The following is a 55,808-nucleotide window of genomic DNA, read 5'->3' as shown; positions in this document are numbered from 1 at the left end:
GGGACTGGACCCTCGTCCTGGAGTTCGGCGGCGATCTGGGAACACGGCCGGCCCTCATGGAAGCCCTCTCCGCCGGGACGCGGGCCGTCTCTCATTCGAGCAACGGGGGGAAGCCCATGGACTTCTTCCACTGGTACGAGGACGGGGAACTGCGGACCACCTTCGAGTGGCCGGCGGACCGGACCGGCAGCACCCCCGATGAGCTGAACGCCCTGATGAGGGAGGTCGGGCTCAACCCGACGGGTGACGAAGACCCCGACGTCGACAGGAAGGCCGCGGTGCTCGCGCTGACCGAGCGACTCACCGGCGTACGGGTGACCGAGAAACTGCTGGCGGATGCCGAGTACCGGACGGGCGAGGTACCGGAGGAACCCGCCGAGGAGTGGTAGAGCCGCACCGTCGAGCATCGCGGACGGTCAGTCCGTGCCGGCATCCGTCCGGCCGGCGGGACGCGTCCGGAGCCAGTACGAGCGCGCCGCGACGGTCAGGGCGATGCCGTAGACGGCGAAGGCGGCCATCCCGATCCAGCCGACCAGCAGCGCGTCGCCCGAGGAGTGGAAGTCGCCGCTCCGCAGCGTCACCACGCCGGTCGTGGCCAGGATCAGGTATCCGACCCCCAGAACGCCGTACGGGGCGAGCGTGGCAGCGCCGAGCAGAGCCGGGGTGAGGGGGAGCCAGCGCGGCACCCGCCGGCCGCGCAGGAACGGCGTCCAGCGCGGGAAGACCTGCCCCCACGGGCGGATCAGGCCCCACAGCAGGAAAACGCCGAGCGCGGCCAGCAGCGCGGTGGGGTCCAGGCCCCAGGACTCCAGCGTGAGGAAGATCCCCGAGGCACCGTTGCGCTCCGAGACCGCGAGCATCTCCGCACCGGTGATCCCCGCGAACGTCCCGCCGGACGCCCAGACCAGCTTCATCGCCGCGTACGGGACGAAGGCCAGCGTCCCTGCCCAGGCGGCGAGTCGCAGACCCTGCGGTGCGGCGGACGGCGCTCGTACGGCAGGACCGGCAGGACCGGCAGGCAGGCGGTCGGACCGGGCCGTCGCCGCGAGCAGGACCGCCCCGGCCGCCGCGAGGGCCTTGTTCGCAGCGGAGGCCGGGCTGTCCAACCCCTGACCGAGCATCAGCGTGATCACATCCATCAGCAGGCTGAACGCGGTGATCCCTGCCAGCCCGCACAGCACCCGGAGCACCATCCGCAACGGTGGCAGCAGCCCGTACCGCACCACCGCTCCACCGGCCGACGCCCCCAGCGCACCCAGCGCCCCGACCGCCCAACCCAGCCAGGGGACCCCTGAGCCACCGCCGTGGTAGGGCAAGGGAGTCCCGCTCAGCGCGCAGGCCAGGCCGAAGCCGGCGTAGAGCACCCCCCACACCGTCGCCCAGGCCACCCAGCGCGGCCATGGCCGCCACCAGGCGCTCCGGGGCGCCTTCATCGTCCGTTCGACACCGGTCATGTTCCGAACCTCGCACCGAACAGGGCGGGGTGGCGTCGACCGGCGGAACGATCTCGCTCCCCCGGCCGGGGGAGCGGCCTCCGAGACCGAGGTATGAGCTACGGGGGTGGTTCCCCGATCGCGGGGCGTACGAGCCGATGCGGACCAGGGCCCGTCGTGCGGCCGGGGTGACGGCCCCAATGCCCCACCGGCGCGACGCACCGTCAGCTGTGGTGCACCGCCTCCAGGACGGCGAGATCCTCCTCCGACAGGCGCAGGGACCCGGCGGCCACGTTCGCGTCCAGGTGGTCCGGGTCGCCCGTGCCGGGGATGGCCAGTACGTGCGGTCCCCGCCGGAGCGTCCACGCCAGCCGTACCTGCGCCGGGCTCGCGCCGTGCGCCCGGGCGACGGCGCGCACCTCCTCGCGCTCGGCTCCGCTCGCGCCCGCCTGCCGACCGGTCCCCGCGATGGAGTAGAAGGGGACGAACGCGATGCCCTGCTCACCGCAGGTGCGCACGAACCCGTCGTGCTCGGGCCGCACCCCGATCCCGTACATGTTCTGCACGCAGACCACCGGCGCGATGGCCCGGGCCTCGGCGAGGTGCTCGGGGGTGACGTTGGAGATGCCGAGGTGGCGGATGAGGCCCGCGTCGCGGAGCTCGGCCAGCGCGCCGAAGCGCTCGGCGATGGAATCGGTCCCGACGATGCGCAGGTTCACCACGTCGAGGTGGTCGCGGCCGAGCTGGCGCAGGTTCTCCTCGACCTGGCCGCGCAGCAGCTCCGGGGTGGCGTGTTCGCGCCAGGCGCCGGACGGGTCCCGGCCCGGACCGACCTTGGTGGTGATGACGAGGTCCTCCGGGTAGGGGGCCAGCGCCGTGTTGATCAGCTCGTTGGCGGAGCGCAGCGGCGAGAAGTAGAACGCGGCGGTGTCGATGTGGTTCACCCCGAGCTCGACCGCCCGGCGCAGCACGGCGATCGCCTGGCCGCGGTCCCGGGGTGCGGCGTCGTCGGCGAACGCCTCGCCGGTCTGCGTCAGGCGCATCGCGCCGAATCCGATCCGGTTGATCTTCAGGTCGCCGAGGTTCCAGGTGCCTGCGGCGTCCGCCGTCATCGTCTGTGAGGTCATGCCCGGATGATCGCCACCCGGTAGGCTGCCAGGCCATTCATTAAGGCATGACTGAATCCTTGGAGTGGCCGTGCTGGCGGAACTGGCGTTCTCCGTGAGCGATCTCGCGCAGATGCGGTTCGCCGTCTCGCCGATGTGGGAGGTCGGGCCCAGCTACCGGTTGCTGGCTTCCGGGGCCACCTCCGCCGTACACCGGCCCTGGACCGGGCAGGTGGGGCCGCGCCTGGCGGCCGCCGGCCTGGACCGGGGCTGGCTGGCCGAACTGGTCCCGCCCTCGGGGTACGTACCCGACTTCCTCAACCCGGCGCCCACCGGTCCGGCTCCCTCCCTGGCGGAGGAACTGGCCAGGATCCAGGCCACACCCGCCTCCCGGGTCCGCCAGGAGCTCGACCGCCTGCGACAGGAACAGGGACGCCTCGGCCCGCGCACGCGGACCTTGTACGCCGACCCGCAGGCCCGCCTGGTCCGGGTCGCGGAAGAGATCGGGACCTACTGGGAGCTGGCCCTGGCGCCGTATTGGGCACGGATCCGCGCGGTGCTCGACGCCGATGTCTTCCACCGGGCCCGGCAGGCCGCCGAGCACGGCGCGGGCCGCCTCTTCAACGACCTCCATCCCTCGGTGAGCTGGGGTGACAACGCGCTCCGGCTGTCCCGCCGGCATCGGCCCCTGTCCCGCGGAACGGCGGGTGCCGGGCTGCTGCTGATCCCCTCGGTCTTCATCGAACCGGTCCCCTTCACCCGGGTGACGCCCCCGGAACCGCCGCAACTCGCCTATCCGGCGCGCGGCACCGGCTCCCTGTGGGAACCCCGGCCCGCCGGCCGGACCGAGGCCCTGGCCGCCGTGCTCGGCCGCTCCCGCACCCGGCTGCTGAGCGAACTGGAAACCCCGGCCTCCACCAGCGAACTGGCCCGCCGTACGGGGCTCTCGGCCGCCGGAGTGTCCCAGTACCTGACCGCGCTGCGCGCAGCGGGCCTGGTCAGTGCCCACCGGGCCGGCCGCTCCGTGCTCTACGCCCGCACCGCCGTCGCCGAGGCCCTCCTCGTTGCCTACACTCCAGGCGTGGAACGGGGACGATCACAGGGAGGGGCACCATGAGCGGGCGCCGGTGGAGCCTGGCGGAGCGCATCGTGGTGGACGCCGCCCCCGAGGACGTCCACCGGGTGGTGTCCGACCTGCGGAACATGGGCCGTTGGAGTCCGGAATGCCGCCGCGTCTGGGTGCTGCGGCCGCCGGCCCGCCCCGGCAGCCGCTTCGTCGGGCTCAACCGGAGAGGGCCGTTCGTCTGGTTTACGGTGGGCCGGATCACAGCCCTGCGCGCGCCGGCGCAGGCGCCGGACGGAACCGGTGAGTTCACCTTCGACATCGGCATCTTCGGGCTGCCGATCGCGCGTTGGGGCTACCGGTTCGAACCGGAGGGCGAGCGCACGCGCGTCACGGAGACCTGGCAGGACCTGCGCACCGGCCGGGGCTCCCGCCTGACCACGCTGCTCGGCGCGGTGTTCGCCGGCACCGGCCCGGACCGGCGCATCGCGGTCAACCGCGCCGGGATGCGCACGACCCTGGACCGTCTTGCGGCGGCCTTCGGCCCGGTCACGCAGCACCGTCCTTGAGGGACCGGCCGAACTGTTCGTCCAGGACGGACAGCCGCCGCCCGTACTCGTCCTCGTCGATCTCCCCGGCGGCGAAGCGCCGCCCCAGGATTGCGATCGGCGACCGCTCACCGTACGCCGCCGTCCCGCGGCGCCCGTGCCGCACGGTGCGGCGCAGCCCGGTGACGACACCGACGACGACCGCCGCCCAGACCAGCGGAAGGAAGAGGATCCACGGGCCGGGCCCGTCGTAGGCGAGGGTGGTGAAGGGGCCCATCTCGGTTCATCTCCTCGGAAGCACGGGCGTTTCTTCTCATCCCGAGACTCTTCGGAAAGCTCCCTCCGCTCGTCGTACGGCCGGCTGCACCCCGGGTACTTCTACGGGAGTACCCGGGGTGCAGCCGTGCGAGCCGGGACGCGTGGGACAGCAGAGGGCGATGCGCACATTCCACGCAATCCCCCGTTCCCCGTACGCCGCCACGCACGCTCGGTAGCGTCGGGATCACAAGCAGTCCGGTGTCCGCAAGCACTGAGCACCGGGCGGAGTCCGTAGAAGGCAAGGGAGCGAATACCGATGGCGAACGTTGAGGTCTCTTTGAAGGAGACGATGACGTCGATCGAGGGTGCGATGGGAGCCGCGTTGGTGGACTACACCAGCGGTATGGCGCTGGGGACCCTCGGCGGTGGGAAGGATCTTGACCTCACGGTCGCCGCCGCGGGCAACACGGACGTGATCCGGGCGAAGGTGCGCACCATGGAGATGCTGGGCCTCAAGGACGAGATCGAGGACGTCCTGATCACCCTCGGCGGCCAGTACCACCTGATCCGGCTGCTCAAGGGCCGGGGTCACGGCGGGCTGTTCCTGTACGTCGTGCTGGACAAGACCCAGTCCAACCTGGCCATGGCCCGTCACCAGCTCAAGCGCATCGAGGCCGCTCTGGAGCTCTGAGTCCTGCAATCTCGCGCCCACGCATGCCCACGAGTTGAAGAATTCTTCAATCCGGCACATCTGAAACAGGTAATCCCCGGGCGTGCGTGGGCCCGTCCGTACGAATGTATGGGTGGTCGGCCGACTGGAAGCCCCGCGCCCCCAAGCAAGGTTTGAAGCAACAGCAGGAGCACTCATGGGAATGCAGGTCCCCCTCTACCAGGCGAAGGCCGAGTTCTTCCGCATGCTCGGACACCCCGTCCGCATCCGCGTCCTGGAACTCCTGCAGAACGGCCCCGTCCCCGTACGCGACCTGCTCGCCGCGATCGACGTCGAGGCTTCGAACCTCTCCCAGCAGTTGGCGGTCCTGCGCCGGTCCGGCATCGTCGTTTCCATCCGCGACGGAGCGACCGTCAGCTACGCCCTCGCCGGCGGCGACGTGGCCGACCTCCTGCGCGCGGCGCGCCGCATCCTGACCGAGCTCCTGACGGGTCAGAGCGAACTCCTCGCGGAACTGAAGCAGTTGGGGCCGCAGCCGGACCGCACGGACAAGGTCATCGGCCGCTGACGCCGACCGGCGCGGCCTGACCGCGCACCCCGACCCCGGGCCCCCTACCCGGTCGCCGCACCGCTTGGTACCCTCCGCGCGCGCACCGGGGGACGCTGAACCAGGGGGAAGAATGGCCGAGTTGCTCACCAGCGAGGATCCGGAACGGATCGCCGGGTACTGGCTCGCCGCCCGCCTCGGCGCGGGTGGCCAGGGGACGGTGTACGAGGGCTACGACGAGGCCGGGCAGCGCGTCGCCGTCAAGGTGCTGCGCCCGGAGCTCGTGGCCCGCCCAGAGATCGCGGGCCGGTTCGCCAAGGAGGTGCTCGCCGCGCAGCGGGTGGAGTCCTTCTGCACCGCACGGATCCTGGAGAGCGGAACCGACGGCGAACGACCCTTCATCGTCAGCGAGTTCGTTCCCGGCCGGGATCTGCGCAAAGCCGTCCGAGACTCGGGCCCGCTGACCGGCGACGCGCTGGTGCGGCTGGCGACGGGGGCCGCCACCGCCCTGGCCGCCATCCACCGCGCGGGTGTCGTCCACCGAGACCTCAAACCCGACAACATCCTCCTCGGCCCCGACGGCCCCCGCGTCATCGACTTCGGCATCGCCCGCACCGCGGACATGTCGCTGACCGATACCGGACATCTGATGGGCACACCGGGCTACATGGCCCCCGAGGTGCTCACCGGGCGCCGCGCCGACGGCGCCGCCGACGTCTTCGCCTGGGGAGCGGTGATGCTGTTCGCGGCCACCGGACGCGATCCCTTCCGCGGCGAGAACATCGGCGAGGTCGTCGTACGGGTCACCGAACACCACCCGGACCTCACCCCCTTGCCGCCCGCGCTGCGCGAACTGGTCGGTGAGGCCCTGGCCAAGGCCCCGGCGGACCGCCCCACCGCCACCGGGCTCCTGCTCAGGATGCTGGGCGGCCCGGCCGACGCGGCCGACGCGGCCGACGCGGCGCTGCTCGCCGCCGGGCGGGACAACGCCGGGCGCCTGCGCGACGCCACCGCCGACGCGGCCGAGCCGGCCCTCGGCGCCGCCGCGGAGACGGTGTACCAGCGCCTGTCTGAACCGGTCCGGCAGGCCGTACGAGAGATCACGCTCCGCCTGATCGTCCCCGGCGCCGCCGCCGACGGCTCCCAAGACACCCTCCGCACCGCCGCCACCGCGGAATGGCTCGACGGCCGCCCGTACGAGGAACGCGGGGCGCTGCGTGACGCGTTCGACTCCCTCGCCGTCGCCCGGCTCCTCGTCCTGGAGGACGACACCGCGCGCCTCGCCTCCCTCGGCCTGCTGCGCGCCTGGCCGCGGTTGCGCGACTGGGTGGACCGCGACCGCGAAGCGCTGCTCCTGCTGCGCTGGCTCACCGCGGCCGCCGGGCACTGGGACGGGCAGGGGCGGCGGGCCGAGGACCTCCCGGCCGGCGACGCCCCGGAGGCGGCACGCGCCTGCGTCGCCGGGGCGCCCGGCTGGCACCGCGCGAGCCGGCTGGAGGGCGCGTTCCTGGAGGCGTGCCGCCAGGCGGCCGCAGCACGCCGGAGGCGTACCCGGCGGCTGCGCGCGGGAGCGGCGGCCCTGCTGTCCCTCGCGCTCGTGGCGGGCCTGGTCGCCTGGCAGCAGAAGAGCGTCAGCGACGAACGGGCCCGCCAGGCGTCCGCCCGTACGATGGCCTCCATCGCCGAGAGCCTGCGCACCTCGGACCCCGAAATGGCCGCCCTGCTGAGCGTCGCCGCCTGGCGGATCGCCCCGGTCGACGACGCACGGGCCGCCCTGTACGGATCCCTGGGCCAGGACGAGCGGGGCGTCGCCAACAACCTCGCCCGGGTCTCGACCGGTTACTACGACGACCACGCGGACTTCCTGCTCGACGGCCGGACCCTGGCCGTACTCGACGCCCAGACGAGCGTGGAGATCTGGGACGTGGTCAGCGGCAAGCGCACCGGCCGGGCCGACCTGCCCGCGGGCACCCCCGACCTGCCGGCCGCCGTGGATCCCACGGGGACCTCGGCCGCGCAGCCGATGAGCCACGGGGTCCAGCTGATCGACCTCAGGACCGGCAAGGCCGGCGCGCTGCTCCTGCCGGACAGCCCGACGCCCAAGGTCCTCGCGATGGCCCGGGAGGCCACCTGGGTCGTTATCAGTACCACCGGTCCCGACGAGGTGGTCCTCGTCGACGGCCGCTCCGGCCGGACGGTGCTGCGCCCACCGGTGAGCACCGCCGACGCGCTGTCCCCGGACGGTGCGACCTACGCCTACTGCCCGCCGGGCAGGCCCGTTCAGCTGTACTCGACGGCCACCGGGCGGACGGCCGAACTGCGCCGGGAGTCCCCTTATCCCACGATCACCTGTGAGACCGGCCAGAGCCTGGCCTTCAGCGCGGACGGCAAGCGCCTGATCCACACCGGAACCGGCCGCACCTCCACCCTGTGGGACGTGTCCTCGCGCACCGCCGTACGCGAGTTCGGCGCGGATTCGGTCGCGGCCCTCAGCCCGGACGGCGCGCTCGCCGTGGAGATCACCGGAAGCCAGCTGAAGCTGTGGGCCGACACCGGGACCTCGACCTCGTCCGTCCTGCTCGGCTACCCCCGGCTGGACACGGACGGCCGGGCGATGAACCTGTCCGTCGCCTTCGACGCGGACAGCCGCCTGCTGCGGTACGTGGCCAGGGACCGCCAGGTCCGTTCGCTGGACCTGACGTACGGACTCCAGGACGCGGCCGCCAAGGCGAACGTCCCCGAGGCGGTCTTCGCCCCGGACGCGGCGACGCTCGCCACGGTGGGAGCCACGGACAGCGACGCGGAGGACCGCTTCCGGCTGTGGAGCACCGCCGACGGCGCCGACGGCCAGGAACGCAGGCTGCCGCACCACCCCGTCATGCCGGCCATCCCGGACTCCTACGACGAGGACGACGACGGTTCGTCCGCCTACTCCCGCGACGGAAGGCTCCTCGCCACGGCCTCCTGGCACGAGGACCGCAAGCAGCGGGTGACAGTCTGGGACACCCGCGAGAACCGGCTGCGCACGGAGCTCACCCTGCCCGAACCCGTCGTCTCCATCAGGGGGTTCGCGTTCACCCCGGACGGCACCCGGCTGGCCGTCGCGGTCACCGAGCAGGACGGGCCCGGCCGCGTCAGGCACGCCCTGCAGATGTGGGACCTCGGGTCCGGCCGCCAGGAGTACGAGATCGCCGGCGCCGGCGCGGCCAACCTCGCGATCAGCCCCGACGGCTCCCTCCTCGTCACCTCCGCGGGGGAGCGCGTGGACCTCGCCACCCGGGCCGTCGAGCGCGGTGTCCTCGGCCCCGGTGTCATCCAGGACCTGGAGTTCAGCGACGACGGCTCGGTGCTGGCGGTGAGCCTCCTGCAGGGCACGGTCACACTGTGGGACGGCGACGGACGCCGCCGCCTGGGAGGCCTGTCGAGTACGGCGGCCACCCGCGGCGACGACTTCGGAGGGCGGGTGGCGGGGCTGCGGTTCTCCCGCGACGGCAGGACCCTGGCCGCGATCGTCGGCGACAGCCGGGTCCAGCTGTGGGACGTACCCGCCCGGCGCCGGCTCGGCGATCCGCTGCGCGGGTCCGCCGGACTGCTGCGCGCCCTCGCCTTCGACAGCCGAGGGCGGCTGCACGTCTCGTCCTCGAAGCACCCGCACCGCGTCTTCGACCTCGAACCGAGCACCGTGGCGCGGGCGCTGTGCGAGCGGGTCGGCTGGGACCTCACCCCCGCGCAGTGGGAGCAGAACGTGCCCGACCTGCCCTACCGCCCGGTCTGCTGACGCCCGGCACACCGGCTAGGAGTCGCGCTCGCTACGGCCGCGTCGGCCGCCATCTTCCGCGCAGGGCGAGTACAAGGGATGGCGAACCGCAAACACTCAGGGTTGCGAGACGAGGAGCACCATGTCGCACGACCGCCCCGCTCTGCGCCGCCCGGAAGCCGGGCTCGCCCTCGCACTGGCGTTCGCGGCTGCCGCCGCGGTCTTCGTCGCCGTCTTCCTGGTCGGCCGGGCGACCACACCGGACTACACGGTGACACTGTTCGGCCAGGCGGACATCGATGCCGTGCGGCTCAAGGCACAGCTCGCCACCGGCGTCCTGGCCCTGGCCGTCCTCCAGCTGGTGCTGGCGCTGTGGATGTACGGCCGGCTGCCCGGCGTACGCCGGGTGCCGGGCCCGGTGCCGCTCACCCACCGGATCGTCGGCGTGCTCCTGTTCGCCCTCACGATCCCGATCACGGTGCACTGCATCCAGGCCTACGGCGTGCAGCTGAACGGCTCGCGTGCGGCACTGCACTCGGTCGCCGGCTGCTTCTTCTACGGAGCCTTCGCCGCCAAGGTCCTGCTGGTGCGGAGCCGGCGCCTGCCGGGCTGGGCCCTGCCACTGGCGGGGGGCGCGCTGGTGGTCGTGGTGGTGGTCCTCTGGTACACGAGTGCGCTGTGGTACTTCAACGGAAACAGCGTGCCGCTCCTGTCGCTCGGACACCACCACCTCCCAACGGGGCGGACGTGACGCGCTCAGCGCGCCAGGTCGTGCCAGGGGCCGTCCGGTACCAGGGCGGCGAGAACGGACAGCAAGGACGGCGGCTCGATCCGATCCGGCAGCGTGTTCAGGTCGGACCACGTGACCCAGGCGTGGCCGTGGAGACCGGCCCGCTCATCGGGGAGGAGGCAGGCCGGACTCAACGTCGGCCGTTCCTCGCCGAAACGGGCCACGAAGAAGTCCTCCGGCCCGGCATACCGCTTCCCGTTCCACCGGATGTCGCGTGGGACCGAGACGGACCGCTCACGGACCGCGGCGGGGTCCAGGCCGGTCTCCTCCGCCAGTTCCCGCCGGGCCGCTATCAGCGGTGTCTCGCCCGGTTCGATGCCGCCGCCAGGCGGCTCCCAGAGCATCACGCCGTCGAACGGATCACGCCAGTGGAGCAGGAGCAGGCGCTGGGCGGCATCCAGGCAGATCACCCGCACGGCGGGCCGATGTGACGTCTCCACAGCCCTGACCCTACGTGACCATGCCATCGCCGACACGGCGAACGTTCAGCCGAGCCAGCCGGGGCGGACCAGGCCGGATTCGTAGGCCAGGACGACCAGCTGGGCGCGGTCGGGCGAAGCCGTCCAGCGCCACCCGCCCGCTCTGCGCGTGCGCGGCCCACCCCGCGCCGATCTGCGCGAAGACGGCCACGAGCAGCGCCGAGCGCCAGGCCGGGCCCCGCCCGGTCCGCTCCACCCACCGCCGCCACGGGAGACCCGGGCGCTCTCGTAGCTCTTCCATACAGCCACGCCAGATGGCGTCCGCCGTCACCCGCGTCACCCCGGCGTAGCGTTTCAGGCGTACTCCCCGCGTAGTACCCGTACCCGACTCTTCGGTCGCGCGGACGACGGCCCGACCGGTGGCGAGGTGTGATCGACACCTGGTGGTGGAGGCGGGCGGATCAGGCTAGGTTGCACGGAAGCGGAGGCCGTCGGGGACATCCGCCCCGGCACCCGCCGGTTGCCCCACTGCCGTAAATTGTCCAACGGCCCGCCGGGTAAGGCCGGGCAAAAGGTACGAGTTGGGGCAGGTGTGGGCAGGACATGGCGCGACGCGGACGTATGGAAGCGGACCGAGGTGCCACCTCCGTCGCGCCCGCGGTGCCGGGCTCCGGGATAGCCGCGGCGGCCGACGGCGGGAGCGCGGCCCGGGGCTGGCTCCGGCTCGGCCGGGACGGGCGGCTCACCGCCTACGCGAGCTGCTCCGAAGGCCTCGTGCGCTGGACCGAGTCCGCGCCCGGCTCCGACCTCTGGCAGGGGCCCGAGCTCTTCCCCGTCGAAGGATGGGCGGGCCGGTTCACGCTCGCCCAGGACTCCAACGGATTCGTCTGGTTCGCCGGCACCCGCCACCGGGACGGGGCGCCGGGCGGCCGCGAGCTGATCATCGCCACCCAGTACCAGACCGGCCGCCCGCTCGGCGACTGGCGCGCGGTGGGCAACCCCTTCCCGGACCGCGAGCGGGAGGGTGGGGATCCCTTGCCCGCGCCGGGAGATCCGATCTTGCTCCCGGACGGCACCGGGTCGCTCCACCTCCTCGCCACCCGGTTCGGCGTGGGAGTCTGGGGCCGATCCCGGCACGGCGACGGTAAATGGGGCGATTGGGTCGACTATCAGGGCAAGTGGGCCCGTGAGGCTGTCGTTCCCCTGGTGACGGCCCAGGGTCGGGCCGAATTCCTGGCCCCCTTCCGGGGCGGGGCCTCGTACTGGGGTCAGGACGCGCCGGGAAGCGACTTCAGGTGGCTCGGGCGCGTCGAGGCCGATTCCGTCGAGGGAACGTACAGCGCCTGCGAGACGGGCCCCGGCACCGGCACCTACTTCTGGCGCCACCCGGCGGACGGCGGCGTCATCGCCTACCGCCCGCAGGCCCGTGCCGGCGTGTCGCCCGCGCTCATGCCGCTGGGCGGCGCGGGCGGCGTCGGCCCGGTGGACGTCGCCCGTACGCGCATCGGCGGGTACGACTGCACCGTCCTGCTGCAGCGGGGGGCCGAGGGCTACCCGGAGATCGCCGCCTACCCGACGGAGGGCGAGCAGTACGGCACTTGGTGGGCTCCCGTCGGAGATCGGTGCGCGGGGCTGCCGGCCATCTCGCTCGACGCCCGCGGCTCGGTCACGATCGCGATGATCGACATGGACGGCGGACTGCTCGTCGCCCGGCAGGATCAGACGGACCCGGGCCTGGCCTTCGGTCCGTGGTGTCGGGTGGGGTGATCCACCTCACCTCAACACCCGTGCTGTGGCGATTGAAGCAATGCTTCCGTATGCAGCACCCTGGGTGCAGGCGGAGTTGACCTCCCCCGCAGGCATGGAAGGGCTCTGCTCATTCGCACGTGTGAAGTTTTGAGCATGTGAACCGCCCGTGAATACTTGCTCGCCATTAAGTGATTGCCCTACGCTGCCCAGGCGCTGTCAAGGTCGTATAAGTGTGCGGCCGGAGGGCAGCGGGGGCGGGTCGAGGGTTCGGGGAGCGGTGGGTGGCCAGATTCAGGGGCGGGTCTGGTGGCGTGCTGCGACAACTCCCGGTACGCCGTGACAAGTGTGTCTATCGAGGAGCTTTCTGAGTGGCAGGTATGCCCCGCCTGAGTGTTGTCGTGCCCTTCCAGGATGTTGAGATATACCTCCAGGAATGTCTGGAATCGATAGCCAGGCAGACGTTCTCCGCGCTTGAAGTGATCATGGTCGATGACGGCTCGACCGACTCCTCGACGGCTATCGCGGCGGACTTCGCCCGTCGCGACCCCCGGTTCAAGCTTCTGCGCCAGGAGTCCATGGGACCGGGACATGCCCGCAATGTCGGCATTCGGGCCGCCCATTCGCAGGCCGAATTCCTCGCATTCGTCGACGGCGACGACGTCATACCCGAGTACACCTACGAGCTGCTCGTGCAGACCCTCGAGGCCTCCGGTTCCGATTTCGTGTCCGGCAACGTGCAGATGATGAACTCCACCAAGAGGTGGCAGTCCCCCCTGCACAAGGCGCCCATGCAGAAGAGCAGGCGCGGCACGCACATCACCAAGGTGCCGGACCTCATCTACGACCGGACGGTGTGGAACAAGCTCTTCCGGCGCTCCTTCTGGGACTACCACTACATCGCCTTCCCCGAGGGCGTGATGTACGAGGACTCCTGGGTCAACATGTTCGCCCACTTCCGGGCCGCCAAGGTCGACATCCTCACGGACATCGTCTACTTCTGGCGCCGGCGCGAGGGCGGCGCGGCTCCCTCGATCACCCAGCGGCACACCGAGTTCAGCAACCTCCAGGACCGCGTCTCCGCGGTCCGGTCGGTCAGCCGCTTCCTCGCCGGACACCGTGCGCGGTCCTACTCGGACCACAAGCGCAAGTACGACCTGGCCTGCCTGAAGTCGGACCTGATGCTGCATCTGAAGGTGCTGCCGGACGCCGACGAGGAGTACCAGGACGCCTTCATGCAGTGGGCGAACGAATTCCTGGACGAGGCCGACGCGGACATCATCCAGGAACTTCCCGCCGACGCCCGGGTCAAGTGGCTCCTGGTGCGCGAGGGACGCCTGAAAGAGCTGCTCGACGTCGTCGAGTTCGAGCGCAAGGGCGGGCCCCTGCCCGTGCAGCGCCGCTTCCACCGCTACCTCAACTACCCCTACCTCGGCGACCGTTCGATCGGCCTCGACAAGAGCGCCTACCGGCTCGACAAGGAACTCTCGCTCCACGGCTCGCTGAACCGGGCGACCTGGGACGACGACGACCACCTGACCCTGGAGGGGTCCGCGTACGTCCGCTTCATCAACGTGCACAAGCGGCACATGTCGATGAAGGCGATCGCGCTGCGCAACAAGAAGCAGGGCCGCGTCGTCGTCGCCAAGGCGAAGACCACCTATTACCCGCAAGCCACCGAGTACTCGAACCAGAGCCGCTACTGCTACGACTGGTCCGGCTTCCAGGTCAGCTTCGACACCACGCGGCTCAAGCGCAAGGGCGAGTGGGTCGAGGGCACGTGGGACGTGGCGGCCGGCGTACTGAGCCGCGGCCTGTTCCGCTACAAGGGCATAGCCCGGGGCGGCGCGGGCAGCGCGGCCAATCCGCCCTACCGCTACGTGGAGAAGAACACCCGCGTGGTGCCGCTCTTCATGCAGGGCAAGCTCAAGCTCCGTGTGGAGCGGGTGCGGTGCCGCATCACCCGGCACCGGGTCGTCGGTGACCACATCGAACTCGGCGGCGTCTACCTGGGCGACAAGCTCCCCGAGTGGGGCAAGTTCCGGGTGACCAGCATGAGCGGCGCCGGCCGGCACGACTCCTGGGTCCACTTCACGCCCGGCGGCGAGGGCTGGTTCCGCTTCGTCACCCGCATCCCGGTCAAGGCACTCGTCCCCGGACACCGCACGAGCTCCTCGGACGGGATCCCGGAGACCTGGAACACCGGCGCCAACGGCTGGAAGACCACCTTCCACGTCGAGGGACGCAAGGCCGCCATCTATCCGGTGATGGCGGAGGACGCCACCGACGGCCACTACCGGATGCCGGCCGGTCTGCAGACCGACGGCGGGGACCGCGAGGTCTTCGTGCACCGCAACGGCTCCGGCTACGTGGTCCTGTTCGAACGGGACACCCTCCCGCTGGCCAAGTCCGCCACCTGGCGCGAGGACGGCTCGCTGGAGGTCGTCGTCGGCTACGCCGCGCAGGACATGCTCGACGCGTCCGAGTACGCCACGGCGCACGTCGTCGTACGCTCCCGCGCCCACGGCGCGGAGCGCGTCGCCCCGATCACCTGGCACGGCGACGAGTTCCGCTTCGTCGTCACCCCCGCCGCGATGCGCACCCTGGCCGGCGACATCCCGCTCGCCGCCGGCCGCTGGGACTTCTTCCTGCGCCGCCAGGACCCCTCCGCGGTCACCCCGGAGAACCGCACCGGCGACCTCATGGTCAAGATGACGCAGGATCTGATCCCGACCCTGCCGCGGGAGATGGCCAGCAACGAGCGCCGCTACGAGCTCCAGTCCGAGGCCTACGACCGGCTCTCCCTGCTGGTCCACTCGGCGATGCCGGACGAGGCCCGCGGCCCCTACCGGCAGAAGCTGATGCGCACCAAGACGTATCCGGCGGCCCGCCGCAAGCCCGTCACCCAGGCCGTGCTGTTCGACGCCTTCAAGGGGACCCAGTACTCCGACAGCCCGCGCGCGCTGCACGAGGAGATGGTCCGCCGCGGCCTGGACCTCGAACACCTCTGGGTGGTGCGCGACGACCAGGTGGACGTTCCCCCCACCGCGCGGCCCGTGCGCATGTGGTCCCCCGACTGGTACGAGGCCATGGCCCGGGCGAAGTACATCGTCGCCAACAACCACCTCCCGGACTGGTTCGAGAAGCGCGAGGGCCAGGTCGTCGTACAGACCTGGCACGGCACCCCGCTCAAGCGCATCGGACACGACATCGAAGCCGTGCACTTCGCGGACAAGCGGTACCTGGAGCGCGTGGAGAAGGAGGTGCAGAACTGGGACATGCTGGTGTCCCCGAACAGCTTCAGCACCCCGATCCTCAAGCGGGCCTTCCAGTTCCCCGGCGAGATGGTCGAGAGCGGCTATCCCCGCAACGACATCCTGCGCCGCGCGGACTCCGGGCAGCGGGCGGCCGAAGTGCGCCGCCGCATCGGCCTGCCGCCGGGCAAGAAGGCCATCATGTACGCGCCGACCTGGCGCGACGACCAGTTCTACGCACCCGGGAAGTACAAGCTCGACTTCCGCATCGACCTCGACGAGGCCAAGGCGCAGCTCGGCCACGACCACGTCCTGCTCGTGCGGCGCCACCCCAACGTCGTCGACCCCGTACCGGGAGCCGGCGACGGCTTCGTCTTCGACGTGTCCGACTACCCGGACATGGCGGACCTCTCGCTCATCGCCGACGTGATGATCACGGACTACTCCTCCCTGATGTTCGACTTCGTCAACACCGGGCGGCCGATCCTCTTCTTCACCTACGACCTGGACCACTACCGCGACACCCTGCGCGGCTTCTACTTCGACTTCGAGCAGTCCGCCCCCGGCCCCCTCGTGTACACCTCCCCGGAGCTGATCGGGGCGATCCGCAACATCGACCGCATCCAGCACGGCTACGCCGCCCGCTACCGCTGGTTCCAGCAGGAGTTCTGCGACCTCGACGACGGCTACGCCTCGGCCAGGCTGACCGACCGCATCCTGATCGCCGGAGGGGACCTCGACCCCGCGCGGGCCCAGGCCCCTGCGGTCGGCGCGGCCGGCGGCCGCGCCCCCGGCCATGCGGGGGAGCCGGGGCAGGCGGGTTTCTCGAGCAGGGGCACCCTCGGCCAGGTGCCGCGCCAGCCGGTGAGAAGAATGGATTCCGAGCATGTCTAAAGCAGCCCAGAACGCGCGCGCCGTCTTCACGGGCGTGGACAGCTCCGGGGCGGTGCCGATCGAGTACCGGTTCTCCCACGCGAGGAACGGGAACCGCCATCTGCTCGTCGTCTTCGCCAACTTCACCGCCCCCGACGAGTACGGGATGTCCAACGGCGTTCTCGACAAGGTCCGTTCGAACATCCTCTGGATCCGTGACAAGTTCGACGGGGCGAACAGCTACTACCTGTGCAAGGGGATGGACTTCTCCCTCGAACAGTCCGTCGCCGGGCTCATCTCTCGCGTCCTGAACGCGCTGTCCCTCACGCCCGCGGACTGCACGACGATCGGGAGTTCGAAGGGCGGCAGTGCTGCCCTTTACTTCGGGCTGAAGTACGGCCTCAGGAACGTGGTGACCAGCGTGCCGCAGTTCCTGATCGGGTCGTACGTCAGGGCGGGCATCCCGGGCGCCGCGCGTCTGATGATGGGCGAGGTGACCGACCAGAACGTGCACTTCCTCGATTCGCTCCTGCCCGATCTGGTGCGGAGCGGGGCGAACCGCGGGGCCAACATCTATCTGACCACCTCCCCGCAGGACGATCAGTACACGCGCGAGGTGGAACCCTTCCTCGGGCTGTTCCAGGGGTACGAGAACTTCAACCTCCTCTTCAACGACTCTCCCCTCGTCGCCGACCACAGCAGCGTCGTACCGCGGAACCTCCCCACGATCATGGGTCTGCTGAACCTCCTCGTCGAAGGCATCACCCCCCGCATAGGTGCCGTGAGTTACGGCTACGAGCAGCCGAGGAGGGACACCTCCGGCATTGACGCGTATCTCGAGGAGACCTCCCAGGTGAGGGGCGATTCGTTCCCCCGACCGGTGATCTCGATGCCGTTGGCGAACGGTCAAGTGCCCGGGAACGCCGTTCGTTTCACGGGAACGGCCCCTCTCAGCGCCGTTCGTGTCAGCTTCTGGGAGAACGGAAAGTACCAGGGCGCGTCGCCCGTCGCCGCAGACGGCAGTTGGGCCTGGCAGCGTGAAAAGCCGTGGGCCGCGGGGAAGCACACCGTCCGGGTCTTCGCGGCGGACGCCAGCAACTACCAGTCCGAACGCACCGAAGTGATCTTCACGGCCGTGGCGCACGCGTCACTGCCCGGCTCCGCGGCGGCACCGGGGCAAGCCCCGGTGCCGGTGCAGACGCCGGCGCCCGCGCCGAGGCCGGCGCAGCGCCTCATGCTGACGGTGACCGCCCCGGTGGCTCACCAGCAGCTGCCCGGCCCCGCCGTCGGCTTCGCCGGCTACGCCCAGGGCGCCGTCCGTGTGGACTTCCAGGAGAGCGGAGCGGCCCTGGGAACGTGCGAGGTACGGGCCGACGGCAGCTGGGTGTGGGAGCCCGGCTGGGCCTGGAACCAAGGCGACCACTTCGTCGAGGCCATCGCGGTGGACGCCGTCGGCAACGCCTCGCCCTGGACGGCCGTCCCCTTCACCCTGATCATGAACTCCTACCCCGCGCCCGCGCAGGGGGCGTACTTCAACGCACGGTACTGATCGTCGCCGGGTCTTCGGGCGGGCGGGTCACCCGCATCACCAGCGGCCGGTGGTCGGACGCCTTGGTCTCCACCACCTTGCAGGCCGTGCGGGGGAGCTGGGTGAACAGGTAGTCGATCTTCGAGCCGTCCTTGAGGGTGGAACGCCCCGCCCGCGAGCTGCCCTTCTGGTCGCACTCGCGGTAGGTGGTGTAGGCCTCGCTCGGCCAGATCCAGGCGGACGTGTTCTTGTCACCCATCGGCGGCGGGGAGTTGAAGTCCCCGCCGAAGACCGTACCGGCGTCCGTGGAGGCGGCGGCGAACAGCGAGCTCAGCTGGTCGTCGCGGAAGTCCCAGTCCGGGTGCTCGTCGTCGCTCTCCCGCAGCGACAGGTGCGCGTTGCACACCCGCAGCCGCTGAGCCGGGATCCGCGCGCACAGGACCCCTCGGTGCAGGCCCACCGTCGGCTGCTCGGTCGGGATCGCCTCCACGTCGGTGAGCTGGGAGCCGGCCAGCAGGCCGTAGCCGGCCTGCCCCTTCCCCTGTCCGGTGCAGTCGACGGACGTACGGCGACCGTTCGCGTCCACCTCGGCATACGGTTCGAAGGCCGATTGCCACTGCGGGCCGAGGCCGCGGGCGAAGGAGGTCAGGTCCTCGGAGCACACCTCCTGCAGGAGCAGGACCTGGACGCCGGAATCACCGATCAGGTCGCGCAGTTGCCCCAGCTTCTCCTTCGGACCACCCGTCTTCTCGCAGCTCCACTGCCGTACGCCGCACATGTTCCAGGTCGCCACGGAGACGTCGTCGGCTGTCCCGGCGCCCGCACCGGCATCCATGACCGAATCCGGTGTCTGCCCCGACGTGCACGCCACCGCGGTCAACAGGCTCAGGGTCGCCGCCGTGCGGCCGAACCGGCGGCGGAGCGACCGCCGCCCGGTCTCCATGTGTCTCTGCATCCGGACATCATTGGGTATGAGCCGGTCAGACCGTGCATCGGCCCCGGTGTGAACCCCTCCGCATACCCGTGAAGCGCCCCTCGGACACCCTCTAGGGTGGGCTGGTGACGAACGCGAGTACGAGCTTGAGCGGTGACCGGGTGCTGTACGGGTGCATGGGCCTGGGCGGGAGCTGGGACCCCGACCCGTACGGGCCCGCGGACATCGATGCCGCCGAGGCGGCCGTCGCCGCCGCCCTCGACAGCGGGATCACCACCTTCGACCATGCCGACATCTACCGGCACGGCAAGGCCGAGGCCGTCTTCGGCGAGGTGCTCGCCCGCACACCCGGGCTGCGCGAGCGCATCACGCTCCAGACCAAGTGCGGGATCCGGCTGGGCGACAGGGACCGCCCGGGGATGTACGACCTGCGCGGGGAGAGCATCACCCGGCGCGTCGAGGAGAGCCTGACGCGGCTGCGGACCGATGTGATCGACGTCCTCCTGCTGCACCGCCCCGATCCGCTGGCGGACGTGGACGAGATGGCCGCCGCGCTGACCTCCCTGCACCGCCAGGGCCTCGTACGGGGCTTCGGCGTGTCCAACATGGGCGCCGCGCAGATCGCCCACCTCCAGGCCCGGCTCGACGTACCGCTGGCGGCCAACCAGCTGGAGATGAGCCTGCACAGCCGTGCCTGGGTCGAGGCCGGAGTCCTCCTCAACACACCGGAATCCGCGCAGAACGGGTTCCCGTTCGGCACGCTGGAGCACTGCCGCGACCACGGCATCCGCCTCCAGGCGTGGGGCGCGCTGGCGCAGGGCCGGTTCACCGGCCTCCAGGAGACACCCGCCGAGCGCGCCACCGCGGCCCTGCTGGCCGAGCTGGCCCGGAAGAAGGACACCACGCCCGAGTCGGTCCTGCTGTGGTGGCTGATGCGGCACCCCGCCGCCATCGCGCCGGTCATCGGCAGCGCGCGCCCCGACCGGATCCGCGCCTGCCGCGACGCGGCGCTGCGCGAACCCGAGCTCACCCACGAGGAGTGGTACGAGCTCTGGATCGCGGCCCGGGGCGTGCCGCTGGCCTAGGGGGTGTCTTGCCGGCACGGAACGGGGAGCAGGGGGTTACCCCCACCGGCGGCCGACCGGCAAGCCGGATGGGACCTCGGACGGAGGTCAACAAGGCTTGAGCCATGACGACTTACCCGCACAAGGCCCTGCTCCTCGCCCTCGCCACGGCCGCCGTGGCAGCCGGTCCGACCGCGGCCGCCGCACCGGCCGTGGCCCGCCCCGCACCCGCCGGCCCGCAGCTCGACTGGCACCGCTGCACTCATCCGGACGCGCCCGCCGCCCAGGAGTGCGCGGAGCTGCCCGTCCCGCTCGACTACGACGCCCCCGACGGCCGGCAGCTCACCATCGCCGTCTCCCGCATCCGCAGCGACCGCCCCCAGGCCCGGCGCGGCACGCTGATCGTGATACCCGGCGGCCCCGGCGGATCCGGTGTGCAGCGCCTGACGCAGAAGGCCGACGCACTGCGACGGGAGCTCGCCGGGGCCTACGACCTCGTCGCCTTCGATCCGCGCGGAGTGGGCGCCAGTACCACCGCGAGCTGCGACCTCGCCCCCGAGGACCGGTACCTGACCAGCCTGCGGTCCTGGCCCGGCCCGGACGGCGACATCACCGGGAACATCGCCCGCTCCCGGCGCATCGCGGCGGCCTGCGCCCGCAGCGGCGGCCCCGAACTGCGCAGTTTCACCACGGCCAACCAGGTCCGCGACATGGACCGCTTCCGCGTCGCGCTCGGCGAGCGCAAGCTCTCCGCCTGGGGCACCTCGTACGGGACGTACGTGGGCGCCGTGTACGCCCAGAAGTACCCCGGGCACACCGACCGCTGGGTCCTCGACAGCAGCGGCGACCCCGACCCGAAGCGGGTCGCCCGCGGCTGGCTGGCGAACATGTCGCAGGGCGCGGCGGACCGCCTCCCCGACCTCGCGGCCTGGGCGACCCACCCCGACCGGGACCGCGACGGCCTGCGACTGGCCGCGACGGCGCAGGAGGTGGAGCCGCTCCTCGTCTCGCTCGCGGCGCGGCTGGACCGCGAGCCGAGGGCGACGACGACCCCCGGAGTGCCACTGACCGGCAACGGGCTGCGCCAGGCCCTCCAGAACGCGCTCTACGCCGACGCCGCCTTCGCCCCCTTCGCCCGGCTCGTACGAACGGTGCAGGACCCGGCGGGGATCCCGGTGCTCCCCAAGGAGCTCGCCGCGCCCATCCGGAACGAGGACGCCGCGCTCATGGTCAGCGTCATCTGCAACGACGTGGCGTGGCCGGACGTGCCCACGGCCTCGTACCAGCGGGCGGTCGACGCCGACCGCGCCCGGTACCCGCTCACGGCCGGCATGCCGGTGAACGTACTGCCCTGCTCCTTCTGGCAGACCCCCACACAGAAGCCGACCCGGATCACGGGCGACGGCCCGTCCGACATCCTCATGCTCCAGAGCCGCCGGGACCCGGCCACCCCGCTCTCCGGGGGCCTGAAGATGCGCGAGGCGCTGGGCGACCGGGCCCGGATGGTGACGGTCGAGCAGGGCGGCCACGGTTTGTACCTCGGCAACGGCAACGCGTGCGGCGACCGCGCCGTCACCGAGTTCCTCACGAGCGGCCGCCGCCCGGCGCGGGACACGGACTGCCCGAACTGAGCCGGCCGCGCCGGCACCGCCACCGCCTCCCGCGCGCGGGCACCGGCGGAGGGCGCCACGATGGAGGGAGGAGCCGTACCTCGCACAGCTGTGGAGATCGCCATGGGCACGCACAAGGTGGGACCCGACACCACCGTCCTCGCGGACTGCCTGGAGGTTCCGGGCATCGGATTCCTCGCGATCAACTCCTTCGTGCTGCACGCGGAGCAGCCGGTGGTCGTCGACACCGGCCTCGGCCTGCCCGACCGGGACTTCCTCGAGACGCTCGGTTCGGTGATCGATCCCGCCGACGTGCGGTGGATCTGGCTGACCCACCCGGACCGCGACCACACGGGCGGCCTCTTCGCCCTGCTCGAGGCCGCCCCCGGGGCACGGCTGGTGACCACCTTCCTGGGCGCCGGGATCATGTCCACGGAACGGCCCCTGCCCATGGACCGGGTGTACTTCCTCAATCCGGGCCAGAGCCTGGACGTGGGGGACCGGACCCTGCACGCCTTCCGGCCCCCTCTGTACGACAACCCGGCCACCGTCGGCTTCTACGACGACCGTTCGCGGACCTGTTTCAGTTCCGACTGCTTCGGCGGCCCCATGCCCAGTGCGGACATCGCCATGAGCGCGGACGTCGGCCAGGTGCCGGCCGAGGACCTCAGGGCCGCCCAGCGGCTGTGGGCGAGCGTGGACAGCCCCTGGGTGCAGATGGTGGACCCGGACCGGTTCCTGGCCACCGTGGACCCGCTGCGTTCGATGGACCCGCAAGCCATCCTGTGCACGCACCTGCCGCCCGCCGTGGGTCTGACCACGCAGTTCATCGACACCATCGCCGCGGTCCCGGGGCTCGATCCCTTCACCGGGCCGGACCAGGCGGCGCTGGAACAGATGCTCGCGGGCTTCGAGCCCGGAGGTCCTGCGTAGCCTTGGATTCGTAGGGGTATGGACGGATACGCCCCACTGAACATCTGTTAGTGTGCCCGCGCTTGGTGTTCATCCATCAATCCGTCCTCCCCTCGACCGCCGCGCGCCCGAGGGGGCTGCGAGGTGTCTCGTACGTGCACAGCACTCCCTTCTCCCCGACCGAGGCCAGATCCGCGCGCGCCCGCATGGGCCTGACCACGGCCCAGGTGGCCCACTCCATGGCCGCCTGCGGCATCCCCGTCCACCCCCAGCTCGTCCTGGCCTGGGAGCAGGGCGTCCAGGCGCCCTCCGACCGGCAACTCTTCGCCCTGGCCGACGTCCTGTGGTGCGACGCCACCACACTGATGGGCATCGAACCGCGCACCCTCGCCGAGCACCGGCTGGCGCGCCGGCTCACTGTCGAACGGCTGGCTTACCGCATAGGCATGGACCCCGCCGAATACCGCGCCGCCGAATCGGCGGGCCGCTGGAACGGGGACACCTGGCAGACCAGGGCGCTCGTGGAGGCCCTCGGGCTGTCGCTGCGCGAACTGATCGGGATCATGGGCCGGGTGGAGGAGCTGGCCGAGCACCTGCGCGCGGCCGTCGCCGGACGGTGGAAGACCTACATCGACCCGGTGGCGGAGATCGTGGTCGTGGACGTGACGAGCGTGGGCGACGCGCTGCGCACGATGCACGCGGAGTTCGCCGCCTTCTCGGAGCGGTACATGGGGCACCTGGTCGCCCGCAACCACGACGCCAGGCTCAAGGAGATCGCGGCCGAACGCGCCGCGTACCTGCGCCGACTGGTCGATCATTTCTGGGAGTTGATCGGCGAGGCGGGCGAGGCGCCGCCGTTTCCCGCGGCAGGCCGCTGACCTGGAGCACCGACCAGGGGCCGGGCGCGCGGAGCGCCCGGCCGGTGGTCCGCTTCAGCGGGCGGGTGCGCCGGAATACGGTTCGGCCGGGCCCTCTTCGCCGATGTCGTCCCAGTCGATCTCCATCGTGCCGCGGCGCGTGAACACGTTGAAGAGCAGGTTCAGCGTGATGGCCGTCAGGGCGCCCAGCGTGATCCCGCTGTCGAGCACCGCCCGCAGGTCGTCCGGCATCCGGTCGAAGAACGGGCCTACGGTGGCCGGCAGCAGGGCGGCGCCCAGACTGACCGCCAGGATCAGGGTGTTGCGCTCCTCGCGCAGATCCGCCTTCCCCAGGATCTGGATGCCGACCGCGGCGACGATGCCGAACATGGAGATCGCCGCCCCGCCCAGCACGGAGTGCGGGATCGAGGCGACGAGACTGCCGGCCTTCGGCAGCAGCCCCAGGACGACCATGAACACCCCGGCCGCGACGACCACGTACCGGCTCATCACCTTCGACATGCGCACGAGGCCGATGTTCTCGGCGAACGCCACGTACGGGAAGGAGTTGAGGACGCCGCCGAGCACCGTAGCCGCGCCGTCGGCGCGCAGGGCCCGGGCGACCGTGTCGGCGTCGACCTCCTTGCGGGTGATCTCGCCGATCGCGTAGACGTCGCCGGTGGTCTCCACCATGGTGATCAGGACGACGACGAGCATGGCGACGATCGGCAGCAGCTCGAACCTCGGCATGCCGTAGTGGAAGGGCGTGGTGATCCCGAACCAGTCGGTCTCGCGCACCGCGGCGAAGTCTGTGTCGCCGAAGAGCCAGGCGGCCGCCGTGCCGACGACGAGCCCGAGCAGGACGGCGAGGCTGCTGAGGAACGGCTTGCCGATCCGGACCATGGTGAGGATGAAGAGCAGCGTGCCCAGGGCGTAGGCCAGGTTCTTGGGGGCGCCGTAGGCGGGGGTGCCGATGAGGTGCGCGCCTCCCGCGGCGTCCTGCAGGGCCACGGGGATCAGCGTGATGCCGATGATGGTGAGGATCGTACCGATGACGACCGGCGGGAAGTACTTCACCAGCCTGCTGAAGAGCGGGGCGAACAGGAAGGTCGCGATGCCCGCCGTGATCACCGCCCCGTAGACGACGAGCAGGCCGGCGGTACCGCCCCCCGCTCCCGTGCCTATGGCGATCATGGGGGAGACCGCGGTGAAGGTGACGCCTTGGACCAGGGGCAGCCTGGCGCCGATCTTCCAGACCCCGAGGGCCTGGACGATCGAGGCCACGCCGCAGGTCAGGAGGTCCGCGTTGATGAGGTGGACCAGCTCCTGGGGGGAGAGGCCCAGCGCGTTCCCGAGCAGGACCGGGACGATGACGGCCGCCGCGTAGAACGCGAGGACGTGCTGGAAGCCGTACAGGGCGAGCCTGGGGAGGGGGAGTCGTTCGTCGACCGGGTGCGTCTGGAGCCGGGTGGACCGACGGGGCATTCTTGACATCTCTGCCTTGCCTTCGCGAGGTAGGTGAATGAGAAGACCGCCGCCCTCCAGCCCTGGATGACAGGGCGAGGGCAGGCCGGCTCGTACCGCGCCGACGCCGGGCGGTGTTGCCGACATCGCGTCGCTCTGCACTGCATAGTCATGTCCCGGATGCAGGACATCCTTCGATCGTCATGGCGGATCCGTATTTGATCATGGAATCCGAAGGGTTCTCGACCGGAGGGCGCTCACCATAGCCAAAGGTCGTGTTTCCTCGCGAGTAACCTCCCGGCAAGGTCTCCGGCCGGGCCCCGTCACCGCCCCGCTCCCGCGCAACCCGTACGACGTCGCCCGCCTCGCGGGGGTGACGGCGGGCCCGGCCGCCCCGCACCCGGTCCGAGGGTGAACTCCGCGCCGCCGCAAGGCTCCTCACGGCCGGGGCGGCCGCCCGCGGATGCCTCCCCGCTTCCCGTCCCACCGCACTTTCCGTGCGGTCCTGGCCCCCGATTTCCATCCGTACTTGTGGGTACTGCGGCCGAATGGCGCCGGATTTGATAGTTCTGGACTGGTCCGGTGTGAGAAAGCTGCGGGAAGGACACGGCATGTTCGATCTACTGCGCCCGGAGACCGTCATGTGCCCCTTCTGCAAGGCCACCGCCGCCGACGGAGTGGTGCGGACCCTGCGGACCGGAGCGGGGTCACTGTCGGTGACCTGGCACACCCTCAACTGCCCGCACTACGCGGCCGACCGGATCCTCGCCGAGAACGAGAGCTGAGCGGAGCCGCCCCGGACCGCTCGGGGGACGGCGACATGCGGGACCGGAGCCGTGCGGCGAGGATGAGGAGGGACCGGCGACGAGGAGCGGCGCATGACCAGTCCAGCTGAGCGGCTCCGGCGCGGACGGGCCGTCCGCAAGATCACCGGCCGGTCCGCCCACGGGCGGTGGACCGCCTCCCCGGACCGGCCCGACCCCATCGGGGTACTGCAGCGGCAGGGCGCCGACCGGGTGCCCGAGCTGCTGCCGATCCGCTACGGCCGGATGGCGGCCTCGCCGCTCGCCTTCCTGCGCGGCGCAGCCTCCGTCATGGCCGCCGACCTGGCCGCCGCCCCGCAGACCGGCCTGACCGTCCAGCTGTGCGGGGACGCACACCTGCTGAACTTCGGCATGTTCGCCTCTCCGGAACGCGCCCTGCTCTTCGACCTCAACGACTTCGACGAGACCTTCCCCGGCCCCTTCGAATGGGACGTCAAACGGCTCGCCGCCAGTGTCGCGGTGGCCGCCCGCGACAACGGGCACGGCGACGACCGCGCCGCGAGAGCCGCCCTCGGCGCGGCCCGGGCCTACCGGCAGACGATCCGGGAGCTCGCCGGACACCGCGAGCTGGACGTCTGGTACCACCGGATCGACACCGCCGAGCTGCTGCCCCTCATCCGCAAGCCCGAACAGCGCGACCGGGTGGAGGCCAACCTGGCGCGCGCCCGCCGCCGCACCAGCCTGCGTGCGCTCGGCAAGCTCACCGAGGTCCAGGGCGGGCGCCGGCGGATCATCCACGACCCGCCGCTGCTGGAGCCGCTCGCCCGGGCGGACTCGCGGGAGGTCGACCAGATCTTCGCGAGGTACCGCAGCACCCTCGCCGAGGAGCGCCGCCTCCTGCTGGACCGCTTCCGGTTCGCCGACGCGGCGCGCAAGGTCGTCGGCGTCGGGAGCGTGGGGACCCGCTGCTTCATCGTGCTGCTCCTCGGACGCGATGCCGACGACCCGCTCTTCCTGCAGATCAAGGAAGCCGTGCCGTCCGTCCTGCAAGGCCACCTCCCGGACGACGGACACGATCACGAAGGGCACCGGGTCGTCGCCGGCCAGCGCCGCATGCAGGCCGCGGGCGACATCTTCCTCGGCTGGACGACCGGACCCGCCGGGCGGCACTTCTACGGACGGCAGCTGCGCGACATGAAGGGGTCGGCCGATGTGGCCGGCATGTCCCCGAACATGCTCGGCCGGTACGCCGAGCTGTGCGGCAGGGCCCTGGCCCGCGCCCACGCCCGCACCGGCGACCGCATCGCCATCGCGGGCTACCTCGGCGGCGCCGACACCTTCGACCGCGCCGTGGCCGGCTTCGCGCTGCGCTACGCGGACCGGACCCGCGCCGACCACGCACTGCTGACCGCCGCCGTCGCCGACGGGAGGATCACCGCCACCAGCGGTGTCTGAACCGGTCGTCCCGGCCTCAGACCGGCGCGCCGGCCTGCTCCGCCTCCCGGGCCGCCCGGCGGCGCAGCGCGTCCTCGTCGGTGTCGGCGTCGTAGGAGATCAGCTTCGGCAGCAGGGCGGCCAGCACCGCCACCGACGCCACACAGGCCAGCCCGCCGCCCCAGAAGGCCGAACGGGTGCCGGTCCAGCCGGCCGTCGTGCCCGCCCGGACCTGCCCGAGCTGCGGTCCCACGCTGTACGAGAGCACCTCGATGCCCGCGAGCCGGCCCCGCAGCTCCTCCGGGATCGTCTGGTTCCAGATCGTCGCCCGGCCCAGCCCGCTCATCATGTCGCCCGCACCCGCCACGGCGAGGCACAGCAGTACGAGCCAGATGCCGGAGGACGCGCCGGCCCCCGCGATCGCCAGGCCCCACACCCCCGCACCGAACACCACCAGCAGCCCGTGCCGGCGTACCCGGGACATCCAGCCGCTGGTCATGCCGAGCACCAGCGAGCCCACCGCCCCGGCCGCGTACATCAGCCCCAGCGCCCAGACCGCGTCGAGCTCGTCCGCGAGGAAGGGGTAGATGGCGTTCGGGAAGGCGAAGAACATCGCCGCCAGGTCGACGGCGTACGTCCCCAGCAGGACGGGCCGGCTCCACGCGTAGCGCGCGCCCTCGGCGATCCCGCGCAACGATGGGCGTTCGGCCCCCTTCACCGGCGGCGCCGGACTGAGCCGCAGGCACAGCAGCACCGAGGCGAGGAAACCGAGCACGGTGACGGCGTACGCCGCGGCGTGACCGGCGAAGGCGACGACCACACCGGCCAGCGCCGGACCGGCGATCGCCCCGAACTGGTAACGCAGCCCGTTGAGCGCCGCGGCGGCCGTCAGCTGCTCGTGCGGCACGATCCGCGCCATCAGCGAGTCCAGGGCCGGCCGCTGGAGCCCGCTCAGCGCCGACACCCCCGCCGCGACCACGTACAGCGGCCACAGCAGCGGATCCGGCAGCAGCGCGTTCACCAGGAGCACCAGGGCCAGCACCCCGAGCCCGGCCTCGGTCAGCAGGATCATCCGCCGCCGGTCGACGGCGTCGGCGAGGGCGCCCCCGTACAGCCCGAAGACCACCAGCGGAACGAGCTCCACCGCACCCATCGCACCGACCGCCATCGGCGAGTCCGTCAGGTGCTTGATCTGCAGCGGCAGCGCGATCATCGCCATGAAGGACCCGAAGTACGTCACCGTGCCCTGGAAGAAGAGCAGCCTGAAGTCACGGCCGGAACGGAGCGGGGCGAAATCGGGCAGTACGGCGGTCCACCGGGAAGTGCTCACGAGATGCCATCGTCCGTGGACGTCCCGGTGGGGGCAACGGATTTTCCGCGCATCGGCCCCGCACCGATCACGGACGGGCGAACCCGGAGCCCGGCGCGTGGCATCGCCGGCCCGGTGTGGCACCCATGGGTCATGCCGCCGGTGTCAGCGTTCCTGCGTACGGCAGCGTCGTACGCCTGGCGCCTGCTGGTGGTCGGCGCCGCCGTCTACGCGCTCTTCTCCGTGCTCGGCCGCTTCCACGAGATCACCGTGGCACTCTTCCTCGGGCTCGTCGTCACCGCCCTGCTGTGGTGGCCCACCCGGCGCCTCGCGCGCGTCCTGCCCCGCTCGGTCGCGGTCGCCGTCACCCTCCTCGGCAGCGCGCTGCTCCTGCTGGGCGTGCTGGCCCTGGTCGGCACGGCGGTGGCCGGGGAGAGCACCACCTTGGCCCGGGAGTTCCGCGAGGGAGTCGCCAGCATCGAGAAGTACCTGGAGCGGCCGCCCTTCCGGCTGAACCCGAACACGCTCACCGATCTCCAGTCCCGCCTCGGCGCGTACCTGTCGAGCCACCGCGCCACGCTGCTCAGCCAGGCGCTCAGCGGAGCCGGGCGCCTGGTGCAGGTCCTGACCGTGCTCGCCCTCGCGGCCTTCTCCTCCTTCTTCTTCCTGCACGGCGGTGAGCGGCAGTGGTCCTGGTTCTGCGCGCAGCTGCCCCCGTCGGTGCGCGCCCGCGTGGGCATCGCCGGCGGCGCCGCCTGGCGCACGTTCACCGGCTACACCCGCGGGATCGTCCTCGTCGCGGCGACGAACGCGGTCCTGGTCGGGGTGGCGCTGTACTTCCTCGGGGTCCCGCTGGCCGTGCCGCTGGCCCTGCTGGAGTTCTTCGCCGCGTTCATCCCCCTCGTCGGATCGCCGGTCGCGCTGGCGGTCGCCGCGGTGGTCGCGCTGGCCGCGAAGGGGCCGTTCGTCGCGGGCCTGGTGGTCGCGCTGATCGTGGTCATCGGCCAGATCGAGGGCCATCTGCTGCATCCGCTGGTGATGAGCCGCGCGGTGAGTCTGCACCCGCTGGTGGTGGCGATCTCGGTGGTCGCGGGAGCCATCGCCGCCGGGGTGGTCGGCGCGGTGGTCGCGGTACCGCTGGTCTCGGTGACCTGGTCGGTGCACACGGCGCTGCGCGACGCCCGCCTCATGGCCACCGGCCCGGCGGGCGCAGATCCGACGGCGGGCGGTCCGACGCGCGACGACGGCCGCGAGGGGCCGGGCGACGGCTGACAGGGGCCGGGCGGCGGACACCCGCCCTCGCTTCCTGCACAATCACCTGATGAGCGATGTAGACCCCTACCTGTGGCTGGAAGACGTATCCGGCGACGCCGCCCTCGCCTGGGTGCGGGAGCGCAATGCCGAGACCGTCGACGAGCTGACCGGTTCCCCCGGGTTCAAGGTCCTCGAGCAGGAGATGCGCGAGGTCCTGGACGACGACGGCCGGATCCCCTACACCGTCCGCCGGGGCGGCCACCTCTACAACTTCTGGCAGGACGCCGACCACGTACGCGGCCTGTGGCGGCGGACCACGCTGGAGGAGTACCGGACGGACCGGCCGGCCTGGGAGGTGCTCCTGGACCTCGACGCGCTCGCCGAGGCCGAGGACGAGAAATGGGCCTGGGCGGGCAGCCGGGTCCTGGCCCCCGAGCACCGGCACGCCCTCGTCCTGCTGTCCCGGGACGGCGCGGACGCGTGCGTGGCGCGCGAGTTCGACCTGGAGACCCTGGAATTCGTCGAGGACGGGTTCACCGTCGCCGAGGCCAAGACCCGGATCGGGTGGATCGACCACGACCGGGTCTGGATCGGCACGGACTTCGGCGCCGGCTCGATGTCCGGGTCCGGTTATCCGCTCCAGGTACGCCGCTGGCGGCGCGGCACGCCCCTCGCGGAGGCCGAGCTGGTCTATGAGGGCCGGCCGACGGACCTGTCCGCCTCCGGATGGCACGACGACACCCCCGGCTTCGAACGGGATTTCGTCCACCGGCAGATCGACTTCTGGAACCAGGAGCTCTTCCTGCTCCCGGACGACGCCGCCGGCCCGCCGCAGAAGATCGACGTCCCGGACGACGCGGGCGCCTCCGTCCACCGCCGGTGGCTGACCGTCACCACCAAGTCGCCGTGGCTCGGCCATGGCGCCGGCAGCCTGCTCGCCTTCGACCTCGACGCCTTCCTGGCGGGGGAGCGCGAGGCCGAGGTGCTGTTCACCCCCGACGAGCGCACCGCGCTCGCCGGGTACAGCTGGACCCGCAACCACCTCATCCTCAGCACCCGCGCCGACGTCTCCTCCCGGATGGAGCTCCTCACCCCGGGCGACGGCGGCTGGCACCGCGCACCGCTGCCGGGCCTGCCGCCGCTGTCCACCGCCTCGGTCACCGACACGGACCCGGACGTCGGCGACGAGTACTTCCACCAGGTCTCCGGCTTCCTCCAGCCCTCCACCCTCTACCGGGGCACGGCCGGCGACGACAGCGGGAGCGAGAGCCTCAAGCAGAGCCCGGCGCTCTTCGACACCGCCGGCCTCGCCGTACGCCAGTACTTCGCGACCTCCGCGGACGGCACGAGGGTGCCGTACTTCGTCGTCGGACCCGAGGACCGCCCGGGTCCTGGCCCGACCCTGCTCTACGGGTACGGCGGCTTCGAGATCTCCATGGTCCCGCAGTACAGCGCGGTCACCGGCCGGGCCTGGCTCGCGCGCGGCGGCACGTACGTCGTCGCGGGCATCCGCGGCGGGCACGAATACGGGCCGGCCTGGCACAAGGCGGCCCTCGGCGCGAACCGGGTCCGGGCTTACGAGGACTTCGCCGCGGTCGCCCGGGACCTCACCGCCCGGGACATCACCACCCCCGCCCAGCTGGGCATCGAGGGCGGCAGCAACGGCGGGCTGCTCATGGGCGCCATGCTGACCCGCGACCCGGAACTGTTCGGCGCGGTCGTCGCGCACGTGCCGCTGCTGGACATGCTGCGCTTCCACAAGCTGCTGGCCGGGGCCAGCTGGATCGCTGAGTACGGGGATCCCGACAGCCCGGCCGACCGGCCCCACCTGGAGCGGATCTCCCCGTACCACCGGATCCGGGCGGACGGCCCCGCGTACCCGCCGCTGCTCCTGCTCACCTCGACCCGCGACGACCGGGTACACCCCGGCCATGCCCGCAAGATGGCCGCGCGGCTGCGCGAATACGGGCATCCCGTCCTCTTCCACGAGCACCTCGGGGGCGGCCACGCGGGCGCCACCGACCACCGGCAGACGGCCTTCAACGAGGCACTCGTCCACACCTTCCTGTGGGAGCGGCTGACCCCGCAGAAGTGATCGGATACCGGGTGACAGGTGAACGGCAGGCATCCGTACGGGGGATTTGAGGGGCCAGACGCTGCCGAGGGCCGGGTTGTGCTCCACGATCGGCGGATGCAACCCCGGCCAGGGAGGACCCCATGAGTACCCCGTACGCGTCCGCCGCCCCGTACTACGCCCGCTACCGGCCGCCGTACCCGGCGGAGCTCTACGCGCTCCTCGCGGACCGGTTCGCGCTCGACGGCTCCCAGACCGTACTGGACCTCGGCGCCGGACCGGGCACGCTCAGCCTGCCGCTGGCTCCGCTGGCCGAGCACGTCTACGCCGTCGACCCGGAGCCGGCCATGCTCGCCGAAGGGTGCCGACTCGCCGAGGAGCAGGGCCGCAGGAACATCTCCTGGCTGCGCGGCGACGCAGCCGCCATCGGCAGGCTGTGCCTGCCCCGGATCGATCTGTGCGTCATCGGCGGGGCGTTCCACCGGATGGACCGGGTGCGGGTCCCGGCCGACCTGGACGCCGTGCTCGCACCGCGCGGCGGGATCGCCGTCGTCACCTCCGTGGCGGCGGCCTGGCCGTCCGTCGTGGACGAGGTGCGCACGCGCTTCCTCGGACCCGGCGGCGGGGCGGCGGACGGCACGGAGGTGACGACGAGGCCGGCGGACGAACCGGCGGACATGGAGGAACTGCGGGACGTGGCGGAACTGCGGGACGTGGAGGACCATCTCGCGAAGTCGGTGTTCTCCCGCGTCGAGACCACCACGTGGGAGCGGTCCACGCGCTGCACGGTGGACCAGGTGATCGGCCTGCAGTTCTCCCGGGCCTGCTCCAGTCCGGCCCTGTTCGGCGACCGCAAGGACGCCTTCGAGTCCGAGCTGCGCCACGCCCTGCTGGACCGCTGCCCCGACGGCACCTGCACCCGGACCGTCACCGTCGCGGCCACCATCGCGACCAGGCCCCGGCGGTGAGCTGACCGCGGGCCCCGCTCACCGGTCCGGCCGGGCCGCGGGCGAGCGGTGCCCGAACCGGTCGGCCGCGCGCCGGCCGCGGCTCTCCAGGGGCAGCACCCCGGTGGCCGCGGCCAGCCCGAAGGGCGGCATGTCGAAGTAGATCGACTCGTACGAGCCCTCGGGCACGATGTAGGACTCGTGCCAGAGCCCCACGTGGCGGCGCAACTGCCCCGCCCGATCCTTGCGGTTGATGATCGACCAGGCCTTGTGGTGGAGCATGTCGGGAGCCGCCGCGTACGCGTAGAGCTTCTCCTTGGACTCCCAGTACTGGACCACGTAGTACGTGCGGGGCGAGGCGGTGAGCAGGACGTGGCCGAGCAGCCCCCGGACGGGATCCTTGGCGAGCTCCCGCAGCATGCGCGGCATGGCCGTGATCACCGGGACCCAGTGGTGCACGGCCCAGAAGTGGTTGATGCGCATTCCGATGAGCAGGACGACGACGTCCCCCTCGGCTGCTGCGGTGGTACGGCCCGGTAAGGGTTTCGCGAACATGCCGGCCTCCCGATCGCCGTGTTGGATAGCACTGCTGTCCAACCGTCACATGATTGGATAGTGACACTCGCCAAGGGAAGGTTCAAGAGATTGCGGCTCGCGGAACTGAGTGAGCGGAGCGGCGTGTCCATCGCCACGATCAAGTACTACCTGCGCGAAGGGCTGTTGCCGCCGGGCCGCCGCGTCAGCGCGACGACCGCCGACTACGACGAGGGCCATCTGCGCAGACTGCGGCTGGTGCGCGCGATGATCCAGGTCGGCCGGGTGCCGGTGGCAAGGGTCCGCAAGGTGCTCGGGCACGTCGACGACGAATCCCTGGGCCGGACGATGCGCCTGGGCGCGGCCCTGTGGGCCCTGCCCCACGAGGCCGAACCGGCCGACGGCACAGGCGGTGGCGGCGGCGAGGGCAGCGGCGAGGACGAGGCCACGGCCGCCGCGCGCGCCGAGGTCGACCAGCTGCTGCGGGCGCTGGGCTGGTCCACCGCACGGGAGTTGGGGGAGCTCTCCCCGGTCCACCGTTCGCTCGTGGCGGCGGTGGCCACGCTGACCCGGCTCGGCTATCCCTGGGACGCCGAGCTCATGGCCCCGTACGCGCAGCTGATGCACCAAGTGGCCGTGCGGGACCTGGACTTCGTGGAGACCTTCCCCTCGGAGGCGGAGAAGGTCGAGACCGCCTTGGCGGCGACCATCCTGTTCCAGCCGGTGCTGAAGGCGCTGCACCGGCTGGCCCAGGAGGAGGAGTCGGCCCGGCGGTACGGCCTGGAGTGAGCGAGCCGCCGCCGCAACGGCGGGTCAGGGGGCCGGGGTTCCGAAGGCCCGGTAGTTCTCCCGGGCCCCGAGCGGCGTCACTCCGGCGCGTCGGCGAGGGCGGCGAGCAGCTCCCGCTCGCGGGCGGTGCTCAGACCGGCCCGGCGGGGGCGCTCCAGGCCCTCGGCGCGCTCCCACCGCAGGAGGTCCTCCAGCATCTCCGCGCGCGGGCGGTCGCGCAGCCCGGCGGCGTGCGCCGCGGCTCCGCTGCGGGCGCAGAAGCCGGCCCACTTCGGATCCGGCATCCACATGGCCATCGACTCCGGGCCCATGAACGGCCCGACGCCCTGGTCGAAGAGCCACTGCGGGTCCGCCTCCGCCACCGGCCCGGTGTACCCGGCCGCGCGTGCCGACAGGTCGATCCAGTCGCCGAAGGGGACGACGGGACCGACGGCGTCGTAGGTCCCGGTGGTCCCCTCCTGGGCCAGGTCCAGCAGCCAGCCCGCCAGATCGCGCACGTCGACCGCCTGGGTCGGCACCTCGGGGGACCGGGGGAGGAGCACGGGCTGGTCCACGTCGCGGGCGAAGCGCGCCGCCCAGTAACCCGACCGTCCGCTCGCGTCACCCGGGCCGCCGATCAGGCCGGCCCGGGCGATGACGAGCCGGTCTCCCACCGCGGCGCGCGAAGCCTCCTCGCAGGCCACCTTGGCCTCCCCGTACTCCTCCCGCTCCACGTGGTCGCCCCCGGCGGGCGGCAGCAGCGCGGCCGACTCGTCGGCGCCGACCGTGCCGTGGTCGGCGTAGGCGCTGATGGAGGAGACGTAGGTCCAGTGCCGTGCCCGCCCCGCGAGGGCCGCGAGCGCGCCGCGGACGAAGGCCGGCTGCCAGGACACCTCGATCACGGCGTCCCAGTCGCGGTCGAGGAGTTCCGCGTAGGCGGACTCCTGGTTCCGGTCCGCCACCACGAGCCGCGCACCGGGCGCGACGGCGCCGCTCTCGCCGCGCGCCAGGCAGGTCACCGCGTGACCCCGCTCCAGCGCCTGCCGCGTGATCTCACGTCCCAGCCATGCGGTCCCGCCCAGTACAAGAAGATCCATCAGGCCACCTCAGCACATCGCGGGCCCGGACGCGACGCAGGTTCGCGCTCGGCGAAGGCGCGCGGGTGTGTACGCGCACGGTTTCGGCCATGGCCTTCCGGGCGCCGTTGACCACACCGAAACCGGGGTGCTCCGTCCTGCCCGCAGCCTCGATCACGCGGGGTTCGCCCACTCTTCCCGCAGCATCCCGAAGAGCACGCGGTCGTAGCGCTTCCCGTCGACCAGCACGGCCGACCGGCGGCGGCCTTCCTCCCGGAAGCCCAGCCTGGTGAAGGCGCGCACGGCGCGCTCGTTGCCGCTCCAGGTGTCCAGTTCCAGGCGGCTCAGGCCGTACGCGCCGAACAGGTGGCCGACGAGCAGCCGCAGCGCGTCGCTGCCGTGGCCGCAACCCCAGAACTCCCGTTCGCCGATGGTGATACCCAGCGTGGCCACTCCGGCGTACGGGTCCAGGTCCCGGTAGTCGGCCATGCCTGTCACCCTTCCGGATGCCAGGTCCTCGACCGTGAACACGGCCGACTCCCTCGGGCTCAGGCGCAGCATCGTCTCGAAGCCGAGCCCGACAGCCTCCGCCGTGACCGGGCCGAAACACGGATCACCGGCCGCGGCCCAGTGCACCACCTCCGGGTCGTTGCGCCACCGAAGATGATGCTCGGCGTCTTCGGAGCGCAGCGCACGCAGCCGTACCAATTTTCCTTCGAACATCCCGTATGCCTCATCGAATTGCCGATCGTTCACGTCTGGCCGTCCCCGCACAGGTCCGAGGCGCCGTCACAGGTCCCGCCGCATGCAGACGCGCGGCCACCGGTCCAGGCCGTGCGCCGCCTCGCGCTCACGGATCTCCCGCAGGCCAGGAGTGAGCCCCGCGTCCGCCAGCGGCCGGAAGCCGCAGCGCGCGTAGTACGGGGCGTTCCACGGGACCTCGGTGAAGGTGGTGAGGGTCAGGGCGGGCGCGCCCTCGCGCCTGGCGAACTCCGCCAGGTGCTCCAGCAGCCCCCGGCCGAGCCCGCGGCGCGCGCGGTCCGGATGGACGGACACCTGCTCGACGTGCAGGTTGCCCTCGACGCGCTCGGCGATCAGGTAGGCGCCCGGCGGGTCGTCCCCGTCGACCGACACCCAGGCCAGCCCGGCCCGTTGGTAGGGGGCGAGCTCGTCGGGCGTCAGCGGCTCGTCGTCGGCGATCTCCGGCATGCCGATGTCCCGGAAGCAGTGCCCGGCGGCCCTCTCGATGTCCTGGAGGACCGTCAGCTCGTCCAGCCGTGCTGTGCGGATAGCCATGGCCGCATTGTCGCGGGCGGCCCGTCCGAGGGCATCCGATTATCGGACCTCCGGCCGTGCTCCGCTCGCCCGGGCCGGGTTCTGTGCTCCGTCCGAGTTCTCTTGGGTGCCCGTTCGGCCGCAGCGCCGAGCGAATGATCATTATTTCGGCGCGGCATCGCTTTGATACGGCTATGCCACGAATGCGACGGAGACGACCGACCAAGGCGTGGGGCGCCGTGGCTGCGGTGACGGGGGCCATGCTGGTCGTCGCCGCAGCGCCGGGCCGGGCGCCCGATGCGGACACTGCGCAGGGGACCCTCCCGGGCCCGCCGCGGGAGGCCGCGGTCACCCTGCTGGTCGGGAGAGTGCTGGAGGAGGGCGGTGGATCCGGCGACGGGTCGTGCCCGGTGCGCATGTTCCGCCCCGGGCTGTGCAGCGGCTGGCAGGAACAGCGGGTACGGGCCACCGCGCGCGGGGTGGGATCCGTCGTGAAGGAGCCCTCCCTCGGCGGCGCGGCGCGGACCGCTCGGACCGAGGTGCTCCCCACGGATTCCGGCGGGCCGCTTCAGATCGCCCTCGCGGAACCGGGCCGCCTCACGGACGTGACCGTACGCGACGGGCACGGCCGCCATCTCGCCGGCGAGCTCGCCCCGCACAGCGAGCGCTGGCTGAACACCGAGTCGCTGCGGGCGGGCGAGACCTACACCGTGCAGGTCGGCGCCCTGGACGCGGACGGGACCGCGGTCGGGGTGACCATGGCGTTCCGGACCGCGCCGCCCTCGGACGGGGGCAGGCTGACGGCCGAGTTCGGGCCGGGCCCCGGCACGTACGGAGCGGGGGAGATCGTGACGGCGAGCCTCAGCCGCCCGGTGCCCGCCGACGACCTCCCGGCCCGCGCGCGGCTGGAGCGGGCACTGCAGGTGACCTCCGAGCCGCATGTCGAGGGCGCGTGGCACTGGGTCGACGAATCGACCCTGCACTTCCGGCCGCGTACGTACTGGCCCGCCCACACCGTCGTCCGCGTCCGCAGCGGTCTCGACGGGATCCAGGTCGGGGACCACGACTACGGCGGCCCCTCCGACGCGGTGCAGTTCACCATCGCGGACCGGATCGAGGCCGTCACCGACTCCGCCACCCACCGGATGACCGTACGCCGCAACGGGCGGGTCATCAGGACGATCCCGGTCACCACCGGCAAGGCGGGCTTCAGGACCCGCAGCGGCATCAAGGTCGTGCTGCGCAAGGAGCCCAAGGTCCGGATGCGCGGTGACACGGTCGGCATCAAGCGCGGCACCAGCGAGTTCTACGACCTGCCCGTCTCCTACGCGACCCGGGTGACCTGGAGCGGCGAGTACATCCACGCGGCGCCCTGGTCGGTCGAGTCGCAGGGCGAGGAGAACGTGAGCCACGGCTGCACGGGCATGAGCACCGAGGACGCCGCCTGGTTCTTCGAGACCGTCCGCGAAGGAGACATCGTGGAGGTGGTCAACAGCGGCGGGGCGAAGATGGCCCCCTTCGACAACGGCTTCGGCGACTGGAACGTGGACTGGCGGACCTGGCTGGCGGGCAGCGCCCTGGCCGCCGTCGACGGGAGTCCGGAGGGCTCACCGGCCGCCCCCGTCGCGTCCAGGCTGCACCCGACCACCTGAGCCCCCCCGGAGGCGGCTCGGACCGGGCCGGCTCGGGGCCGGGACGGACCGGACTACGATCACCACATGATCAAGGGAGTGATGTTCGACTTCTCCGGCACGCTGCTGCGCGTCGAGTCGACCGAGGAGTGGCTCGCCGCCGCCCTCGCGGAAACCGGCATCCCGCTGACCGAGGAGGAGTTCGGCGAGACGGCGCGGCGGCTGACCGAGTACGGCGCACTGCCCGGCGGACCGTCGCCCCGGCACCTGCCGGCGCACCTCGAAACCCTGTGGGAGCAGCGGGACCTCAGCGCCGAGCAGCACCGGGCCGCCTACGGCGGCCTGACCCGCGCTGCCGGGATCACGGACCCGGAGCTGGCGCGGGCGCTCTACGACCGCCACATGACCCCCGCCGCCTGGCGCCCCTACCCGGACACCGGGCCCACCCTGCGTGCCCTGCGCCGCCGGGGGCGCCCGGTGGCCGTGGTCAGCAACATCGGATGGGACCCGCGGCCGGTCTTCCGCACGCACGGGCTCGACGAGCTGGTCGACGCCTACGTGCTCTCCTTCGAGCTGGGCACTCAGAAGCCCGATCCGGTGATCTTCCGGACCGCCTGCGACCGGCTGGGTCTGGCTCCCGCCGAGGTGCTGATGGTCGGCGACAGCCGCGAGGCGGACGGCGGCGCGCGGGCACTCGGCTGCCCGGTGCACTTCGTCGACCACCTCCCGGTCGACCGGCGGCCCGGCGCGCTGGCCCCGCTGCTGGACCTGCTCGGGCCCGCGTAGCGGTCGGCCCGTACGGGCTTCCGTGGGCCTCCCTGGGTCTGGGCGGGCCTCTTCCCTGGGTCTGGGCGGGCCTCCGCGGGTCTGGGCGGGTCTGCGCGGCCGGTCCGTGGAGGCCCTGGCGGCGGCCGACACACCTCGCGGCCCGACTGTGGCGGCCGCACACATGGGAGCGGCCCGCGGGTGTCCCGGATGATTCCGGGCATGACGAGCGGATACCCTCCCGTACCCCACGGACCAGCTGCCGCTGCCGCGGCCATCGACCTGGCGGGCCGTACCGCCCTGGTGACCGGCGCCGGCGGCGGTATCGGCCGGGCCTGCGCCTCGGCGCTCGCCGCGGCCGGGGCCCACGTACACGTGGTGGACAAGGACGCCGCCACCGCGAAGGCCGTCGCCGAGACGATCGGCGGGCAGGCGCACGTGGTGGACCTTTCCCGGGAGGAGACGGTCGGGGAGCTGCCGGCCGACGTCGACATCCTGGTCAACAACGCCGGGCTGCAGCACGTCGCCCCGCTGACCGAGTTCCCGCCGGACCGCTTCGCACTCATGCAGCGCGTGATGGTGCACGCGCCGTTCCTGCTGATCCGCCGGACCATGCCCCACATGCGCGCACGCGGCTGGGGCCGGATCGTCAACATCTCCAGTGCGCACGGGCTGCGCGCCAGCGCGTTCAAGGCCGGCTACGTGACCGCGAAGCACGCACTCGAAGGGCTGAGCAAGGTCGCCGCCGCCGAAGGGGCCCCGCACGGCGTCACCAGCAACTGCGTGAACCCCGCCTACGTCCGCACGGCACTGGTCGAGCGGCAGATCGAGGCCCAGGCCGCCGCTCACGGCATCGACGCCGCCGAGGTGGTGTCCGAGGTACTGCTGAGCCGCTCCGCGGTCAAACGGCTGATCGAACCGGAGGAGGTCGCCGCAGCCGTCCTGTGGCTCTGCGGCCCGCACACCGGCTACGTCACGGGTGCCTCGATCCCCCTGGACGGTGGCTGGACCGCCACCTGACCCCCGGCGCGGCGGTCAGGAGCCGGGCCGGGCGCCCGTGACGCGGTCCCACTGGGAACGGGTGGCTCCGAAGCCGCTCTCGTGCACCCAGACATGGGTGCATCCGGGGCACTGGAGGTGAAGCATGCTGCCGGTGTTGGTGAGCAGGTAGCGCCAGTGGGTGGAGCAGGTGCGCCGCTGCTCGCACGGTTCGCAGCCGCGCGCGTCCGCGCACTTCGGGCAGGCCACCCAGGCGCGGCGCCCGGGGTCGGCCTGCGGGTCAAGCGGCAGCACGGCCGTCTCCGCGCGGAGGCAGCACACCGGCCGCCACCAGGTCGTCGTAGAGGCGCTGCTGTTCCGCGTCGAGCCCGGAATAGAGCAGGTCGTAGGCGGCCTCCTCACCGAGGAGCACCTCCATCGGATCCCAGTCCGGGCCGAGGGCCGCCATCACCTGGGCGCGCCGGAGCACCTCCTGCGAGGTGAGGTCGACGGCGAAGTCGACCAGCTCGGACGCGTCGGAGGCACCAGGGGTACCGGAGGCACCAGGGGTACCGGAGGCGTCGGAGGGAGGGGTGGGGTCGTGGGGGGCCATACATCGAAGTTAGGTAGCCCTTCCTTCTCCGGTCAAGGGAGGGTGGGCGGAGTCACAGTCCGCTGGTCAGGGGGTGTGCGGGCCAGGGGATGCCGCGCCCGACGGGGCCGCGGGCCCGGGAGGGTGACGTGACAAATGTAATGGCCTGTCAAGGTGCTTCTCGGTCTGGAGGTTGATGCCTGGTTCGTCCGGACGAAGGAGGCCCCGGCGCGGGTCGGGAACGAACAATGGAAGGGACCAAGATCGCCGGGCCCCACCGGGCCACCGACGAGGAGCCGCCGTGCCCCACACCCGTCCTGCCGACCGCCCCGCACCCCGACTGCGCCGTGCCGCCTCGGTCACCGCCGTCGCCTTGGCCCTGCTGGCGGGCCTCGCACCGGCCGCGAGCGCCACAGTCCGTGAAGCGCCGACCACCTACGGCCAGGACGCCGACCGGCACCTCGACCGGACGCGGCTGCAGGCGGGGCTGAAGGCGATCCAGGAGGCGGGCGTGTACGGCGTCTACTCCGGGGTCCGCGACGGACGCGAACGCTTCGACGGCGCCGCCGGCCTCGCCGACACCGCCACCGGGCGCAAGGTCCGGCCCGACCTCCGGCACCGCGTCGGCAGCGTCACCAAGACGTTCACCGCCGTGGCCGTCCTCCAGCAGTCCGCGAAGGGCCGGCTGGACCTGGACCGGCCGGTCGGCGACTACGTGCCCGAGCTGCTGCCCGGCGAGCGCGGCCGCAAGGTGACCGTGCGCATGCTCCTGAACCACACCAGCGGCATCCACGACTACATAGGCGACGCCTTCCCCTCCCTCCTGAAGGGGACCACGGAGAGCCTGGACGAGCACCGGTACCGCACGATCAAGCCCGCCGAGCTGATCGGCTACGGGGTGGCCCGGCCGCAGCAGTTCGAACCCGGCACCGACTGGTCCTACTCCAACACCAACTACGTGCTGCTCGGCGAGGTGCTCCGCAAGGTGACCGGCCAGGACCCGGAGCAGGTGATCACGCGGGACGTGATCCGGCGCGTGGGGTTGCGTGACACCTATTTCCCCGGCACCGACCCGCGCATCCGCGGCGCCCACGCCCGCATGTACGAGAACTTCTACGGGCTCATCGACCCCCCGCGCGACTACAGCGACTACAACATGACCTGGGCCGGAACCGCCGGGGCCCTCGTCTCCACCTCGCAGGACCTCAACACCTTCTACCGCGCCCTGCTGGGCGGCGACCTCCTCCCGCGCCGCCAGCTGGACCAGATGCGCACCACCGTCGACGTCAAGGACAAGAAGACGGGCGCCGTGGTCATGCGCTACGGCCTCGGCATCTACTCCATGGACACGCCGTGCGGCCCGGCCTGGGGCCACGACGGCGGAGTCTGGGGCGCCGGCACCTGGGCCCTGTCCAGCCCGGACGGCAGCCGTCAGTTCGCCGTCGGGTACAACCTGATGAAATACCAGCGTGTCAACGCCGCCGGCACCGACTTCGACCCGCATCCGGCCGACGCCGCCATGCGGGACTACCGCGACCGGGCCCTCTGCGGCACCACCGCGCCGCGCACCCCGGACCCGGCCGCGAAGAACCGTTCCGCCGAGACCCCGTCGGCCGAGGCCCCGGTCGCCCCGCGCGCACTGCCCCCGATCATGCCGGCGCTCCCCGGACCGCTGTCGGGTCCCGTTCGCTGATCGGCCACGGGTGCGCCGCCGTCCGGGTCCTTGCGGATCCGTGACGTGCGGGGGCGGGCACGGACGTGGGGGCCGGTGCCGGGGCCGCGGGCTTCCGGAGAACGTGCAGCCGTGTTCGTCGGCTTCCAGGGGGGCGCGACAACCGCTCCCCGAGCCACGAGACCGGCACCGGCGCCCGCCCCGCCCGGCCTCAGGCCCCGGGGAAGTGGACGTCGTAGCGGTCCTGGTGGGGCAGCAGTTCCTCGAACCCCGCCAGCCCGTGCTGGATGCGTCCCAGCGTCCGGAAGTAGCCGAAGCGCTCCACCCCGGGGGTCAGCACGACGAGGAGCTCGGCGCCCCCGCCCGGCGCCGGGCCGAACGCGTGCGTCAGCCCGGGCGGTACGAGGACCAGCCCGCCTTCCGCCACCCGCACGGACTCGGCGCCGAGCAGGAAGTCCGCGGCCCCGCCGAGCACGTAGAAGAGCTCGGTGGACCGGGTGTGGAAGTGCCGCGGCGCCCCGGCCGACCCCGCGCCCAGGCTGAGCCGGTTCACCCCGGCCGCGCCACCGTCGGCCAGCAGCCGGAAGGCCCCCGAGCGGGGCAGCGGCACCTCCTCCGCGTCCGCCGCCCGCACCACGAGCGCCGTGCCCGCGACCTGTCCCTGGTGCTGTCCCATCCGCTGTCCTTCCGCCGCTTCCGTCCGTCGTACCGACCGCTCCATTCGAGCAGGGCAACAGCCGCCGAACCAGCGCCGTTTCGCACGTACAGTCATCTCCGATCGTGATGGGTCGGGGCGGGGAGGGCCGCGGATGGAACTGCGTCAGCTGCGGTATTTCGTGGCGGTCGCCGAGGAAGGGGGCTTCGGCCGGGCCGCCGAGCGACTCCACACCGTCCAGTCCGCGGTGAGCCGCCAGATCGGCCTGCTGGAGCGGGAACTGGGCCTGGTGCTCTTCCACCGCACCACCCGCCGGGTGGGCCTCACCGGCGCCGGCGAGCGGCTGCTCCCGGAGGCGCGGGCGGTGCTCGCCGCGGCCGCCCGCACCCGGGGGGTGGCCGCCGAGGTAGCGGCGGGGGCGAGCGGTGTGCTCAGGCTGGGCACGGTGCAGGGGCCCGGGGACCGGGTCCACCGGCTGCTGGAGGAACTCGCGGCCCGCGCGCCCGGGCTCCAGGTACGGCCGGTGCGGCTGCCGGTGACCGAGCGGCTCGCGGCGGTGCGTTCCGGGGAGCTGGACGCGGCGCTCGTCCGGGCCTTCCCCGAGGCCCCCGGCCTGGAGCTGCTGCCGCTGTGGCGGGACCGGCTGTACGCGGCCCATCCGGCCGCTGACCCGGCCGGCCCTGACCACCTACCTGGCGGTGCTGCCCGGGCCTCCCGGACCGGCGCTGCGCCAGTTGCTGGCGGCGACGGCCGCCCGCGCACCGGAGATCGGGGCCCGCACCGCCGATGCGGTTGACCGAATCACGACCCACCGTGTCCGGCCGGGGAAGTGATGTTCACGATCAACGGCAACCTGACCCCGGCCTGGATGTTCTTCTGACCCCTCCCTGGACTTACTAGCCGGCGGCAGCCGGCAGGGTCAGTTCGAAGCGGCAGCCGCCGGAGACGTTGTGGACGTTCGCGTGGCCCGCGTGGGCCTCGACGATGCCCCGGACGATCGCCAGGCCCAGGCCCGCACCCGAGGGAGGGGTACGGGCCGGGGTGCCGCGCCAGCCCGTGTCGAAGACGCGCGGGAGATCCTCCTCGGGGATGCCTCCGCAGGCATCGGTGACCGAGAGCACCACGGAGTCCGCGCGGCGTTCGGCGGCGATCGCGACCGTCCCGTCGGCCGGTGTGTGGCGGATGGCGTTGACCAGGAGGTTGGACAGCACCCGGGTCATCTCCTTGCCGTCCACCTCCACCGGCAGCGAGGCGACCCCCTCGCCCACCAGCCGTACGCCGTGCTCGCGGGCGAGCGCGTCGGTGCCGGCCAGGGCGTCGCCCACCAGGTCATGGAGGGACATCCGGGTCAGGGTGAGGGACAGCGCGCCCGCGTGGATGCGGGAGAGTTCGAAGAGGTCGCCGACCATGGAGTTGAGACGGTCGACCTCGGTGCGGATCTGCCGGTGGTAGCGGGCGGGATCGGCCGCCATGCCGTCCTCCAGCGCCTCCGACATGGCGCGCAGCCCGGCCAGCGGGGTGCGCAGATCGTGCGAGATCCAGGCCACGAGCTCGCGCCGCGAGGCCTCCAGGGCCCGCTCGCGCTCGCGGGACGCGGCCAGCCGTTCGCTGGTGAGGGCCAGTTCGTCGCTCAGTGCCGTCAGTTCGGCGGGAGCGGGCACGGTCGGCGCCGCGAACGTACCCTCCTCCCCGAAGACCCGGGCCGCGCCGACGAGTTCCCGGCAGCGCCGGACGACCTGGCGGCCCAGCAGCAGCGCGGTGGCCATCGAGACGGCCGCGGCCGTCGCGACGACCATGGTCACGACGGCCAGGTCGTGGGAGGACAGGAACATCGCCCACGCCACGGTCAGCGTTCCGGCGAGCATCGCGGACACGGCGACCGCGGCGACGATCGCGAGGGAGACGGCGACGCTGCGCCGGCGCAGTACCCGCAGCGCCACGGCCCCGAGCAGTCCGGCGACGCCCGCGCCGAGGAGCGCGTACAGGGCGATCAGCAGAAAGTCACGCATGGCCGTCCTCCGTCCGGAAGGCGTGCTCGGCCGCGGTGTCCGGGGCCGGCTCGAAGCGGTAGCCGGCACCCCAGACGGTCCGGATCAGCTGCGGGCTCCCCGGATCATCCTCGATCTTGCCGCGCAGCCGCCGGACGTGCACGGTGACCGTCGACAGGTCGCCGAAGTCCCAGCCCCAGACCTCGCGCATCAGCCGCTCCCGGTCGCATACCTGGCCGGGGTGGCGCAGGAAGTAGGCGAGGAGATCGAACTCCCGCAGGGTGAGCGCGAGCTCCCGGCCCTCCTTGTGGACCCGGCGGGCCGCCGGGTCCAGCACCAGGCCCGCCACCGCGAGCCGCGGACCGCCCTCCGGACCGCCCTCCGGGGCACCGGCCGGCGTGCCGGCCTGCGCCCGGCGCAGTACGGACCGCACCCGCAGCACGAGCTCCCGCGGACTGAAGGGCTTGGTCACGTAGTCGTCCGCGCCCACCTCCAGGCCCAGGATCCGGTCGTCCTCGTCGCCGCGTGCGGTGAGCATGATGACGGGGACGGGCCGGCCGCCGTTCTCCCCGGCCCGCAGCCGGCGGCAGACCTCCAGGCCGTCCATCCCGGGGAGCATCAGGTCGAGGACCATCAGGTCGGGGCGGTGCTCCTCGGCGGCACGCAGGCCGGCCGGCCCGTCCGCCGCCAGGCGCACCGTGAATCCGGCCCGCTCCAGGTACCCGGCCACCACTTCCGAGACGGTCGGATCGTCGTCGACGACCAGAACGCTGCCCTGGACGCCGACGGGTCCCTCGTTCGTACTGTCCACATTGCTCACTGCCATGACCCCAGGCTGTCACCTGCCCGCGCCCGGGTGTGGCGCGGACCCCCTCCCGTGGGACGGCGTCCGTGTTTCGTAAGGTCTGCGGGCCCCTTTTCCCCGGTCCCCATTCCTACGGTGTGGAGGGTGACTTCATCAGCTTGTGCTCCGCCCCGCGCGGACCTCGTACTGCCGTGCCTCGACGAGGCGCAGGCGCTTCGCGCTCCTCACCCCCGGCTACTCCTCGTACGCGCTGCCCCTGATCGCCCTGGACGGACGCCGGGAATGGATCGGCATCGCCCTCGCGGGCGCGGCCGTCTACCTCCTCGCCCCGGTCCTCGGCCACCGGCCGGCGCTGAGCGCGAGCGCGTACGGCGCCGCGGTCCTCGTCGTCCTGGCGGCCGCGGCGGTCCGCCGGCGGCGCGGATCCGGCCGGGCCCGGCCCACTCGTCCGCCGGTGGACCGGCGCCACGAGCGGGTCAGGAACTCGTGAGGATGACGAGCTGCTGTGTCGCACGGGTCATCGCGACATAGCGGTCGACCGCTCCTTCGATCCCCGTACCGAAGGTCTGCGGGTCGACGAGGACCACGAGGTCGAACTCCAGCCCCTTCGACAGCCCGGGGGTCAGCGACCGGACCCGGGAGGTCTCCCGGAAGGCGCCGGCCCCGATGCCGCCGGCCCCGATACCGTCGGCGCCGATGACACAGGCGACCCCGTCGGCGTGCGCGTCCAGCCAGCCGTCGAGGACCGAGTCCAGATCCGCGACGGATCCGTGCACGACGGGAACGCCGCTGCTGCGGACGGAGGCCGGCACGTTGGCGTCCGGGAGCGCTTCCCGGATGGCCGGCTCCGCCACCGCCATGACCTCCTCGGGCGTCCGGTAGTTGATGCTCAGGGAGGCCACGTCGACCCGGTCGAACCCGATCCGCTCCAGCCGCTCCCGCCACGACTCCGTGAACCCCTGCCGGGCCTGGGCGCGGTCCCCGACGATGGTGAAGCTGCGCGACGGGCAGCGCAGCAGCAGCATCTGCCACTCCGCGTCGGTCAGTTCCTGAGCCTCGTCCACGACGATGTGCGCGAACGGTCCGGCGAGCAGGTCCGGGTCCGCGCCGGGCAGCGCGCCCTCGTCGATCAGGCTGTCCTGCAGGTCCTTGCCGCGCAGCATCGTCACGGCGCCCTCGCCGTCGTCGTCGGCCGCGAGCAGGTCGTCGATGACCCCGGCCATGCGCTCACGTTCGGCTGCCACCGCGGCGCCCCGCCGCCGCAGCCGACGCGCCGACTCCGGGTCGCCGAGCCGCTGCCGCGCCGCGTCCAGGAGCGGCAGGTCGGACACCGTCCAGGCCTGGGCGTCCGCGCGCTGCAACCGCGCCACGTCCTCACGGCCGAGCCAGGGGGCGCACATCCGCAGGTAGGACGGTACCGACCACAGGTCCCCGACGAGATCGGCCGCATCGATCGTCGGCCACGCGCGGTCGAGCGCAGCGACCAGCTCCTCGTCGTACCGCAGCGATCTGCGCAGCAGGTCGGGCGAGAGGTCCTCGTCGTCGAACTTGTCGAGCAGGATCGTCAGCAGCTCCTCCCAGATCAGCTCGCGCGCCTCGTTGTGCGCGGTACCCGCGGCCGCCTCGAACGCCTCGGCCCAGTCGTCCGGGCTCAGCCAGACGTCGGCCCAGGGGGTGGTGACCGTCATCCCCTCGGCGGGCGGCTCCTCGTAGATCCGGACGGCCTTCTCGATCGCCTTCACCATGTCCGCGGAGGACTTCAGGAACGCCACCCGCGGGTCGGCCTCGGCCTCGGCCGAGGCCCCCTCGGCGACGAGGTCCCGCACGGTGCAGGTCTGCACGCCCTCCTCACCGAGGCTGGGCAGCACATCGGCGACATAGGCCAGGTAGGGCTGGTGCGGACCGACGAACAGCACACCGCCCCGACGGTGACCGAGGCGAGGGTCGCAGTAGAGGAGATGCGCGGAGCGGTGCAGGGCCACGACGGTCTTGCCCGTGCCCGGACCGCCGTCGACGACGAGGGCGCCGCGCGAACCCGCGCGGATGATGGCGTCCTGGTCGGACTGGATGGTGGCGAGCACGTCACGCATCCGCGGCGACCGGCTGCTGCCCAGCCCGGCGATGAAGGCGGACTGGTCGTCGAGCGCGGCGTGCCCCTCGAAACCGTCGGCGGTGAACACCTCGTCCCAGTAGTCACCGATCCGGCCGCGGGTCCAGCGGTACCTGCGGCGGCTCGCCAGCCCCATCGGGCTGGCGTGGGTCGCGGCGAAGAACGGCTCGGCCGCGGGCGAGCGCCAGTCGATCAGCAGCCGGTTCCCCGCGCCGTCGGTGAGGCCGAGCCGCCCGATGTACACGGGCTCGGGGTCGTCCTCGCCGACCATGCGCCCGAGGCACAGGTCCAACCCGAAGCGCCGCAGGGTCCGCAGACGGCCGGTCAGCCGGTGGATCTCCACGTCCCGGTCCATCGCCTCCCGGCCCAGGCCGCCGGGGGCCCTGCGCAGCGCCTCCAGGCGGTCGGACAGCTCGGCGATCGTCTGTTCGAGGCTCTGCGCGACGGCCGCGAAGTGCTTCTCGTCGCCGCCGATCAGCGCGGGGTCGGCCTTGGGGGAGAGGCGGGCGGGAAGGTCGAACGCACTGGTGGTAATCAGGGAGTTCATATCAGCAGCTCCGATCTGCGGTGGTGGCACCCGCCAACTCATCGAACGACCCGTCAACCGACAACAGCACACGCACTATGGGGATCTCCCGTTTCCGCAGGTCCTGGCTTCGAGGAGCGATTCTGCGGTACGGGTGGGGCCTTGCCGCAAGCCCCCCTGTGCGTTATAACTTGAGAGTGGAAAGGAGTGGGTGCTCCTCCCTTCCCTTGGTCGTCCGCTCCGTACGGACGTCCTCCCCGCCGAGTGGCAGCGCGCAGCGCGCCCGCCCCGGTCTCTCCTCCCGCCTGCTGAACCCGCGGAACCGCCGCGTTCATTCGTACGGCCGAACTACGGATGCCGCCCCCGGTGCGCCGGGGCAGGCTGTGGGGCAAGGGGAGCCGCCTGCTCCGGCGCAGGTTCAGCGTCATCCACCGATCCTCCGGGATCCACGGCTCCCGACCCCGTAGGAGGTCAGCCATGCAGGGTGACGAAAGCGCGGGCGAACTCGCGGCGCTGCGGGCCAGGGTCGCCGCCCTGGAATCGGAGGCCGCGCGGCGGACTCCGCCCAAGCACCGGATGAAGTCGCTGCTGTCCGCACTGCTGATCATCATCGGCTGCGTGCTGGCCCCGCTCGGCATCGTCGCGTCCTGGACCTCCAGCATCGTGGGGAACACGGACCGCTACGTCTCCACCGTCGCCCCACTGGCCTCCGACCCCGATGTGCAGGCGGCCGCCGCGAACCGGGTCACGGCCGCCCTGATGGAGCACCTCGACCTCGCCACCCTCCTGGAGGACGTGGCCCCCGACCAACGGCCGCTGCTCCAGAAGGCACTGGGCAAGCTCGGCGGCTCGCTGGAGGGCGCGGTCAGCAGCTTCGTCAAGGAGAAGGCGCAGGACGTCATCGCCTCGGACCAGTTCGAGACGATCTGGACCAACGCCAACCGCACCATCCACACCTCGCTCGTCAAAGCCCTCACCGGCAGCGGTGACGGCGCGGTGGAGATCAAGAACGACGCGGTGACCATCGACCTCGCACCGGTGATCGAACAGGTCAAAACGCGGCTCGTGGACGCCGGGATGGGCGTCGCGGCCAAGATCCCCGAGATCCACACCGACTTCACCGTCGTACAGTCCAACGACATCGGCCGGGTCAAGACCGGCTTCCGGCTGCTCCAGATCCTCGGCGTATGGCTGCCGATCATCGCCGTAGTGCTCGTCGCCGCGGGCGTCCTGCTCTCCGCCCACCGGCGCCGCATCCTGGTCACCGCGGCCCTCGCGGTGGCGTTCTCCGTCGCGGTCCTCGGCCTCGGGCTGACCGTCTTCCGTACCGTCTACCTCAACGCGCTCCCGGACACCGTCTCCCAGGCCGCGGCCGGCTCCGTCTACGACGCGATGATCCGCCTGCTGCGCACGACGATCCGGATGGTCGTGGTCCTGGGCATCGTGATCGCCCTCGCCGCCTGGCTCTCCGGCCCGGGCAAGTACGCCACGGCCGCCCGCCAGATCTGGCACTCCGGCATCGTCGCCACCCGCGCCACGGCCGACCGGCTGGGCCTGCGCACCGGTCCGGTCGGCCCGTTCATCCGGCGCCACCGGGCCTGGTTCACCTGGGGCCTGGTCGCGATCGCCGTCATCGTCTACGTCCTGTGGTCCTACCCCACCGGCTGGGTGGTCGTGGGCCTCGCCCTCGCCCTGCTCTTCGCCCTCGCGGTCACGGACTTCCTCGCCGAGGACACCACCGCCCCCGTCGAGGGGACGACCCCGAGTCCGCACCCGTCATGACGGGGCGCCGTCCGGCCCGTGCGCCGCGGACGGCTGGGCCGCCGGGATGCGCTGGGTGAAGAAGAGGGCGAGCAACGCCGCCAGAGCGAGGAGGGCGAGTGCGGCCCGCAGCCCTTCGATCCGTGCCTTCTCGTTCGCGTCGAGCGCCGCCTGGGCGACCACCGGGTCCGTGCCCGCCTCTTCGAGGGCCGTGGTGAGCTGCTCGTCCGACAGGAACGGGGCGCTCCCGGCGAGGGCGGTGTGCGTGCGGGTCTTGACGTCGGCCGGGATCGCCGGGTTCTGGTCGATGGTGGTGAGGAACGAACTCGTCAGCACGGCGATCATGATCGACCCGGCGAGGGCGGTGCCGATCGAGGCGCCGAGGTTGGTGACGGTGTTCTGGATGCCGCCGACCTCGGCGCTCTTCTCGTCCGGTACGGCCGACACGGTGACGGCCCCGAGCTGGGAGGCGAGCAGTCCGATCCCGAGCCCGATGAGCAGCATGGGTACGGTGACGACCTCCGCGCCGGAATCCGGGGTGAGGGCGGCCAGCAGAATGACGGCGCCGGCGAACATCGCCAGGATTCCCCACCGCACGACGCGCCGGGGCGATGCGTTCGGGATGAACCTGGGGACCCCGATCGCGGCGGCGAGCAGCGTGATGGAGAGCGGAAGGATCAGCGCGCCCGTGTGGAGGGCGGACAGGCCGAGCGCCACCGACAGGTAGAGCGGGACGACGAAGAACACGCCCATCTGCACGAGGTACTGGAAGAGGAACATCGTCAGTCCGCCGGAGAGCTGCCGGTTCTTCAGCAGATCCGGTTCGACGAGCGGTTCGACACCCCGCGCCACCAGGCGTGCCTCCCAGCGGAAGAACAGCCACACCAGCATCAGCCCGGCCATCACCAGCCAGACGACGGGCGAGACGCCGAACCACGAGGGGCCCCCGGCCTTGGGACGGAACCAGCCCCATTCGCTGGTCCGCAGGATGCCGAACACGAACAGCCCGATGCCCGCGGCGGACAGGATCGCGCCGAGTACGTCGATCCGCGGCCGGTGGTCCGGGGGCGCGTCGGCGATCGGGCGGGCCAGCAGCAGGATGACGAGGACCATCACGACCTCCCCGGCGAACACCCAGCGCCAGGAGAAGAAGGTGGTCGCGGCGCCGCCGATCAGCGGTCCGACCGCGATCGCCACGGCTGCCGCCGCCGCGACCAGGCCGTAGGCGGCGGGCCGTTGCTCCTTGCCGAAGTTGGAGGCGACCAGCGCCACGATCGCGGGCAGGATCAGCGCCGCTCCCACGCCCTCCAGGAACGACCAGCCCAGCAGCAGGACCGTCAGGTTCGGAGCGAGCGAGGTCGTGAGGGACCCCAGTCCGTAGATGACGCAGCCGATCAGGAACGCCCGTTTGCGGCCGATGAGCGCGCCGACCTTGCCACCGGTGATCATGAGCATCGCCATCACCAGCGTGTAGGCCGTGATCGCGCCCTGCATACCGCTCACCGTGGTGCCGATGTCCTCCGCCACCGTGGCGATCGAGACGTTCATGACCGAGCTGTCCAGGGCCATCAGGAACTGCCCGGCCGCGAGTGTCAGCAGGATGAGCTTGGTGTTCCCCGCGTTCCCGGCCGCCCCGGCCGGTCCCGCCTTCGCCGCTGTCATGCGCGCAGACTGCCATGGCGGCGTGAGGCGGCCGGGCACCTCGCCCGCCGTGTCAGCCGTGTCAGCCGACTGGCCGAAGCGCCGGAGCGCGGGCCCGGTCCGGTCCGGTCCGGCTCAGGCCGCGACGGCGGTCACCCGGCCGGACGCGATGGCGTCCACCAGACGCTGGTGGTCGCGCTCGTTGAGGTCGGCGTAGCTCTCCGCGAACCGTACGAGCGCCCGGTCGAAGACATCGCCACCGCCCAGGTAGGCCGCGATGGCGATCCGGTCGCCGGACCGGGCGTGCGCCCGTGCCAGGGTGACACCGCACAGGCCGGCGAAGACCCGCATACCGCGTGGCACCATCCGGGCTGGTTCCGCGATGCCCTTCCAGTCGCGCAGCTGGCGTACGTAGAAGTCCCGTTCGACGCCGTCGATCCCCTGCGTCTGCTGCCAGCCGAGGAAGATGTCGCTCGCGGCCTGCATCAGCCGCTGACCCGCCACGACCCGCTCGCCCCCGGTGGCGTACCCGCTGGCGCCCACGTACGGGGCGAGCACCGATTCACCGGCCTCCTTGGCCTGCAGGATCAGTGGATCGTCGCCGTCGCGGCCCAGCAGCAGGACGATCCAGCACCGCGTGCCGACGCTGCCGACACCCACCACCTTGCGGGCCATGTCGACGATGGAGTACTGCCGCAGCAGGTGTCTGCGGTCCGTCTGGAGACTGTCCCCGTACCGCCCGACGAGGTCCCGGATCTGGTCCTCGATCACGTCGCGCTCCTGACCCGGCAGCAGTTCGGAAGCCGGTGTGATCAGCTGCGGCACGGCGGCGAAGCGGCGGCGTCCGTCGACCACCTCGGTGAGCTTCTCGAACGCCTGCAGGCTGTCGTGCCCGCGCGCCTTGCTCAGCGCCTCGGACAGGTTCTTGCGGCCGCGGGTTTGGAGGGCGCCCTCCGCCACCGCCTGGAGGTGCGACTCGTCCACCCTCGCGTACCAGACGTCGAGGTTGCGCATCTGGGCGAAGGTACGCATCTGTTCGCGGTAGCCGGCGACCGCCGATGTCACGATCGACGCGCGCTCGCGCTCGGAGTAGCCGTTCTCCCGCCCGGCGATGACCAGGCTGGTCGCGAGCCGCTTGACGTCCCATTCCCACGGTCCGGGCAGCGTCTCGTCGAAGTCGTTGATGTCGAACAGCAGGTTCCGCTCCGGGGAGCCGAGCAGCCGGAAGTTCAGCATGTGCGCGTCGCCGCACAGCTGGACCCGGATACCCGAGTCGGGTGTGCCGGCCAGATCGCCGGCCATGATCGCGGCGGCGCCCCGGTAGAAACGGAACGGCGACTCCGCCATCCGGCCGTAACGGATCGGCACCAGCTCCTGCAACCGGGTGGCGGACTGCCGCTCGATGACATCCATAGGATCCAGTCGGTCGGCCGACGGCTCGAAGTCTCCGTGGGCGGATCTCGGAGAGGCGGCCCGGGCGGCCCGGCCGTTCACGGCCCGGTCCTCGGGGGAGAGCCGGGGACCACCGTCCGTCGCCGTCGCCGTCGCCGTCGCCGTCGTGGCCGCGGTCGCCGTCGTGGCCGCGGTCGCGTCCGTGTCGCGCATCGTCATCGTCGTCGACCTCCCGGCCCCCAGGACCCCCGCCTCCCAGCATCGCACTCACCCCACACCGCTGCCCCACGGGCACCGCCGCCGTTCCTCAGTCACGCTCCTGCCGGATCCTGCCCGGCACCGGGCTGCCCAGCCGCCCGGCCAGGTACGGCTCCTGCGCGAGGGCCGCGCCCAGGGTGATGCCGGCGGCGACGGCCACGCACAGCACGATCAGCCACGACAGGATGACGAACACCGAGCCGGTGGACCCGTACGTGGCGAGCGAGCGGTTGAGGGCGATCGGCATGTAGACCCGCGCGCCCAGCGACAGCGCGGTCACCGCGACGGCGGTGATGAGGGCGCCGGGCAGCAGCGGGGGCCACCGGATCACCCCGCCCAGCAGCAGGTGCTGGCTCCACCACCAGGCCGCCGTCTGCACGAGGAGCGTGAGGGGGATGCCGAGCCACAGGCCGAGTCCGAATCCGTCGCGGACCGGCCCCTGGAAGATCAGCAGGACCGTCCAGGCGGCAATCCAGGCGAACCAGCGCCAGATCGCGATCCGCGTCCCGCCCCGCGGGATCTGCCAGGCACGCTTGCACAGCCGCTGCATGGCACGGCTCACCGCGGTCGCGGACAGCAGCACGATCACGGCGCCGACCGCTCCCACCGCGTTGCGGATGTCGTCCTCGCCGGATCCGTCGAACACGTCGCCCAGCTGATCGCTCGCCTGACCGGTGAGCCCGAACATCGTGCGTACGGAGGAGACCAGCTGGTCGCGTACCTCTTCAGGGGCGAACGAGGCGACGACGAAGAGCAGGGGCACGGCGGTCAGGAAGCACTGGGCGGCCAGCCGGGTGGCGGAGTCGAAGATGTTCACGCCGATCATGCGCTCCGTGACATGGGTGATCACGGGGAACCGGGTCTCGGCCCGCTCCTGCGTTCGTTTGGCGGCCGCGACCAGCTCTCGGGAGCGCTTGCGCCACCGTGCCTTGCGCTCCGACCACATCAGCGGCCCGCAGCGGAGCGCGGCACGGACCGCGGATCCGGGGTCGTCGTCATGGCGGCCTCCTTCGTCTGCGTCCAGGTTGGTGGACGCGGACCAGGGCGGCATCTCGATGGGCAAAAGGTGTCGGAGCCCGGTGCGGTGCGTAGTGTCGTATGTCGTCGCACGATTGGGGCGCCATGGTCCTCGACCTCATGCTGATCGCGCTGGCCATCGCCCTCTACCCGCTGCCCTTGATGGCGTTCATCCTCGTGGTGTCCTCGCCCAGAGGCGTATGGAAGGGGCTGGCCTTCCTCCTGGCCTGGCTGGCCAACCTCGTCGCGGTGATCGCGATCGTGCTGGCGCTGACCGGCGGCCAGCCCCCGGCGCCCCGGTCCCCGCCCGGCGTGGCGGCGCTCGCACTCAAGCTGGCCATCGGGGTGGGACTGGTGGTCTACGGGGTACACCGCTACCGCCGCCTGAAACTGAAGGCAGCCCGGGACACCACCCCGAAGCCCTCCCACGTGGACGTCGGCTCGGTGTGGGCCGCGGCGGGCCTGGCCGTGCTGATCCAGCCCTGGGGCATGGTCGCGGCGGGCGCGACGACCGTGATCGAGGCCGACACCTCGCACGCGACCACGTTCATCGCCCTGTTCGGCTTCTGCCTGCTGGCCAGCTCCGGCCTGCTGGCCGCGGAGCTGTACATGGTGTTCGCACCGGAGGCCGCCCAGGACCGGCTGCTGCGGATGCGCACGTGGATGGAGGGGCACAAGGACGAGGCCATCGTGTTCGTCTGCCTGCTGCTCGGCCTGTGGCTGACCGGGCAGAGCATCTACGAGCTGACGGGTTGACCGGCCGGCGGGACCGGCCAGACATGCGGGGGCGCGGGCGGCGTGCTGGAATGAAAAGACCTTCCCCCCTCTCTGCGACAGGAGCTGCCATGAGCAGCGAGACCGAGCCGCGAGCCGATTTCGGCGACATCGACGAACTCGGCCCGGTCGACTACATCGTGGTCGAGTTCCCGGGCAACCGGATGACCGGCGAGGGGTTCCCGATCCTCGTCGACCTCGTCGACCGGGGCATCATCCGCATCTTCGACTTCGCCTTCATCCGCAAGGAGGAGGACGGCACGGTGACCGCGCTGGAACTCCAGGACCTCGGTGGCGGCGAGGTCGACCTCACCGTGTTCGAGGGGGCGTCGTCCGGCCTGCTCGACGACGGCGACATCCAGGAGGCGGCCGCCGCCCTGGAACCCGGGAGCTCGGCCGGGGTCATCGTGTACGAGAACACCTGGGCGGCGCCTTTCGCCCGTGCCCTGCGACGCGGCGGAGCGCAGCTCGTGGCCGCCGGAAGGATTCCCGTGCAGGCCCTGCTGGCGTCGCTGGACGCCCTGGAGGAACCGCCCGCCGGAGAATGAAGCCCACACAGCCTGGAGATGAGCATCATGCCCGGACTCCTTCGCGGGGTCGCCCGCACCGCCGTCATCGCGGGCACCGCCACCGCGGTGTCCAACCGTGTGTCCCGCCGCCAGGGCGGCCGATGGGCGCAGCAGGAAGCCCAGCAGCAGGCCCAGCAGGAAGCCCAGCAGCAGGCGGCGGCACCCCCGCCCCCGCCCCCGCCTCCGCCCGCCGCGGCGCCGGCCGACGACATGACCACCAAGATCGAACAGCTGAAGCAGCTCAGCACCCTCAAGGAACAGGGCGTGCTGACCGAGACGGAGTTCGCCGAGCAGAAGCGCCGGCTGCTGGGCTAGGCCGTGTTTTAGGTAGCTCGGGCGGCCAGCCACTTGGTGAGGTCGCCCGCGATGCGGTCGTTGCTGGTCTCGACGGTCACGTCGTGTTCGC

At 72.1% G+C, this 55,808-nt stretch carries 50 protein-coding genes (1 of these 50 running past the window's edge); 30 read left to right on the top strand and 20 right to left on the bottom strand.

Translation table 11 applies throughout. The features are described from left to right. Nucleotides 1-389, top strand: the 3' portion of a protein-coding gene (locus ACZ573_RS14355; RefSeq protein WP_471303458.1) for a DUF6461 domain-containing protein. Its footprint begins 259 nt before the window's first position; 389 of the gene's 648 nt are visible here — the last part of the coding sequence; the start codon falls outside the window, past its left edge; the stop codon is at nt 387-389. A gap of 27 nt (nt 390-416) precedes the next feature. Here the strand turns inward: ACZ573_RS14355 and ACZ573_RS14350 are convergent, their stop codons facing one another. Together ACZ573_RS14350 and ACZ573_RS14345 are read right to left on the bottom strand one after the other, a co-directional pair. Continuing rightward, entirely contained in the window at nt 417-1,454 is a 1,038-nt protein-coding gene (locus tag ACZ573_RS14350) for a hypothetical protein (protein ID WP_471303456.1), read from the bottom strand. Between the two features lie 203 nt (nt 1,455-1,657). Then, nucleotides 1,658-2,560, bottom strand: a complete 903-nt coding sequence (locus tag ACZ573_RS14345; protein WP_471303453.1) for an oxidoreductase — start codon at nt 2,558-2,560, stop codon at nt 1,658-1,660. 70 nt (nt 2,561-2,630) lie between these two features. Between ACZ573_RS14345 and ACZ573_RS14340 the strand changes: the two genes are divergently transcribed. Beyond that, nucleotides 2,631-3,656: an ArsR/SmtB family transcription factor gene (locus tag ACZ573_RS14340; RefSeq protein ID WP_471303451.1), complete on the top strand. Its 1,026-nt coding sequence runs from the start codon at nt 2,631-2,633 to the stop codon at nt 3,654-3,656. Beyond that, nucleotides 3,653-4,171, top strand: a complete 519-nt coding sequence (locus tag ACZ573_RS14335; protein ID WP_471303448.1) for an SRPBCC family protein — start codon at nt 3,653-3,655, stop codon at nt 4,169-4,171. Before ACZ573_RS14340 ends, ACZ573_RS14335 begins: the two co-directional genes overlap by 4 nt. Here the strand turns inward: ACZ573_RS14335 and ACZ573_RS14330 are convergent. Then, entirely contained in the window at nt 4,152-4,427 is a 276-nt protein-coding gene (locus ACZ573_RS14330) for an SHOCT domain-containing protein (protein ID WP_471303445.1), read from the bottom strand. The two genes, ACZ573_RS14335 and ACZ573_RS14330, sit on opposite strands and share 20 nt — an antisense overlap. A gap of 297 nt (nt 4,428-4,724) precedes the next feature. On the opposite strand from ACZ573_RS14330, the gene ACZ573_RS14325 reads away from it, so the two are divergent. The 4 genes from ACZ573_RS14325 to ACZ573_RS14310 all read left to right on the top strand — a co-directional run bounded on the left by ACZ573_RS14325 (nt 4,725) and on the right by ACZ573_RS14310 (nt 10,133). Beyond that, entirely contained in the window at nt 4,725-5,099 is a 375-nt protein-coding gene (locus ACZ573_RS14325; protein WP_150255496.1) for a hypothetical protein, read from the top strand. Between the two features lie 181 nt (nt 5,100-5,280). Beyond that, a complete protein-coding gene (locus tag ACZ573_RS14320) occupies nt 5,281-5,646 on the top strand; it encodes an ArsR/SmtB family transcription factor (RefSeq protein WP_351153395.1) in 366 nt (121 codons plus the stop codon). A gap of 112 nt (nt 5,647-5,758) precedes the next feature. Further along, nucleotides 5,759-9,403: a WD40 repeat domain-containing serine/threonine protein kinase gene (locus tag ACZ573_RS14315; RefSeq protein ID WP_471303442.1), complete on the top strand. Its 3,645-nt coding sequence runs from the start codon at nt 5,759-5,761 to the stop codon at nt 9,401-9,403. Between the two features lie 121 nt (nt 9,404-9,524). Further along, complete coding sequence (locus ACZ573_RS14310; RefSeq protein ID WP_471303439.1) at nt 9,525-10,133, top strand: DUF6529 family protein; 609 nt, start codon at nt 9,525-9,527, stop codon at nt 10,131-10,133. A 5-nt stretch (nt 10,134-10,138) separates the two neighbouring features. On the opposite strand, the gene ACZ573_RS14305 is transcribed toward ACZ573_RS14310, so the two are convergent. Continuing rightward, nucleotides 10,139-10,612, bottom strand: a complete 474-nt coding sequence (locus ACZ573_RS14305; protein WP_471303437.1) for an NUDIX hydrolase — start codon at nt 10,610-10,612, stop codon at nt 10,139-10,141. Nucleotides 10,613-11,212: 600 nt separating this feature from the next. Between ACZ573_RS14305 and ACZ573_RS14300 the strand changes: the two genes are divergently transcribed. The 3 genes from ACZ573_RS14300 (at nt 11,213) to ACZ573_RS14290 (ending at nt 18,013) form a co-directional block, all read left to right on the top strand. Then, entirely contained in the window at nt 11,213-12,358 is a 1,146-nt protein-coding gene (locus ACZ573_RS14300; RefSeq protein WP_471303434.1) for a hypothetical protein, read from the top strand. A gap of 359 nt (nt 12,359-12,717) precedes the next feature. Beyond that, nucleotides 12,718-16,485 carry a bifunctional glycosyltransferase/CDP-glycerol:glycerophosphate glycerophosphotransferase gene (locus ACZ573_RS14295; RefSeq protein ID WP_471304072.1) on the top strand — a complete coding sequence of 1,256 codons (3,768 nt, stop codon included), beginning with the start codon at nt 12,718-12,720 and terminating at the stop codon, nt 16,483-16,485. Next, a complete protein-coding gene (locus ACZ573_RS14290) occupies nt 16,478-18,013 on the top strand; it encodes a hypothetical protein (protein WP_471303432.1) in 1,536 nt (511 codons plus the stop codon). Before ACZ573_RS14295 ends, ACZ573_RS14290 begins: the two co-directional genes overlap by 8 nt. On the opposite strand, the gene ACZ573_RS14285 is transcribed toward ACZ573_RS14290, so the two are convergent. After that, complete coding sequence (locus tag ACZ573_RS14285) at nt 17,997-18,947, bottom strand: endonuclease/exonuclease/phosphatase family protein (RefSeq protein WP_471303430.1); 951 nt, start codon at nt 18,945-18,947, stop codon at nt 17,997-17,999. The two genes, ACZ573_RS14290 and ACZ573_RS14285, sit on opposite strands and share 17 nt — an antisense overlap. Nucleotides 18,948-19,051: 104 nt before the next feature. Here ACZ573_RS14285 and ACZ573_RS14280 point away from each other — a divergent pair, with 104 nt between their 5' ends. The 4 genes from ACZ573_RS14280 to ACZ573_RS14265 all read left to right on the top strand — a co-directional run bounded on the left by ACZ573_RS14280 (nt 19,052) and on the right by ACZ573_RS14265 (nt 23,390). Then, nucleotides 19,052-20,011: an aldo/keto reductase gene (locus ACZ573_RS14280; RefSeq protein WP_471303427.1), complete on the top strand. Its 960-nt coding sequence runs from the start codon at nt 19,052-19,054 to the stop codon at nt 20,009-20,011. 104 nt (nt 20,012-20,115) lie between these two features. Continuing rightward, entirely contained in the window at nt 20,116-21,621 is a 1,506-nt protein-coding gene (locus ACZ573_RS14275) for an alpha/beta hydrolase (protein WP_471303425.1), read from the top strand. Nucleotides 21,622-21,723: 102 nt separating this feature from the next. After that, nucleotides 21,724-22,533: an MBL fold metallo-hydrolase gene (locus ACZ573_RS14270; RefSeq protein WP_471303422.1), complete on the top strand. Its 810-nt coding sequence runs from the start codon at nt 21,724-21,726 to the stop codon at nt 22,531-22,533. Nucleotides 22,534-22,667: 134 nt separating this feature from the next. Continuing rightward, the gene (locus tag ACZ573_RS14265) at nt 22,668-23,390 is read left to right on the top strand and encodes a helix-turn-helix domain-containing protein (RefSeq protein WP_471303421.1); all 723 of its coding nucleotides are present in this window, start codon (nt 22,668-22,670) and stop codon (nt 23,388-23,390) included. A gap of 54 nt (nt 23,391-23,444) precedes the next feature. Here ACZ573_RS14265 and ACZ573_RS14260 read toward each other — a convergent pair whose 3' ends face one another. Further along, nucleotides 23,445-24,854 (bottom strand): nucleobase:cation symporter-2 family protein, encoded by a 1,410-nt coding sequence (locus ACZ573_RS14260; RefSeq protein ID WP_471303419.1) that lies wholly within the window; start codon nt 24,852-24,854, stop codon nt 23,445-23,447. Between the two features lie 590 nt (nt 24,855-25,444). On the opposite strand from ACZ573_RS14260, the gene ACZ573_RS14255 reads away from it, so the two are divergent. Both ACZ573_RS14255 and ACZ573_RS14250 read left to right on the top strand, forming a co-directional pair. Further along, nucleotides 25,445-25,618, top strand: coding sequence for a hypothetical protein (locus ACZ573_RS14255; RefSeq protein ID WP_301373390.1), 174 nt, complete (start codon nt 25,445-25,447; stop codon nt 25,616-25,618). Nucleotides 25,619-25,711: 93 nt separating this feature from the next. Then, on the top strand, nt 25,712-27,052 hold the full coding sequence (locus ACZ573_RS14250; RefSeq protein WP_471303416.1) for a DUF2252 domain-containing protein: 1,341 nt from the start codon (nt 25,712-25,714) through the stop codon (nt 27,050-27,052). A 16-nt stretch (nt 27,053-27,068) separates the two neighbouring features. On the opposite strand, the gene ACZ573_RS14245 is transcribed toward ACZ573_RS14250, so the two are convergent. Next, nucleotides 27,069-28,361, bottom strand: a complete 1,293-nt coding sequence (locus ACZ573_RS14245; protein ID WP_471303414.1) for an MFS transporter — start codon at nt 28,359-28,361, stop codon at nt 27,069-27,071. A gap of 132 nt (nt 28,362-28,493) precedes the next feature. On the opposite strand from ACZ573_RS14245, the gene ACZ573_RS14240 reads away from it, so the two are divergent. From ACZ573_RS14240 to ACZ573_RS14230, 3 genes are all read left to right on the top strand, one after another. Continuing rightward, nucleotides 28,494-29,612, top strand: coding sequence for an AI-2E family transporter (locus ACZ573_RS14240; protein WP_471303411.1), 1,119 nt, complete (start codon nt 28,494-28,496; stop codon nt 29,610-29,612). A gap of 49 nt (nt 29,613-29,661) precedes the next feature. Then, entirely contained in the window at nt 29,662-31,689 is a 2,028-nt protein-coding gene (locus ACZ573_RS14235; RefSeq protein ID WP_471303409.1) for a prolyl oligopeptidase family serine peptidase, read from the top strand. 122 nt (nt 31,690-31,811) lie between these two features. After that, a complete protein-coding gene (locus ACZ573_RS14230) occupies nt 31,812-32,636 on the top strand; it encodes a class I SAM-dependent methyltransferase (RefSeq protein ID WP_471303407.1) in 825 nt (274 codons plus the stop codon). Between the two features lie 18 nt (nt 32,637-32,654). Here ACZ573_RS14230 and ACZ573_RS14225 read toward each other — a convergent pair whose 3' ends face one another. Further along, complete coding sequence (locus ACZ573_RS14225) at nt 32,655-33,170, bottom strand: DUF4188 domain-containing protein (protein ID WP_471303405.1); 516 nt, start codon at nt 33,168-33,170, stop codon at nt 32,655-32,657. A gap of 90 nt (nt 33,171-33,260) precedes the next feature. Between ACZ573_RS14225 and ACZ573_RS14220 the strand changes: the two genes are divergently transcribed. Beyond that, nucleotides 33,261-33,938: a MerR family transcriptional regulator gene (locus tag ACZ573_RS14220; protein WP_471304070.1), complete on the top strand. Its 678-nt coding sequence runs from the start codon at nt 33,261-33,263 to the stop codon at nt 33,936-33,938. A gap of 77 nt (nt 33,939-34,015) precedes the next feature. Here the strand turns inward: ACZ573_RS14220 and ACZ573_RS14215 are convergent, their stop codons facing one another. From ACZ573_RS14215 to ACZ573_RS14205, 3 genes are all read right to left on the bottom strand, one after another. After that, the gene (locus ACZ573_RS14215) at nt 34,016-35,014 is read right to left on the bottom strand and encodes an NAD-dependent epimerase/dehydratase family protein (RefSeq protein ID WP_471303403.1); all 999 of its coding nucleotides are present in this window, start codon (nt 35,012-35,014) and stop codon (nt 34,016-34,018) included. A 153-nt stretch (nt 35,015-35,167) separates the two neighbouring features. After that, nucleotides 35,168-35,749 carry a GNAT family N-acetyltransferase gene (locus ACZ573_RS14210; RefSeq protein WP_471303399.1) on the bottom strand — a complete coding sequence of 194 codons (582 nt, stop codon included), beginning with the start codon at nt 35,747-35,749 and terminating at the stop codon, nt 35,168-35,170. A gap of 33 nt (nt 35,750-35,782) precedes the next feature. Further along, entirely contained in the window at nt 35,783-36,289 is a 507-nt protein-coding gene (locus ACZ573_RS14205) for a GNAT family N-acetyltransferase (protein WP_471303397.1), read from the bottom strand. 218 nt (nt 36,290-36,507) lie between these two features. Between ACZ573_RS14205 and ACZ573_RS14200 the strand changes: the two genes are divergently transcribed. The 3 genes from ACZ573_RS14200 to ACZ573_RS14190 all read left to right on the top strand — a co-directional run bounded on the left by ACZ573_RS14200 (nt 36,508) and on the right by ACZ573_RS14190 (nt 39,684). Further along, nucleotides 36,508-37,920, top strand: coding sequence for a L,D-transpeptidase (locus ACZ573_RS14200; RefSeq protein ID WP_471303394.1), 1,413 nt, complete (start codon nt 36,508-36,510; stop codon nt 37,918-37,920). Between the two features lie 66 nt (nt 37,921-37,986). After that, nucleotides 37,987-38,685, top strand: a complete 699-nt coding sequence (locus ACZ573_RS14195) for an HAD family hydrolase (protein WP_471303392.1) — start codon at nt 37,987-37,989, stop codon at nt 38,683-38,685. Between the two features lie 201 nt (nt 38,686-38,886). Continuing rightward, a complete protein-coding gene (locus ACZ573_RS14190) occupies nt 38,887-39,684 on the top strand; it encodes a 3-hydroxybutyrate dehydrogenase (RefSeq protein WP_471303390.1) in 798 nt (265 codons plus the stop codon). Between the two features lie 15 nt (nt 39,685-39,699). On the opposite strand, the gene ACZ573_RS14185 is transcribed toward ACZ573_RS14190, so the two are convergent. Next, on the bottom strand, nt 39,700-39,957 hold the full coding sequence (locus tag ACZ573_RS14185) for a hypothetical protein (protein WP_471303388.1): 258 nt from the start codon (nt 39,955-39,957) through the stop codon (nt 39,700-39,702). Continuing rightward, nucleotides 39,944-40,255 carry a DUF6400 family protein gene (locus ACZ573_RS14180; RefSeq protein ID WP_471303386.1) on the bottom strand — a complete coding sequence of 104 codons (312 nt, stop codon included), beginning with the start codon at nt 40,253-40,255 and terminating at the stop codon, nt 39,944-39,946. Before ACZ573_RS14180 ends, ACZ573_RS14185 begins: the two co-directional genes overlap by 14 nt. Nucleotides 40,256-40,535: 280 nt before the next feature. Here ACZ573_RS14180 and ACZ573_RS14175 point away from each other — a divergent pair, with 280 nt between their 5' ends. Continuing rightward, nucleotides 40,536-41,927, top strand: a complete 1,392-nt coding sequence (locus tag ACZ573_RS14175) for a serine hydrolase domain-containing protein (RefSeq protein ID WP_471303383.1) — start codon at nt 40,536-40,538, stop codon at nt 41,925-41,927. A gap of 190 nt (nt 41,928-42,117) precedes the next feature. Here the strand turns inward: ACZ573_RS14175 and ACZ573_RS14170 are convergent, their stop codons facing one another. After that, nucleotides 42,118-42,582 carry a cupin domain-containing protein gene (locus tag ACZ573_RS14170; protein WP_471303381.1) on the bottom strand — a complete coding sequence of 155 codons (465 nt, stop codon included), beginning with the start codon at nt 42,580-42,582 and terminating at the stop codon, nt 42,118-42,120. Nucleotides 42,583-42,715: 133 nt separating this feature from the next. Here ACZ573_RS14170 and ACZ573_RS14165 point away from each other — a divergent pair, with 133 nt between their 5' ends. Next, nucleotides 42,716-43,357 carry a LysR family transcriptional regulator gene (locus ACZ573_RS14165; protein ID WP_471303378.1) on the top strand — a complete coding sequence of 214 codons (642 nt, stop codon included), beginning with the start codon at nt 42,716-42,718 and terminating at the stop codon, nt 43,355-43,357. Nucleotides 43,358-43,457: 100 nt separating this feature from the next. On the opposite strand, the gene ACZ573_RS14160 is transcribed toward ACZ573_RS14165, so the two are convergent. Together ACZ573_RS14160 and ACZ573_RS14155 are read right to left on the bottom strand one after the other, a co-directional pair. Then, nucleotides 43,458-44,570 (bottom strand): sensor histidine kinase, encoded by a 1,113-nt coding sequence (locus ACZ573_RS14160; RefSeq protein ID WP_471303376.1) that lies wholly within the window; start codon nt 44,568-44,570, stop codon nt 43,458-43,460. Then, nucleotides 44,563-45,375: a response regulator transcription factor gene (locus tag ACZ573_RS14155; RefSeq protein ID WP_471303373.1), complete on the bottom strand. Its 813-nt coding sequence runs from the start codon at nt 45,373-45,375 to the stop codon at nt 44,563-44,565. Before ACZ573_RS14155 ends, ACZ573_RS14160 begins: the two co-directional genes overlap by 8 nt. A gap of 139 nt (nt 45,376-45,514) precedes the next feature. On the opposite strand from ACZ573_RS14155, the gene ACZ573_RS14150 reads away from it, so the two are divergent. Next, nucleotides 45,515-45,844, top strand: a complete 330-nt coding sequence (locus ACZ573_RS14150) for a hypothetical protein (protein WP_471303370.1) — start codon at nt 45,515-45,517, stop codon at nt 45,842-45,844. Here ACZ573_RS14150 and helR read toward each other — a convergent pair. After that, on the bottom strand, nt 45,831-48,011 hold the full coding sequence (helR, locus tag ACZ573_RS14145) for an RNA polymerase recycling motor ATPase HelR (protein WP_471303367.1): 2,181 nt from the start codon (nt 48,009-48,011) through the stop codon (nt 45,831-45,833). The two genes, ACZ573_RS14150 and helR, sit on opposite strands and share 14 nt — an antisense overlap. Before the next feature lie 456 nt (nt 48,012-48,467). On the opposite strand from helR, the gene ACZ573_RS14140 reads away from it, so the two are divergent. Then, the gene (locus ACZ573_RS14140; RefSeq protein WP_471303365.1) at nt 48,468-49,772 is read left to right on the top strand and encodes a hypothetical protein; all 1,305 of its coding nucleotides are present in this window, start codon (nt 48,468-48,470) and stop codon (nt 49,770-49,772) included. On the opposite strand, the gene ACZ573_RS14135 is transcribed toward ACZ573_RS14140, so the two are convergent. From ACZ573_RS14135 to ACZ573_RS14125, 3 genes are all read right to left on the bottom strand, one after another. Further along, nucleotides 49,767-51,413: an MFS transporter gene (locus tag ACZ573_RS14135; RefSeq protein WP_471303363.1), complete on the bottom strand. Its 1,647-nt coding sequence runs from the start codon at nt 51,411-51,413 to the stop codon at nt 49,767-49,769. The genes ACZ573_RS14140 and ACZ573_RS14135 overlap by 6 nt on opposite strands. A gap of 114 nt (nt 51,414-51,527) precedes the next feature. Beyond that, on the bottom strand, nt 51,528-53,003 hold the full coding sequence (locus ACZ573_RS14130; RefSeq protein ID WP_471303360.1) for a DUF2252 domain-containing protein: 1,476 nt from the start codon (nt 53,001-53,003) through the stop codon (nt 51,528-51,530). 88 nt (nt 53,004-53,091) lie between these two features. Then, nucleotides 53,092-54,093, bottom strand: coding sequence for a YhjD/YihY/BrkB family envelope integrity protein (locus ACZ573_RS14125; protein WP_471303358.1), 1,002 nt, complete (start codon nt 54,091-54,093; stop codon nt 53,092-53,094). 71 nt (nt 54,094-54,164) lie between these two features. Here ACZ573_RS14125 and ACZ573_RS14120 point away from each other — a divergent pair, with 71 nt between their 5' ends. The 3 genes from ACZ573_RS14120 (at nt 54,165) to ACZ573_RS14110 (ending at nt 55,717) form a co-directional block, all read left to right on the top strand. Beyond that, nucleotides 54,165-54,815 (top strand): GAP family protein, encoded by a 651-nt coding sequence (locus ACZ573_RS14120; protein WP_471304069.1) that lies wholly within the window; start codon nt 54,165-54,167, stop codon nt 54,813-54,815. 89 nt (nt 54,816-54,904) lie between these two features. Further along, nucleotides 54,905-55,381 (top strand): DUF6325 family protein, encoded by a 477-nt coding sequence (locus tag ACZ573_RS14115; RefSeq protein ID WP_471303355.1) that lies wholly within the window; start codon nt 54,905-54,907, stop codon nt 55,379-55,381. Between the two features lie 27 nt (nt 55,382-55,408). After that, nucleotides 55,409-55,717, top strand: a complete 309-nt coding sequence (locus tag ACZ573_RS14110) for an SHOCT domain-containing protein (RefSeq protein WP_471303352.1) — start codon at nt 55,409-55,411, stop codon at nt 55,715-55,717. Nucleotides 55,718-55,808 lie beyond the last annotated feature (91 nt).

It is taken from the genome of Streptomyces sp. NPDC040545 (assembly GCF_055595065.1).
This window is presented reverse-complemented; position numbering and strand designations above follow the sequence as displayed.

What these genes read in the sequence shown, in the direction of transcription:
- ACZ573_RS14335 (WP_471303448.1), top strand. Translation starts at nt 3,653, where the DNA reads ATGAGCGGGCGCCGGTGGAGCCTGGCGGAGCGCATCGTGGTGGACGCC.
- ACZ573_RS14250 (WP_471303416.1), top strand. Translation starts at nt 25,712, where the DNA reads ATGACCAGTCCAGCTGAGCGGCTCCGGCGCGGACGGGCCGTCCGCAAG.
- ACZ573_RS14160 (WP_471303376.1), bottom strand. Translation starts at nt 44,570, where the DNA reads ATGCGTGACTTTCTGCTGATCGCCCTGTACGCGCTCCTCGGCGCGGGC.
- ACZ573_RS14300 (WP_471303434.1), top strand. Translation starts at nt 11,213, where the DNA reads ATGGAAGCGGACCGAGGTGCCACCTCCGTCGCGCCCGCGGTGCCGGGC.
- ACZ573_RS14270 (WP_471303422.1), top strand. Translation starts at nt 21,724, where the DNA reads ATGGGCACGCACAAGGTGGGACCCGACACCACCGTCCTCGCGGACTGC.
- ACZ573_RS14275 (WP_471303425.1), top strand. Translation starts at nt 20,116, where the DNA reads ATGACGACTTACCCGCACAAGGCCCTGCTCCTCGCCCTCGCCACGGCC.
- ACZ573_RS14165 (WP_471303378.1), top strand. Translation starts at nt 42,716, where the DNA reads ATGGAACTGCGTCAGCTGCGGTATTTCGTGGCGGTCGCCGAGGAAGGG.
- ACZ573_RS14350 (WP_471303456.1), bottom strand. Translation starts at nt 1,454, where the DNA reads ATGACCGGTGTCGAACGGACGATGAAGGCGCCCCGGAGCGCCTGGTGG.
- ACZ573_RS14240 (WP_471303411.1), top strand. Translation starts at nt 28,494, where the DNA reads ATGCCGCCGGTGTCAGCGTTCCTGCGTACGGCAGCGTCGTACGCCTGG.
- ACZ573_RS14215 (WP_471303403.1), bottom strand. Translation starts at nt 35,014, where the DNA reads ATGGATCTTCTTGTACTGGGCGGGACCGCATGGCTGGGACGTGAGATC.
- ACZ573_RS14140 (WP_471303365.1), top strand. Translation starts at nt 48,468, where the DNA reads ATGCAGGGTGACGAAAGCGCGGGCGAACTCGCGGCGCTGCGGGCCAGG.
- ACZ573_RS14295 (WP_471304072.1), top strand. Translation starts at nt 12,718, where the DNA reads ATGCCCCGCCTGAGTGTTGTCGTGCCCTTCCAGGATGTTGAGATATAC.
- ACZ573_RS14255 (WP_301373390.1), top strand. Translation starts at nt 25,445, where the DNA reads ATGTTCGATCTACTGCGCCCGGAGACCGTCATGTGCCCCTTCTGCAAG.
- ACZ573_RS14230 (WP_471303407.1), top strand. Translation starts at nt 31,812, where the DNA reads ATGAGTACCCCGTACGCGTCCGCCGCCCCGTACTACGCCCGCTACCGG.
- ACZ573_RS14205 (WP_471303397.1), bottom strand. Translation starts at nt 36,289, where the DNA reads ATGGCTATCCGCACAGCACGGCTGGACGAGCTGACGGTCCTCCAGGAC.
- ACZ573_RS14130 (WP_471303360.1), bottom strand. Translation starts at nt 53,003, where the DNA reads ATGACGATGCGCGACACGGACGCGACCGCGGCCACGACGGCGACCGCG.
- ACZ573_RS14315 (WP_471303442.1), top strand. Translation starts at nt 5,759, where the DNA reads ATGGCCGAGTTGCTCACCAGCGAGGATCCGGAACGGATCGCCGGGTAC.
- helR (WP_471303367.1), bottom strand. Translation starts at nt 48,011, where the DNA reads ATGAACTCCCTGATTACCACCAGTGCGTTCGACCTTCCCGCCCGCCTC.
- ACZ573_RS14290 (WP_471303432.1), top strand. Translation starts at nt 16,478, where the DNA reads ATGTCTAAAGCAGCCCAGAACGCGCGCGCCGTCTTCACGGGCGTGGAC.
- ACZ573_RS14310 (WP_471303439.1), top strand. Translation starts at nt 9,525, where the DNA reads ATGTCGCACGACCGCCCCGCTCTGCGCCGCCCGGAAGCCGGGCTCGCC.
- ACZ573_RS14170 (WP_471303381.1), bottom strand. Translation starts at nt 42,582, where the DNA reads ATGGGACAGCACCAGGGACAGGTCGCGGGCACGGCGCTCGTGGTGCGG.
- ACZ573_RS14235 (WP_471303409.1), top strand. Translation starts at nt 29,662, where the DNA reads ATGAGCGATGTAGACCCCTACCTGTGGCTGGAAGACGTATCCGGCGAC.
- ACZ573_RS14190 (WP_471303390.1), top strand. Translation starts at nt 38,887, where the DNA reads ATGACGAGCGGATACCCTCCCGTACCCCACGGACCAGCTGCCGCTGCC.
- ACZ573_RS14225 (WP_471303405.1), bottom strand. Translation starts at nt 33,170, where the DNA reads ATGTTCGCGAAACCCTTACCGGGCCGTACCACCGCAGCAGCCGAGGGG.
- ACZ573_RS14115 (WP_471303355.1), top strand. Translation starts at nt 54,905, where the DNA reads ATGAGCAGCGAGACCGAGCCGCGAGCCGATTTCGGCGACATCGACGAA.
- ACZ573_RS14155 (WP_471303373.1), bottom strand. Translation starts at nt 45,375, where the DNA reads ATGGCAGTGAGCAATGTGGACAGTACGAACGAGGGACCCGTCGGCGTC.
- ACZ573_RS14330 (WP_471303445.1), bottom strand. Translation starts at nt 4,427, where the DNA reads ATGGGCCCCTTCACCACCCTCGCCTACGACGGGCCCGGCCCGTGGATC.
- ACZ573_RS14135 (WP_471303363.1), bottom strand. Translation starts at nt 51,413, where the DNA reads ATGACAGCGGCGAAGGCGGGACCGGCCGGGGCGGCCGGGAACGCGGGG.
- ACZ573_RS14125 (WP_471303358.1), bottom strand. Translation starts at nt 54,093, where the DNA reads ATGCCGCCCTGGTCCGCGTCCACCAACCTGGACGCAGACGAAGGAGGC.
- ACZ573_RS14260 (WP_471303419.1), bottom strand. Translation starts at nt 24,854, where the DNA reads ATGCCCCGTCGGTCCACCCGGCTCCAGACGCACCCGGTCGACGAACGA.
- ACZ573_RS14180 (WP_471303386.1), bottom strand. Translation starts at nt 40,255, where the DNA reads ATGGCCCCCCACGACCCCACCCCTCCCTCCGACGCCTCCGGTACCCCT.
- ACZ573_RS14320 (WP_351153395.1), top strand. Translation starts at nt 5,281, where the DNA reads ATGCAGGTCCCCCTCTACCAGGCGAAGGCCGAGTTCTTCCGCATGCTC.
- ACZ573_RS14285 (WP_471303430.1), bottom strand. Translation starts at nt 18,947, where the DNA reads ATGCAGAGACACATGGAGACCGGGCGGCGGTCGCTCCGCCGCCGGTTC.
- ACZ573_RS14110 (WP_471303352.1), top strand. Translation starts at nt 55,409, where the DNA reads ATGCCCGGACTCCTTCGCGGGGTCGCCCGCACCGCCGTCATCGCGGGC.
- ACZ573_RS14195 (WP_471303392.1), top strand. Translation starts at nt 37,987, where the DNA reads ATGATCAAGGGAGTGATGTTCGACTTCTCCGGCACGCTGCTGCGCGTC.
- ACZ573_RS14345 (WP_471303453.1), bottom strand. Translation starts at nt 2,560, where the DNA reads ATGACCTCACAGACGATGACGGCGGACGCCGCAGGCACCTGGAACCTC.
- ACZ573_RS14325 (WP_150255496.1), top strand. Translation starts at nt 4,725, where the DNA reads ATGGCGAACGTTGAGGTCTCTTTGAAGGAGACGATGACGTCGATCGAG.
- ACZ573_RS14120 (WP_471304069.1), top strand. Translation starts at nt 54,165, where the DNA reads ATGGTCCTCGACCTCATGCTGATCGCGCTGGCCATCGCCCTCTACCCG.